The organism is Polaromonas sp. P5_D5, assembly GCF_054049435.1.
This window is the reverse complement of the sequence record NZ_JBFUMJ010000004.1, coordinates 337688-392249: the sequence shown is the minus strand read 5'-3', so window position 1 is coordinate 392249 and position 54562 is coordinate 337688. Positions and strand designations below refer to the sequence as shown.

The window sequence follows — 54562 nt, the reverse complement described above, 5'->3', positions numbered from 1 at the left end:
GAGCTGGCGTAACTAGCTGATACGCAAAGCCCGCCTCCGGCGGGCTTTTGTCATGGACAACAGGAACGCCCTGGACGGGCTCCATCATTTTGAAAGCATGCATATGTCACTTAAACATTGGATCAGCACAGGCATCCTGGGAACAGTTTGTGCCGTTGCCTCATCCGCTCCGCAGGACATCGTGATCGGCCAGATCGGCCAGCTTAAAGATCCGAATTCCGCGGCAAGCCAGGTCAAGGTGGGCGTGCAACTGTATTTCGACGTCGTCAACGAGCGGGGTGGCGTTAACGGGGCGAAACTGAAACTTGTCACCAAAGACCGGGGACCTGACGGGTCGGACTCAGTGGAAAAAACACGGGAAATCATCCAGGAAGAAAAGCCTGTTGCGCTGATCGGATTTTCTGGAACCGCCCCTGTTGAAGCGCTGGTTCAGGAAAAGGTGCTGGCTGTGGCCGGCATTCCTTTGGTCGGGCCACGAACGGGGGCCGTCTCGCTTCATCAACCGGTGAACCCCTGGATTTTTCACACGCGCGCCAACTATGCCCAGGAGGTGCAGAAAATCGTGTCCCATATGAACATCATCGGGCACAAGCGCATCGCCGTTCTCTACGAAAAGAGCCCGTTTGGCATTGAAGGTTACGACCGGGCTCTACACGCGATCAAGGGGAAAAACCTTCAGCTCTCGGGCAGTGCGAGCTACGAATACGGCACGACCAATGTCAGTGAAGCGGTCGCAACGATTCTCAAGGCCAAACCCGACGCGGTTATTTCAGTGGCGACGAGTGCAGCGACCGCCGAGTTCTACAAGAATTTTCGCCAGGGTGGAAGTTCGGCGTTTGTCGTCGCGCTTTCGGTCACCGATGGTGCCGCTGTCGTGAAAAGAATCGGCAAACAGGCCGCCTACGGGCTGGGCATAGCGCTGGTGGTGCCTGATCCGTCGAGCAAAACCTCCACACTCATCAGGGAAATGCAGGAGGACCACAAGAAATTTGGCGTCCCTGGGTCTGATTTAAATCTGGCGGTGACCGAAGGCTATATTGCGGCCAGGGTACTGGCCGAAGGCCTGAAACGCGCCGGACCGAATCCCACTTCCGCAAAGCTGAAACGATCCCTGGAGTCGTTGAGGGATCTAAATCTCGGCGGATTCTCCGTCAACTTTTCCCCGACAAATCACTCAGGCTCGACTTATGTCGACGTCGTCGTACTAGGCCCTGACGGTAGAATGCTTCGCTAACTCAAACATACCCGTTGAAGCAAGCCAGCGGCAAGAAGGCAATGGACTATAACGTAGCGTCGGTAGATGAAGCACTCGGCTTATTGATGCTTGTAGCCCAGAATCCCGGCCTGGGTGTGACCGAGCTTTCCAAAAGATCGGGAATTACCAAAGCCAGGGCGTTCCGCCTTTTGAGCACGCTGGAGCGGCGCGGTTTCGTGCAGCGATCGGGTGATGCTGCGACCTACCATCTCGGCTACAACGCATTGCTTGTGGGGTTGGCTGCCGACGAACAGGTCAGCCTGGTCAGGCAGGCCAGCAAATATCTTCAGCAGCTGGCCAGCAAATTCAACGAGATTGTCCAGATCCGTGTCCGTGACGGCTTTGAATCCGTCTCTGTGGCCCGATGGGACTCTACGCACGATGTGCGCATCCATGGCTCTGTCGGCATGAGGCGGCCTCTTCACGGTGGCGCGTCGGGCAAAGTCCTGCTGGCCTATGCCCCCGCAGAGTTTTTGAACGACTTTTTCGCCCAGGACTTTCAGAAGTTCACCCCCAACACCATCGTTCAACGCGCTAAATGGAACGAGGAGCTGATCAAGATCCGCAAGCAGGGTTACGCCACTTCCCTGGGCGAAATCACGAATGAGGTGCTTTCCGTGGCGGCACCGGTGCGCGACGGAACATCAAAAGTCATCGCCGCAATGGCCATCTCCATTCCTTCAAGCCGCATCACGGCCAAAGGACTGGAAAAGCTGGCCAAGCCGCTGTGCGCGGCGGCCTACGACCTTTCGGTTGAGCTCGGTTATCGCCGCTCCGACGCCTCTGCCGATTAGCTGCAGCGCACCTGGTGGGGCGCGCTGCAGCCACCATTATTGAGAACGCTTCGGGATCACGGGAAGCACCACATGCGATGGATGCTGGCTGTTCATGTACACCTTGTTGAGCGCCGTTTTGCTCGTCGTCGCCTGCGCCTCGGGATCCCCGGTGTTCGGGTTGACGTCAAAGTGCGGAAAGTTGCTGCTCGAAATGTCCACCCGGATGCGATGCCCTGCCTTGAAAAGGTTGCTTGTCGGAAACGCCTCGATGCGGATGGGGTACACCGTTCCTGGCGTCATCAGCTCCGGGCGCTCCCATGAGTCCCTGTATCTCACCCGCAGAATCCCGTCGGTGAGGTTCATGGCGAAACCCTTTGGGTAGTCTTCGCTTTGCGGATACACATCGACCAGCTTGATGGTGAAGTCCGTGTCCGGGCAGTCGGAGGATATCCACAGGTTCGCCACCACCGGCCCTGTAATCTCAACATCCTCCACCAGCGGTTCGGTTGAAAAGGCAAGCACATCTTCACGGTCGGTCAGCGGGTAAAACGGTTCTGCGCAACCAAAGAAGCGCTCATCGGTCGTCTGGTCAAATGCACCGGCCAGTATTCCGGGCGGACGTGAAACCACGCTGCCGCCCAAGGTAGGAACCGGATTTTTGGGGTCGAACCGATACGCCAGCGCACCGTGATGCCTCTCTGGAAGAGAGGGGGACAGCGAACGATCAACGTGAAGATGGTAGGGCGTCCACTGCGTATCCGGAATCGGCCAGTCCTGCTCGGAACGCCAGGTTCCGCCGTGGTCAAGACGCCCCTCGCTGTTTTTCCTGCCGGAGCCGCCGCCCATCACGAACAGCCTCACGGTGCCGTTGTCTTCGGCGGCCGGAAGACCTTTGAGCCAGCGGTCAAACCATTTGAGGCGTGCCTTCAGAAAGCTTTCGGCAACGTGATGGCCAAAAGTGGATTCTTCGCCGAAATCCACATCGCCTGAATAGGTCAGCCACCTATTTCCGTGCACCCACGGGCCAAAGACAAGTTGCACCGGCGCGCTGAGTTTCTTGAGGCTGATGTAATTTTCGGCAGCGGTGCGCGTATAGACGTCATACCAGGAAGACATATGGACTGTCGCCACATTCTTGAGGTGATGGTAGAACCCCTCCGCATAAATTCCGGGCTGCTTCCAGTACGCATCAAACGTACCACGCTCCCATTGATCGAAGAGAAACTCTTCATATTCCGGTGCTTCCGAAAGCGGTGAGTTTCCACGGCGCCATGGCATTCTTCTGAACCAGTCGTCGACGTCGATATTCTTCAGAGTGCTGGCGACGGCCGTATTTTCCGATCGCTGGGCAATGCTCGATGCGAAGAGAACAGCCCACGCGGCCTGCTTTAACTCATACGCGCCGCCCTGCCGGATGCCGCTCTGATAGCCATTTGAAAACCCGCCGGAGTCGACATACATGGCCAGCAAGCCGGGTGCACCGGTAGATGCCAGGGCCATTTGCGTATGTGCCGCATAGGAAAGGCCCTTGGTCCCGATCCTGCCGTCGGACCAGGGTTGCCGCACGATCCAGTCACAGGTGTCATGGCCGTCGTTGGCCTCGCTCAGGTATTTCGTGAATGTGCCTTCGGACCCGTATCTGCCGCGGCAATCCTGGTACACAACGATATACCCCTGGGCAACAAAATACGTTGCCACCTCTTCGCGCGACCTGGGGCGCGCGCTCCCCGGTTCGCGTTCGGTGCGGCTTTCAAGGTGCTTCCCATAGGGAGTGCGTTCCATGATGACCGGGAGTGGTTTCGGATCTTCTCCCGCCTCTTGTCTCGGGCGATATATATCGGTCGAGAGCCTTACGCCGTCCCTCATCGGCACCATCACATTGCGTTCAATCACCACAGCAAGATTGCTGAACGTCGAGTCTTTCATTGATTACCCTGGTTCGGCTCGGATTGGAGCGCCACCGGTGCTGACACCAGCACCGGTGACCCCCTCACCTCACCCCTATTCGTTGATCTGTTTTACTTCGAAGCTGCGTCCTTGATGCCGTTGGCTATCGTGAACCCGTCACTTCGCGGGGACATGCTCAGGCCTTTGCGCAACCCCCACGCCACCTTCGCGTTATGCACCGGCACGATGGCAACGTCCTCCGCAGCAACCCTTGCGGCCGTTCGCAGCAACTCTTCGCGTTCCTTTTCACTCAATGTTTTTGACGCAGAGCGGATCGCCGCGTCAAACTCCTTGTTGCTGTACCGGCCATAGTTGTTGGCTCCGGTCCCCAGGGCCTTGTCAAAGGTATGGACAACGGCGGTGTAAGGCTCCAGCGAATCACCGAGAACCGCACCAATGCCACACATGGCCAGGCTGAATTCAGGCTCGCCACCAGCTCCGCCGCTTGTCGCCCGGGTAATAAAGTTGGCGTAGGGGAGTGTCCTTGTGTCGGTTTTTATCCCCGCCTGGGTCAACATCTGGGCAATTGCTTCGCAGACCCGTGCGTCGTTGAGGTACCGGTCATTGGTGCAGTGCAGAACCACCTTGAATCCGGAGGGGTAGCCTGCCTCGGTCAGCAAGGCTTTGGCCCGCGCCGTGTCCCCGGGCTGAAGCTTCAGTGCGGGCTCGTACCCAAAAAAGCCGGCGGGAACGATCTGCGTCGCTGGTTCCGCATCGCCTTTCATGACGAACTTGTTAATGGCGTCCCTGTTAATGGCCACTGTGATGGCCTGGCGGACTCTTTTGTCCTGGAACGGGTTCTTGGCCAGCGGTTTCCCGTCATGACTGGTGACATAAGGCGAAACCGCCCGAAATTGATCCATGGCCAGGTAGTTGAGTAGATAGGAGGTCGTAGAGACCACCGACACCTTGCCGCTTTTCTTCAAGGTCTCGGTCAAGCTACCGGCAGCGCCATCAATGACATCGACACTTCCGCCCAGCATTGCCGCCGCTCTCGCCGGTTCTTTCGGTATTAATTGGTAAATCACTTTTGACCAGGCCGGTTTTGAGCCCCAGTACGCGTCGTTGCGTGTCATGGTCACTTGCTGGCTTGGAATGAGTCCTGCGTACTTGAAGGGACCGGTGCCCACCGCCGCCTTGCCGTTCTCGAAGTCTTCCTCCTTGATCTCCGCCCCGCTTCCTTTCGAAAGAATGGCTACGAGACCTACGTTTTCAGGCAGAGTGGGCGCGGCTTCCTTCGTCTTGATGATGACTGTCAGCGGATCCTGGACCCGAACGCTGTCGACCGCTCTCAAATACGTCTTGAATGTTTTCGGGCCGGCCAGCGCCCTGGCCCTGTCCAGCGAGAACTTCACATCGTTGGCCGTCATCGGTTCGCCGTTGTGAAATTTGACGCCGGGGCGCAACTTGAATTCCCATTGTTTTTCGTCTATCGCCTTCCAGGACAAGGCCAGCAGAGGAATGGGATGCAGCTTTTCATCCTGGCCAATCAGAGAGTCGTAGACGTTCATCCAGACGCCACGATTTGCGGCGCCCAGAACATGGGGATCGGCAGAAGTGACTTCGGCCTTGAACCCGATCCGCAAATCGGCAGCTGACGTCATACCCGAAAGCGTCACAGCCATAGCAGCCGCCAGCAACCGGCGGGGACAAGTTAGTGCGATTCCCATTCTGAAGCTCCATGAAGTTAGGCCAGGCCTTTTACGGCAAGGCAAATACAAATGTATCGTTGAATGATACATAGTATTGTTGTACGATACAACAACTCCGGAATTTTCGCTGTACCGGCCTTACAGAATCATCAGGCGGCGAGGGACTTTTGACCAGAGGGAACACAGAACCGGGTCGCTTCACGGAATAGAACTCTATGGCCCAGGTTCAACGCAGGCGGAGCCCGCTGGCTTGCCCCCATAAGGATGTCAGCCTGTGTCACGCATTGACCGTGCCCAGAAACGACGCGGGGTAACGCAATCCGGCGGCTGCGTCGGGCGGAAAGGCCTTGTCGAGCTGGACCAGCTCGGCCGGGCTCAGCGTGACGTCGAGTGCGGCGATGTTCTGGTCGAGGTAGCTGCGGCGCTTGGTGCCGGGGATGGGAATGATGTCGTCGCCCTGCGCCAGTACCCAGGCCAGCGCCACTTGCGAGGTGGTGATGCCCTTGGCCGCGGCCAGTTGCTTGACCGCATCGACCAGTGCCAGGTTGCGCTTGAAGTTTTCTTCGGCAAAACGCGGCGAGAACTTGCGACGGTAGTCGTCGGCGGGCAGGTCTTCAGGTTTGCTGAAGGCGCCGGTGAGAAAGCCGCGGCCCAACGGCGAATAGGGGACAAGGGCCACGCCGTGCTCACGGCAGGCGGCCAGGGCGCCGGTGACTTCGGGGTCGCGTGTCCACAGCGAATATTCGCTTTGCAGCGCGGCTATGGGATGCACCTTGCAGGCACGCGCCAGCGTGGCGGCCGAGGCTTCGGACAAACCCAGATAGCGCACCTTACCGGCTTTCACCAGCTCGGCCATGGCGCCGACGGTGTCTTCAATGGGCACGGTCTTGTCGACGCGGTGCTGGTAATAGAGGTCGATCTGGTCGATACCCAGACGCTGCAGGCTGGCGTCGCAGCTGGCCTTGACGTACTCGGGCCGGCCGTTGACGCCGCGGGCACTTTCGTTGTTCGGATCTCGGGTGATGCCGAACTTGGTGGCGATGAACACGTCCTTGCGGCGGCCGGCGATGGCCTTGCCGATCAGCAGTTCATTGGTGTGCGGGCCATAGATGTCGGCGGTGTCGAGGAAATTCAGGCCCTGGTCCAGCGCATGGTGAAGGGTGGCGATGGACTCGGCGTCGTCGCGGTTGCTGTAGAAGTCGCTCATCCCCATGCAGCCGAGGCCGATGGCGGAGACGGGAGGGCCGTTGCGGCCGAGGGTGCGGGTTTTGATCATGGTGTTTTCGTCCTTTGGGATGGAAGGTGAAGTGGATGGTGAAAACGGCTCCAGAAGGGCTCACGCGCGCTTGGGTTCGGTGCGCATGCCCTCATAGAGACGGATTTTTTTGCGGATGTAGGCCAGGGTTTCGCGCTGGGTGCGTATCTCGGCTTCCAGGCGCTCGGCATGGTCTTCGAGCAGGGTCTGGCGCTCGGCCAGGCTGGCGGCGGAGGAGTTGCCTTTGCGCAGCAGCTGGGCATAACGCTGCATGTCACGCATGGACATGCCGGTGGCGCGCAGGCGCACCAGGAAGTCGAGCCAGCGCATGTCGGCGTCGCTGTAGCGCCGCGCGCCGCTGCGCCGGCCTATGGGGGCGATGAGGCCGATCCGCTCGTAGTAGCGCAGGGTGTAGGCGCTGAGGCCTGAGGCTTCCGCGGCTTCGGCGATGCTTAAAGAGACGGTGGGAGCGGTAGTCATGTGGGGACTGTAAAACTTAGAGCGCGCTCTAAGTCAAGCCCTCTTTGGAAACCCTTTTGTTGACCGGCCGATTGGGGCGGCCCGGACCCGCGCCTTGCCTCAGCGGGGAATCACCACCAACACACTACAGGGCGCGTGTGCGATCAGCGATTTGGATACCGAGCCGCGCCACCAACGCGCGGCCCAGCCTTCGAGGTGCTTGTGACCGACCACAATCAGGTCGGCGTCTGTTTGTTTGGCGTACCTCGCGATTTCATCGACGGTTTCGCCGTACAACACCTCGCCGCCGGCCTCATGGCCTGACTCCAGCAACTGGCGCAAGCCGTCGTTGAGGATGCCCTGGTATCTTTCCCTGTCCTGGTCGGCGACGCTTTGTTCATAGATCACGCCTTCAGCGGCGACCACCTGCCGCTGCAGGGGGGTGACGGCAATCAGCGTCAATGCCGCCCCGCTCCACTGCGCGATCTCGCGGCAGTCCAGCAGCGCTTTTTGGCCCGATTGGGAACCGTCGTAAGCCAGCAAAATTCGCTTGTACATGATGTATCTCCCGAATGAAGTGACTGGGCAATTCAAGAATAGGCCTGCTGCCTGTGCCGGTCAAATGATCGCCCCAGCGCCAACAGGGTCGCCTCATTTTGCGCAGCCCCGCACCGGCGACAATCGGGGTCAACAACCGATTCCAAAGCAGCCCATGACCCAAGACCCCAACCGCGCCAGTGAACTCAAGAAAATGGAGTTGTGCGACTCCTGCGCCGGCATACAGCGCAACTGGCGCAAGGCGCCGGGCCACCCGGAACTGGTGCAGGGCGACCCCCGCCATGAAACCCGCCGCCATGGGCTGATCACCATCACCCGCTACAAGTGCGACCGCTGCGGCACGGCCTGGGAATATGAGAACGACAAGACCAACCAGAAGGCCGGCTGGTCGGTGGTGGGCCGCTAAGGCGACTCAACCACAGGCGGCTTACCGCTCTGCGTTGGCGCGCTTGATGAGCGCATCGCACTCGGCGCGGAGCTTCTGCAGCTTGGCCTTCTCAGCATGAAAAACCTTGTCATCGAGCGTGCGGACCGCCTTCATGCCGGAAAGGCCGGCCAGGTAAGACGCTTTTTCAAGCCCGTTTTTGCAAGGCCGGAATTGATCAAACGGATCAGGCCCTTCCTTGGCCGCAGGCCACTGCTTGCGCTGCCCGTCCAGCGCGGCCTGGGTCAGGCGCAGCCGCTGGGCGTATTTCATGGCCTCCGGCTCCATGGCCCCGATGGCGTATTCATTGAGGACACGCTGCGACCTGATCGCCAGGGCCAGCGCATCCTGCTCGCCCTTGGTGGGTTGCGCCGTCGCCAGCGTGGCGGCCGGAAACAGCAGGAAAGTCAAAAGCATTCGCATCAGGCCGACCATACAGGAATATCAAACCGCGCCCCGCTGTTGCCGGCAGCTTAACCTTCATCGGTTGAACGCTGACCCTGATGCGGGCTTTTGAATGACATGTGCGGCGGAATGCCAGGCGCATTATTCCTGGGTGAAAGGACAATGAATGAAACGAAGACTGCTTCTTGCCACCACCGCACGGCTGTGCCTGGGTGGCGCTGTGTATTTCACCCTGACGGGCGCACAGGCCCAGCCCAGCTACACCGTCAGCATGGCCCAGCTACAGGACGCAGTGGGCAAGCGCTTTCCGGTACGCAAACGCGCCAACGGCCTGCTGGACATGACCGTGCAGGCGCCGCAGCTGCGCCTGCTGACCGAACAAAACCGGCTGGGCGCCACCATGGCGGTGGAAGCCGCCGGCCCTGCGCTGCAGCGCGCCTACCCCGGCACCTTTGACCTGGACTTTGCGCTGCGCTACGAAGCCAGCGACATGACCATACGCGCGCACCAGCTGCGCGTGAACACCTTGCAGTTTGAGGGCCTGCCCCCGCAGGCATCGATGCTGGTGTCAGGCTACGGCCCGCAACTGGCGGAACAGGCACTGCAGGGCGCCGTGCTGCATTCACTCAACCCGCAGGACCTGGCATTGCCCAACAGCATGGGCGTGCAGCCGAGCAGCATCACCGTGACGGCGCGAGGGCTCGTGATTGAGTTTGTGAACAAGCCGCTGAGCTGAGCCAGCAGACCGCCGCGGTAACGCGCTAGCCGCGTTGCTCGCCCACCAGCGCCTGCACATAAGCGCGCAGCGAGGTGCGACCGCGGACAGGTGCATCGGGCACGGTGTAATGCCGGTCCAGCGTGATTCCTGTCATTGCCGCATACGACCTGGCCGCGGCACTTGAAAAGCCCATGGCCCTGAAGGCCTCATCCCATTTCTCGCGCGGCGCAACACGCACCGAGACGGGTTTTTGCAGCGCCTCTTCAAAGGCCGCGGCAACATCGCCTGCGCTGTACTGCTCTGGCCCTTCAACATGAAAGAGGCCGGTTTTGCCGGCGGGCTCGGTCATCAGGCGCGCGGCGAACTCACCCAGATCTTGCGGCGCCACCATGGGCAGCTTGAAGTCCGCCGGGTACATGGAGTCGATCACACCTTCATCCTGCGCGGTCTTCAGCGCTGCATCCCAGTTGCTCATGTAGTAGGCCGCGCGTATCACGCTGAACGGCACAGCCTGTGCCTCCAGGGATTTTTCCATGTCGTAAAGAATGCCGAGGTCGCCCGCACGCTGAACGGGCTGGGCGCCATAGGTGGACTCGGCCACGATCTTCTCGAAGCGTGTACCTTGCAGTGCCTCAATGATGGACATCACCGTGCTGCGCTCTTCGGCATCGGTGTCGGTGGAGGGAGCCGCCGGCGGATTAAGCAGAAAAAGCCGCGTGCCCTGCTGGAAGACCTTGCGCAGCGACGGTACATCGTGGGCGTCGGCAACAGCGACCTTCGCCCGTTGGGGTACGTCGTGTTTGGTCTTGCCCACCCGGCCGGATTTTTTGGGGTCGTGGGTGACGATGGTGACGGGCTCGCCCGCGCCGATAAGGCGTTTGACCAGCGCCGAGCCGACGTGTCCTGTTCCGCCAAGAATGATGTGCATGGGAATCTCCTGGTGTCAAAAGTTCCATGCTTGAGGCAGGCGAGGCTCCTCAGTGACAGCCACTGGAGCCCTGGAAAGTCGGAATGCGCTGACAAGGGACAAGGAAGGGCTGCGACGCGTGCGGTCACAAGGAGACAGGCAAAAAAAGACAGGCCTCAGCCTGTCTTTTTGGATCAGCGGGTATCAGCGGGCATATGACCCGCGTTGCCGCTTACTTGGTGCCGGCTGCCTTGACGTCGGTCTTGGCTTCTGCCTTGACTGCGCTGGTGTCGACCGCAGCGTTGGCCTTGTCGGCGGCGGCTTTGGCCTTCACGGTATCAACCTTGGCATTGGCATCGATGGCAACGCCGGCTGCTTTGGCATCTGCCTTGGTGGTGGCCTTTTCAGCTTTCGTGGTGGCCTTGGCTTTGTCGTCAGCATCTGCCTTCTCAACCTTGGCTTCGGCCTTGACCTTGGCTTTAGCGGCCTTGGCATCTGCCTTGGCGGTTTTCTCTGCAGCTTTGGCTTCTGCCTTTTCGACCTTCGCATCGGCCTTGGCGTCTACCTTGGCTTCTTTTTTAACAGCAGACGTCACAGACTTGTCGGCCTTGGCTTCAGCCTTGCTGGCAACCGGAGCGGTTTGCGTGGACGATTCGACAGGTGCCGGTGTTTGTGCAGAAGCAATGCCGACAAACAGGGTAGCAATAAGAGTAGCGAGCAATTTGTTCATGAGAGAGTCCTTTGAATGGATGGATGATGGAAATTATTGTTATCACGTAGCCCGTGTTCAACGGGATGGGGTGCGGCACTGTTGACCAGGCATACACACCGTTGCACAACACACCTGCGCCTTACATCGCTTGTCGCTGTATGACGACAATACCGCCCCGTTTCGCGCTGGCCTGTAGGATGTGGCGCTTCCACTGTGTAATGAATGAAGCACCAGCATGAACCCCGCAACATCCGCACAAAAGATCGTCATCGTCGGTGGCGGCGTGATCGGCAGCGCCATCGCCTATTTTTTGGCGATGCACCCGCGTTTTGACGGCAGCATCACTGTCGTCGAGCGTGACCCCACGTATGCGCAAGCCTCTTCAGCGCTGTCGGCCAGCTCGATTCGCCAGCAGTTTTCACAGCCGGTGAACATTGCGGTGTCGCAGTTCGGCATTGATTTTTTACGCAACATCAAACAGTACCTGGCCGTCGATGGTGATGTGCCTGATATTGGTTTGACCGAGCGCGGCTATTTGTACCTTGCCACTGAAGCCGGCGCGGCCACGCTGCAAGAGAATCATGCGACACAGCGCGCAGCCGGTGTGGATGTGATGCTGATGACACCTGCCGAGCTGCAGCAGCGCTTTGCGTGGCTGCAGGTGGACGACCTGGCGCTGGCGTCGCTCGGCCTTTCGGGCGAAGGCTGGTTTGACGGCTATGGTTTGCTGATGGCCTTCAAGCAAAAAGCGCGCAGCCTGGGTGTGCAGTATGTGAAGGCCGAGGCCACGGCCTTCGCGCACAGCAACGGCCGCGTGAGCGCCGTGATACTGCAAGGCGGCGCGCAGCTGCCGTGCGACTGGGCCGTGAATGCGGCAGGCGCATGGGCGCGGCCGCTGCTGGCCGGCACAGGCCTTGACCTGCCGGTGTATGGCCGCAAGCGCTGTGTGTATGCATTTGCCAGCCCCGCGAAGACGCCCGACTGCCCGCTGGTGATTGACCCGAGCGGTTTGTGGTTTCGGCCCGAAGGCGACATCTGGATTTGCGGTCTGCCGCCGGCGCAAGACCACAACGATGTGCCGCTCGATGTGGACTACGACCTTTTTGACGAAGCCTGGCTGACACTGGCCAACCGCGTGCCGGGCTTTGAGGCCGTGCGCATGCAGCGCGCCTGGGCCGGCTACTACGAATACAACACGCACGACCACAACGCGCTGCTGGGCCCGCATCCGGCCTTGCCGAATTTGCTGTTGGCCAATGGCTTCAGTGGGCACGGGCTGCAGCAGTCGCCGGCGGTGGGGCGGGGCCTGGCGGAGTGGATTGCCGAAGGCGGCTACACCAGCCTGGACTTGTCGCCGCTGGCGGCGCAGCGGCTGGTGGAAGGGCGTGCGTTGGTAGAAAAGAACGTGATTTAAGTTTCACGTCTCTCGTTTTCACGCCGGCGGTTGCTCCTGAATTGATAGCCGCTTGCGCTCTACCTGTATGGGTTGCAGGCTAATTTTGCATCAATTTACGCCTGCTTCTCGCTGTCCAGGTGGCCCATCTGGTAGGCGTCGTAGCGTGTGCCGGCCACCGCGTCGGCGGGCAGCGCGGCTTCAATGCGCTGCAGGTCTTCGGCGCTGAGCTGAAGTTTCAACGCGCCCAGCGCTTCATCAAGCTGGCCCGGCTTGCGGGAACCGACCAGCGCCACCATGTCGACACCCAGGGCCTTGCCGCGTGCGATGACCCAGGCAATCGCTATCTGTGATGCTGTGGCGCCCATGCCGGTGGCCAGCTGGTGCAATACATCAACGAGCTGCTGGTTCTTCACCGCGTTGTCGCCGGTAAAGCGCGGCAGGTGGGCGCGGAAGTCACCAGGCCCCGTGGGTTTGGAGCCCGACAGCAAACCGCGTGACAGCACGCCGTAGGGCGTGACACCGATGCCCAGCTGCTTGAGCGCGGGAAAGATTTCCGCCTCGGGGCCGCGGCTGACCAGCGAATATTCAATCTGCAAATCGCTGATGGGGTGCACGGCGTGCGCCTTGCGGATGGTCTGCACGCCGACTTCGCTGAGGCCGATGTGGCGCACGTAACCGGCTTTCACCATGTCGGCCATCGCGCCTATGGTCTCTTCGATCGGCACGTTCGGGTCGAGCCGCGCGATGCGGTAGATGTCGATGTGGTCGGTGCCCAGGCGCTGCAACGTGTAGGCCAGGAAGTTCTTCACCGCTTCGGGCCGGCCGTCCATGCCGATCCAGCCGGCAGACGGGTCGCGCAGCGCGCCGAACTTGACGGAAATCAGCGCTTCATCGCGCCGGCCTTTCAGCGCCCGGCCGATCAGCATCTCGTTATGGCCCATGCCGTAAAAGTCGCCGGTGTCGATGAGGTTGACGCCTGCGTCGAGCGCGGCATGGATGGTGGCGATGCTTTGCGCCTCGTCGTGGGCGCCGTACATGCCCGACATGCCCATGGCGCCCAGGCCAATGGCCGAGACGGATTGCGGGCCGCGAAAGCCCAGGCGGGTGGAGGACAGGATGTTGGTGGTCATGGGGAGCCTTTTCATAAAAAGTGAATCAATGCATGGATGGGCAGGTGAATGAACTGTATTGGTTTGAATAAAAAGAATAAACTGCCTTTAATTGAAATAACTGTTATCCATTTAAAGAACAATAAGGCCAGTAATCATGAGTGTTGATCGCTACAGGGCGATGGAAGTCTTTACCCGCGTGGTGGACCTTGGCAGCTTTACTGCGGCAGCCACAGCGCTGCACATGCCCAAAGCCAGAGTGACGACGGTGGTGCAGGAACTCGAAGCGCACCTGGGAGTGCGCCTGCTGAACCGCACCACGCGCACCTTGAGCCTGACAGACGACGGCGCGCTGTACCACCAGCGCGCGCAGGCCATGGTGCAGGACATGGGCGAGCTGGAAGGCACGCTGCGCCGCGCAGTGGCCACGCCGGCCGGGCGGCTGCGGGTGGATGTGCCGGCGGCGGTGGGCCGCCACGTGATCTCACCGGCGTTGCCGGAGTTTTTCAAACGCTACCCCGACATGGTGCTGGAACTGGGTAGTACCGACAGGCCGGTGGACCTGGTGGCTGAAGGCGTGGACTGCGTGATTCGCGGCGGTCTGGTGCACGACGAGACGCTGGTGGCGCGGCCGCTGGGCCGGCTGAAGGTGGTGACCTGCGCCGCGCCTTCTTACCTGGCGCAGTACGGCACACCGCAGACGCTGGAAGACCTGGAACAGCACCGCTTCGTGAACTTTCATTCTGCCAAGACCGGCCGGGTGTTTCCGTTCGAGTTTTCCAGGGACGGCGACGTGCGGCAGATTCACCGTCCGCACTGGGTCAGTTGCAACGACGCCGACAGCCACATGGGTGCGGTGCTGGCCGGGCTGGGTTTGTCACAGCCGCCGCTGACACGCCGCACCTGCGCGCTGCTGGCCAGCGGCGAACTGGTGCGCGTGCTGCCCGACTGGCAGCCCGAAGCGCTGCCGATGATGGTGCTGTACCCGCGCAACCGTCACCTGACGGCCAAGGTGCGCGCCTTTGCCGACTGGGTGGCCGAGGTGTTCAAGGCGGAGTTCGCCGCGGGGGCGAAACTGTATTCGTGACTTCGCTAGCCGTCTCGGCAAGCAGTTGCCCTATGGCCGAACCGACGGCCAGATCGTTCAGGTGCCCGAAGTGGTTCAGCCGCAAATGGCCCTGCCTGTCGATCAGCACCAGGCTGGGTGTGCCGCGCAACTGATAAGCCGCCATGGTTTGCGGGATAGGGCCGTCAGTTGCAGGCAAGTCCGCGCCGATGGGAAAACGCAGACGCTGCTCATGCACAAATACCTGCAGCGCCTCATGGTTCATCACGCGGTGATGCTCGAACACGGTGTGGACGCCGATGACGGCAACCGACGCTTCGGGAAATGCCTGGCGTATCGCTACGGCCTGCGGCAGGCCGTGGCTCACGCAGGCCGGGCACAACATCTGGAAGGCGTGCATGACGATGACCTTGCCGCGCAGGGATTCGAGGGTAATGGGCGACGGTGTGTTGAGCCAGTGCGCGATGTGCCATGCGGGTGCGGGAGAATAATTTTTGGTTTGCATGAAGGCTTTCAAAAATACTTTCAGCGCGGCCTGCATGCCGCAGGCCGCGCACGTCGGGTCAAAGACCCGGGTGGTGAAGCGTCAGGCAGCGGCTCGGCTCAGCTTGACGGGCGCGAAATCAACCGGCACCGCAAACGCCACATTGACGTAGTTGGTGAAAAGGTTGAGCGCCACATGCGCGAGGATTTCCACGATCTGCTCATCGCTGAAGGCGGCCTGGCGAACGGCCTGCACATCGGCCCCGGACACGTTGCCGCGTTCATTCACCAGCTTGAGTGCAAACGCGAGCACCGCAGCGGTGGCCGGGTCGGCGGATTCACCGCGCTGCGCGGCGGCCATGCCTTCAGCGCTGACACCGGCCTTGCGGCCCAGCGCCGTGTGCGCCGCCAGGCAGTATTCGCAGGCGTTGCGGTCGGCTACTGCCACGGCGATCTGCTCGCCCAGTTGGGCGTTGATGACACCGCCCCCCAGCGCGCCGAACGAGCCCCACATGCTTTTGAGCGCGGCGGGTGAATTGGCGACGGCCTTGAACATATTGGGCGTGGCACCGAAGGCTTGGGTGACCTGATCGAGCAGGGCTTTGCGATCGGCGGAGGTGGCGTTACGGTCGATCAATGGAATGCGTGACATGTGAAGTCCTTGGAGGTTGAAGAGTCGCGGTTAAAGGATGACGTTTCGCGCGGCGGGGCGTGTGGGTGCGCTCGCTGCACAGGAAGAAGTTTCACGCGACAATCAGGACTTATTGGATGAATTCGTCTATCAAATCATCCTTATCATCCAAAGCAAGCCTCAAACCAGTCCCACACCATGACCACGCCCCCCGAAGGAATTGACCGGCTTTCCGCCCTGATGGAACGCTTTCGCGTGCGGGCCCACATGTTTCACAACGGGCCGCTGTGCGGCGTGACGCGCTTCACGCCAGAGGCCGGGCTGGGCTTTTTGCACGTGATGCGTCGCGGGACCATGGTGGTGACGCACCGCGCGGCAACGGGTGCGCCCAGGCGGGTGAAGGTGAGCGAGCCCAGCCTGGTGTTTTACCCGCGTCCGCTCGCGCACGACTTTCACAATGCGCCGGTGGAGGGCGCTGATTTCACCTGCGCAACGCTGGCATTCGACGGCGGCGCCAGCCACCCGCTGGCGCGTGCGCTGCCGGCCCTGGTGGTATTGCCGCTGGCGCGCGTACCGGGGCTGGAGCACACGCTGGCCCTGCTGTTTGCCGAGACCGCGCAGGTGCGCTGCGGCCAGCGGCTGCTGGCCGACCGATTATTTGAGGTGTTGCTGCTGCAACTGCTGCGCTGGCTGCTGGACCATCCGGAAGAAGGCAGCCCTCCCGAGGGCCTGCTGGCCGGGCTGGCCGAACCGCGCCTGGCGCGCGCGCTGGTGGCGGTGCATGAAAACCCGGGCCATGCATGGAGCCTTGAAGGCCTGGCGCAATCGGCCGGCATGTCGCGCAGTGCATTTGCGCCGCTGTTCAAGCAAAAAGTGGGGCAAACGCCCGCGGACTACCTGGCGACGTGGCGGCTGGCCATTGCCCAGGCCGAGCTGCGCAACGGCCAATCACTCAAGGCCATTGCCGCGCAGCTGGGATATGCCAATGCGTCTGCGCTGTCGCGGCTTTTTGTGCAGAAGACCGGTGTCTCGCCGCGTGAATGGGCCAAGACGGCGGTGTAGCGCGAGGGTGGGTTCGGCATGCAGACGCTACCAAAAAGATAGCTATAAGCCAGTGCACTGATTGAGCTACAGGCCAATTTCACTTAAAACTCACGCGACACTGAAGCCAGCAGCACAAAGCCGCCCGCCAGCGCAATGTTCTTGAAGAAATGCAGCAGCTGGTTGCGCAGCGCTTGCGGTGTGGCGGCCCAGAAGCCGTGCGCGATGAACGCATCGACCACGAGAAAAGCCGCGGCGGCCAGCGCGAACCAGCGCACCTGCCAGCCGAATGCCAGCGCCAGGCCGGCGGCGACTTCGACTGCGCCTATGGCGGCGGCTGTGTAGTTGCGCAGCCGTACGGATTCGATGAAGTGCGAAGCGCCCGGGCCGATAAAGGCCAGGGCCATGAGGATGCGGGCGAGAGCGAGGACGACAGCGGGTTGCATGGTGAAGCTCCTGAAAATCAATGGTGAAGAGGCACCACACGGCCCGGGCTCAAGCCGGACCGTGTGATGAAGGCCATCAAGCCGTGCGGCGCACCGTGGGCTTGAGCATGTCGGCGATGCCGATGCGGTGGGCGAACGCTTCGCGCACGCGTTCGGCCACCACGGTGACTTCGCCCGCGCCGTCGTCGATGAAGTCGGTCACCGAGCGGAAGGGGCGGGTGCCGGCGGGCAGGCCCACGATGCGGGTGATGTCGTCAGCCACGGCCTGCGGATTGGCGTGATCGGGGCTCAAGGCCGACAGGCGCTCGCCGACTTTGTCCATCACGCCGTCGTAGCGGGCGTAGGCGGCTGTCGTCGCATCGTCAGCAGGCTTGCCAGCACTGGGGAAGTGCGCCGTGCCTTTGGTGAAGGCGCCGGGCACGACGATGGAAGTCTCGATGCCGAAGCGGGCGAGCTCGTACGACATGGTCACAGCCATCGAATCCATGGCGGCCTTCGCGGCGGCGTAGGGGCCGAGGAAGGGCGGGAAGCCGCCGCGCACCGTGCTGCTGCTGACCCACAGCACGAGGCCCGCTTCAGCCTTGCGCATCACCGGCAACACCGCGCGGTTCACGCGCTGGCTGCCCAGGAAGTTGGTGTCCAGTACCTTGATGATTTCTTCCGGCGTGTAGGCCTCGGCAGGGCCGACCACCAGGTGGCCGGCGTTGTGCACGATGACGTCGAGGCGGCCCTGCTCGGCCACGATGTGCGCCACGGCGGCGTCGACCGAGGGCTGCGACAGCACATCGAGTTCAACAGCGCGCAAATCAAAACCATTGGCAAAACTCCAGTCGCGCAGCTCGCGCACCTTGGATGCGTTGCGGCCCTGGATGTCGCGCATGCTGGCGTAGACGGTGTGGCCGGCCTGGGCCAGTGAGCGGACGGTGAGGTGGCCGATGCCGGTGGATGCACCGGTGACCAGGATGACGGATTTCATGATGTGTGTCTTTCTGGAAAGGGTTTGAAAAGAGTGCTTGATGGCTTGGAGAAGTACGTGCGCTTAGACGACGCCACCATTCGCACGCAACGTCTGGCCGTTGACCCAGGCCGCGTTGTCGCTCACGAGGAAAGCAACCGCACTGGCGATGTCCTCCGGCGTGCCCAGGCGTTCGAGCGGCGCCATCTTGGACATGCGCTCAATCGTCTCGGGCGTTTTGCCGTTGAGGAAAAGCGCAGTGGCCGTAGGGCCGGGAGCAATCGCGTTGATGCGGATGTTTTTGCCGCGCAGCTCTTTGGCCATGATGTTGGTGAAGGTTTCCACCGCGCTCTTGGTGGCGCCGTAGACCGCGTAGCCGGGCAGGGCCAGACCGATCACACTGGTCGAGAAGTTGACGATGCGCCCGCCGGGCTGCAGGCGCGCGGCGGCTTCGCGCAGGGTGTTGAATGTGCCCTTGACGTTGACGGCGAAGAGGCGGTCAAAGGTGTCGTCGTCGGTGTCGGCCAGCGCCGGCAGGCTGGGCGGCATGATGCCGGCGTTGTTGATGAGCACATCGACGCGGCCAAAGGCCTGGATGCTGTCATCGAACAGCTGCGTGACGGCGGCGGAACTGGCGACGTCGGCCTGCACGGCAACGGCCTGGCCGCCGCTGGCCATGATGGACTGCACAACGGCCTGGGCTTCTTCAGCCTGGCCGGCATAGTTGATGACGACGGCGTAGCCCTCTTGTGCCAAGCGCCGAGCGACGGCCGCGCCTATGCCGCGCGAGGCGCCGGTGACGATGGCCACCTGGGTGGCGTTGTTGCTGAAAGCGGTCATTTGAAACTCCTGATGGTTAAAAGTGGGTTGGTTCTGACCGCCCGGGGTGCTGCGTGTGTTGTGCGCCTTTGGTGAGCCAGTGAAGGTATTGTTCTATTCAATCCACACACGATAAATACCGTAAACTTGCCATCATTGTTCAATAAATACTAACAATAGAAGCACGCGTTATGGACCGTTTTCATTCGATGCAGCTGTTCACCCGCATCGTCGAGCTGGGCAGTTTTACGAAGGCGGCCGACGACCTGCTGCTGCCGCGCGCCACGGTGACGCATGCGGTGCAGCAGCTTGAAAAACGCCTGGGCGCGCGGCTGTTGCAGCGCACGACGCGGCATGTCAGCCCCACGCAGGACGGCGCGGCGTATTACGAGCGCTGCCTGCGCCTATTGACCGACCTGGAGGAAGCCGAGTCGGCCTTTGTCAACACGGGCAGCAAGCCGCGCGGCAAGCTGCGGGTGGATTTGCACGGCACGCTGGCCAAGCATTTTTTGCTGCCGGTGATTGGTGATTTTTTTGAGCGCTACCCGGACATCGAGCTGGAGATCGGCATGGGCGACCGGCTGGTGGATCTGGTGCGCGAGGGCGTGGACTGCGTGCTGCGCGTGGGCGAGCTGGCCGAGTCGAGCATGGTGGGGCGGCGCGTGGCGCTACTTGAGCAGGTGACCTGCGCGAGCCGCGAGTACCTGGCAAAACACGGCACGCCCGAGACGCTGGAGGCGCTGCGCGGCCACCGCGCGGTGAATTTTTTATCCAGCCGCACCGGCAAGGCGCTGCCCTTTGACTTCATCGTGGACGGCGCGCCGCGTCAGGTGCAGCTCAAGGGCCCGGTCGCGGTGACGGACGCCGACGCCTACAAAGCCTGCTGCGCCGCGCACTTGGGTTTTATCCAGGTGCCGCGCTACCACCTGGCCGCGCAACTTGAAGCGGGCACACTGGTGGAAGTGCTGGCCGCTTTCCGGCCCGCGCCCATGCCGGTGTCGGTGCTGTACCCGCACCACCGGCAACTGTCGCCGCGCGTGCGCGTGTTCGTGGATTGGGTTGCCGAAGTCATGAGCCGGGCCGGATAGGAGCGGCTCAACTAGCGCGGCAACGCATAAGCCCGCACATAGTCCCCCGCACGCGTCCCCAGTGACCCATGACCGCCGGCCACTACCAGCAGGTATTGCCGGCCGTCGGCGCCGGTATAGCTCATGGGGGTGGCCTGCCCGCCGGCGGGCAGGCGGCTCTTCCAGATTTCCTTGCCGGTATTCACGTCATAGGCACGCACGTAGTAGTCGAGCGTGCCGGACAGGAAGGCGACGCCGCCCGCCGTGGTCAGGGGCCCACCCAGGTTGGGCACGCCCATGCGGAAGGGCAGGGGCACGGGCGACAGGTCGCGCACAGTGCCGTTTTTATGCTGCCAGGCAATCGCACCCGTCGTCAGGTCGGCGCCGGCCACGTAGCCCCAGGGCGGCGCCTGGCACGGAATGCCCAGCGGCGACACAAACGCGCTGAGCTTGACAGCAAAGGGCGCACCGAAGTTTTCATTGAGCGAGGGCAGGCTGCCCTCGGGCCGCTCCTTGCCCTGCACAAGGAGGCTGGTGTCGTCCGTGCGCGGCACGAGTTTGGAGACAAAGGCCAGGTAGGTCGGCGTGGCGAAGACCATCTGCCGCTCCGGGTCCACCGCCACGCCGCCCCAGTTGAACACGCCGAAGTTGCCAGGATAGATCAGTGAGCCTTGCGTGGAAGGCGGCGTGAAGCGGCCCTCATAACGCAGCCGGTGAAAAGCAATGCGGCAATAGAGCTGGTCGAACAGGGTGGCGCCCCACATGTCGCGCTCCGTCAACGGCGGCGGGTTGAACGACAGCGCCGAGTTCGGCTGGGTGGGCGCGGTGCGGTCGCCCTGCGCGGCTCCCTGCGGTGCCGCTGTTTCCACAACAGGCAAAAGCGGCGTGCCGGTGCGGCGGTCAAGCACAAAGATCTCGCCCTGCTTGGTGGGCTGGACCAGTGCGGGCACCCGGTTGCCGCCCACGGTAAGGTCTACCAGGCTGGGCTGGGCCGGCACGTCGTAATCCCACAAGTCGTGGTGCACGGTCTGGAAGTTCCAGCGCACCTTGCCGGTGGCCAGGTCCAGCGCGACGACGGACGACGAATACGTTTCCACCGCGGGGCTGCGCTGGCCGCCCCACTGGTCGGGCGGCTGGTTGCCCAGCGGCACATAGACCATGCCCAACGCTTCGTCGACGCTGGAAACGGACCAGCTGTTGGGCGAATTGGCGGTGTAGGTTTGCCCCGCCGCGAGCGGAGCGGTGGCGTCCGGCTTGCCGGAGTCCCAGTTCCAGACCAGCGCGCCGGTGTTGATGTCATAGGCGCGGATCACGCCGGACTGCTCTTTGGTGGAAACGTTGTCGAGCACCGTGCCGCCCACGATGATGAGCTTTGATGTCACCACCACTGGCGAGGTGGAGTAGTAAGCGCCGGGCTTGACGTTGGGCATGCCGGCCCAGAGATCGATCTGCCCCTTGCCGCCGCCGAAAGAGGGGCAGACCTTTCCGGTGTCGGGGTTCAGGGCAATCACGCGGCCGTCTGCCGTGGGCATGAACAGTTTGGCCGGGCAGTCGGTGGAGTTAGCGGCGGCTGTCGCAGTCGCAGCGGCAGGCGGCTGGTAAGACAGGCCGCGGCAGGTCAGGTGCTGCAGTGCGAGCTTGCCCTGGATTTCGGGATTAAAACGCCAGGCTTCCGCGCCGGTGGTGGCATCGAGCGCAATGACGGACTGATGCGGCGTGCACAGGAAAAGCCGGTTGCCCACTTTCAGCGGGGTCACCTCGAAGGTGGTTTCTGCCGGGTCACCAGGCTGGCCGCGCATGTCACCGGTGCGGTACTGCCACGCCAGCCCCAGGTTTTCCACGTTCTCAGGGGTGATCTGGCTGAGCGGCGAATACCGCTGCCCCTGGCCGGTACGCCCGTAGGCATGCCATTCGCCGGCAGGTACGGCATCAGCCGTGCGCGCGGCCGATGCGCCGGTGGGCGGCAACGGCAGCATGCCCGTCACGCGGTTGGCATCATGCAGCCAGGTTGCCACCGACGCAATAAAGAAGAGCGCCAGCGCGGCACCCAGCGCCCACTGGCCGGCGCGCACGCCGGATTGGCCCGGCACTTCGGCCTGCATGGCACGGGCAAGCATGGGGGTCAGCAGAAAGAGGCCAATGAGAAATGGCACACCCCCCCGCGCAGCCAGCGGCCACCAGTCAAGCCCGCCTTCCGACAACGCCCATGCGAGCGTGCCCACCAGCAGGAGCGCGTAGGTCCACAACGCTATCGGTCCGTACTGGATCAACAGTACGCCCGTCAATACAAAAGCCAGGCCGGCCACCAGGTAATACCAGGAGCCTCCCAGCACCACCAGCCAGATGCCCGGCAAGGCCAGCACCCCTCCGATCAGCACGAGCACCAGGCCGGTGAAAAAGGCGGAGCGAAGGCGCGGGATAGCTGACACTTTTTATTCTTCCTGATGCGTCCGTACAGGCCCCCAATCTATTCCCGCATCGGGCCGCCGTGCGTCAGCCGTGGGCTAACGCGGCTGTAGGCGACGCCAAGAAAACGGCTGCACACAAACCGATGGATAAGAAAGATACAGAAAGAGATGTCTGCGCGACGTTGATGCCGCGACAGCCGGGTCAGCCGGCCGCGCGGGCGCGACGCGTTTTCCGCGCGATAGCATGCGGGCGCAATTCATGCGGCTCCAGGTAGAACTGCGTGTTGCCAACCAGCCGTTCCACCGCCAGGTCGATGAAGGCTCGCGCACGGGCAGGCTGCGCGTTGCGGCTGCCGTAATAGACATAAAGGCCCAGATGCTCGGTGACATGCCGCGTCAGCAGCGGCACCAGCCGGCCGGCGCGCACCAGCGGCGCAGCGGTGGCGCCGATCAGCTGGCCGATGGCCTGGCCGGCCACGACAGCGCGGGCTTCAAGGTCCACGTCATTGGTGAGGAAGGACGCGGCGACGGTACGGGCCACCACTTCTTCACCCACCTTGAATTCCCAAGGCATGGTCTTGCCGGTGCCCGTATGGTGAAAGCCCGTGCAGCGGTGCCCGGCCAGGTCTTCAAGGGTCTGGGGCGCGCCATGCTGCGCGATGTAGGCGGGTGACGCGCACACCACCAGTTGCAGCGGCAGGATGCGGCGCGAGATGATGCCGCCCGCGGGCGGCGCGCCGGCGCGAAAGCCGACGTCGACGCGGTCTTCCACCCAGTTGCCGATGCGGTCGTCCATCTGGATGTCGGGATCCACCTGCGGATAGCGGCGGCAGTATTCCTCCAGCACGGGCCACAACACCTCGAGCATGATGGAACGCGGCGCGACGATGCGCAGCGGCCCGGCGATTTCTTCGCGGGTGCGGCGCGCGCCCTGCAACGCCCGCTGCAGCGTCGAAAGGCCGGGCTGCGCGGCCTGCAGGAACTGCTCGCCTTCTTCGGTGAGGCTCAGGCTGCGCGTGGTGCGGTGAAAGAGGCGCACCCCCAGGTGCTGCTCAAGCTGGACCAGCGCCTGGCTGGCGGCCTGCGGCGTGATGGCCTGTGCGGCAGCGGCCTGGCGCAAGCTACCGAGTTCAGCAGCTTTGACGAAAGTGGAAACGGCGCGCAATTCATTGAAGGCCATGGCGGCTCCTGGCGGTTTTACGGGGAGCAAGCCCCTCATTGTCATGATTAGCTTGATTATGAACTCACCGATTGTGGGCTATTCAACACTTAATCAAAAACCTACATTGCCCTCCTCAGCAACATTTTTTTAGGGGCAAGACCATGAATGCAAAGACTGACTTCAAGCGTATCTGGATGATCACCGGCGCGGCGCGCGGCATTGGCGCCCGCATTGCCGAAGCGGCGTTGGCGCACGGTAACGCGGTGGTGGCGACTTCGCGCGATGCCGCCTCAGTGCAAAAAAGATTTCCCGCGAGCGATGCACTCCTGGCATTGCCGCTGGATGTGACCGACGAAGCACAGGCGGCGGCCGCCGTGCAAGCCGCGTTGGCACGTTTTGGCCGCATCGATGTGCTGGTCAACAACGCGGGCTACGGCCTGCTGGGCGCGGTGGAAGAAGCCACTGGCGACGAGGTGCGGCGCCTGTACGAGACCAATGTGTTCGGCCTGCTGAGCGTGACACGCGCGGTGCTGCCGTCCATGCGTGCGCGCCGCAGCGGCCACGTCATCAACATCTCGTCGCTGGGTGGTTACCAGTCGGGCCCGGGCTTTGGCGTTTACTGCTCGACCAAGTTTGCGGTGGAAGGCCTGACAGAAGCTCTGCACGGCGAACTGGCGCCGCTGGGCATTCACGTCACCAGCGTGGAGCCGGGTTACTTTCGCACCGACTTCCTGGACAACGCCTCGCTGGCAGTGTCGCCACGCATTCTGGACGACTACGCCCAAAGCGCAGGCAGGGTGCGCGAAGCTGCCACAGAGATCAACCACAACCAGGCGGGCGACCCGCTGCGCCTGGCGCAAGCGATGCTGAAGTTGGTGGAGGCCGACACCCCACCGCTGCGCCTGCCGATGGGCACCGACACGCTGAAGGTCATTGCAGACAAACATGCGTTTGTGGAGGCCGAGGTAAAGACGTGGAAGGCGCTGTCGGCTTCGACGGATTACACGCGGGAAGAGCTGGCCGCCTGAGCGTTGTCTTGTGGATGAAAAAGGCCTCTCGAGAGGCCGTTTTTTTTGCGGCGAAGTACCGGAACGGTATTCAGCGTCAGGCGGCGCAAGGAGCATACTTTTTGGCAGGCCACATCCGCACCACCAGTGCTGCCGCACCTGACACCGCGGCCATCACGCACACGCCCTGCCAGCCGGCGTGCGCCAGCACCATGCTGCCGAGCCACGCACCGCCGGCCATGCCGCTGAACATGCCGATGAACAGAACCGCATTGAGCCGGCTGCGCGCGGCGGGTTCAATGCCGTAGACGATGGTCTGGTGAGCAATCAGCGTGGCCTGCGCGCCCAGGTCAAACACCACTGCGCCCAAGGCAATAAGCCACAGCTGGTTAGGTCCCAGGGCCATGGCGATGAAGGCCGCGACGACCAGCGCGGCGCCCAGCCGGGTCACGACTTCAGGGCCTTTGCTGTCGGCGATGCGGCCGGCCAGCGGCGCGGCTAGCGCACCGGCGGCACCGGCCAGGCCGAAGGCGCCGGCGGCGCCGCTGCCCAGGTTGAAGGGCTCGGCGTGCAGCATGATGGCCAGCGTGGACCAGAAGGCGCTGAAGCCGATGCTGATCAGGCCCTGCGCGACGGCCGCGCGGCGCAGCGCGCCGTGGCGCTTCCACAGCGTGGCAAGCGAGCCGAGCAACGCCAGGTAGGGCAGCTGCGTGGTGGGTACAAAGCGCGGCAGGTGCCGCCACACCGCCACGCCCAGCAGCGCAATGCTGAGGGCCGCGGCCACGAACATGCTGCGCCAGCCGAGCTGCTCGGCCACGACGCCGGCCACCACACGCGACAGCAGGATGCCCAGCAGCAGGCCGGTCATCACGGTGCCGACGGTTTTGCCGCGTTGGGCTTCGGGTGCGAGTGTGGCGGCGGCCGGCACGATGTCTTGTGCCAGCGTGGCCGCAAGACCGATCGCGAGGCTGGCCAGTGCGAGCACCGCCACGGACGGCGCGGCGGCGGCGAGCAGCAACGCCAGCACCAGAGCGGCGGCCTTGCCGAGGATGATGCGCCGGCGGTCATAGCGGTCGCCCAGCGGCGCGAGTAGCCCGATGCCCAGCGCGTAACCGAGCGTTGTCAGTGTGGGCACCAGGCCGATGGCGGCGGGGGTGGACTTGAATTCAGCAAGCAGCAAGGCCAGCATGGGCTGGCTGTAATAGAGCGAAGCCGCGGCCAGGCCGGCACCGGTGGCGAGCAGGAGAATCAATGGGAACGGCAAGCCGGGCCCGGTTTGGTCATGCGTATTAGCTGTAGAAATCATGAGGAAAATCCCGATTTGAGGCAGGACGCGAGTATGCGGGCGGGGTTTTGCGCTGTGAAGGCTGCTATTGGGCACAATGGTCATACGTAAAACGCATAAGCAACCTGGGAGACCTCATGAAAACCGCGCCGGACCGGATCGAACTCATGCAGACCTTTGTGCGCATCGTGGAGGCGGGCAGCCTGTCCGCCGCCGCAGCGCAGATGAACGCCACGCAACCCACAGTCAGCCGGCGCCTTCAGGCGCTGGAACGTTCGCTGGGCCTGAAGCTGCTGCAGCGCTCCACCCACGCGATGAAACTGACGGAGGGCGGCGAGCGCTGCTTTGCCCGTGCCAAGGAGCTGCTGGGCAACTGGGGGGCTTTTGAGGCCGACCTGCGCGGCACCCAGGAAGTGGCGGAAGGCACGCTGCGCGTGGTGGTACCGCATGCGCTGGGCCAGCAGCAGCTGGTGGGGCCGGTGGTCGACTATTTGCGGCGCCACGAGCGCGTCACGGTGGAGTGGCTGCTGCATGACGGCACGCCCGACTTCATCACGCAGGGCATCGACTGCGCGGTGCACGTGGGCGCGGTGGAAGATCCTTCGCTGGTGGCCGTGAAGATTGCCGAAGTCCGGCGCATCGTGGTGGCCGCACCTTCCCTGCTGCAAGACAAGCCGCTGCCGATGCATCCAGCCGATCTGCAGGCCCTGCCCTGGCTGGCGCTGCAAACCTTCTACCGCAACGAGGTGATGCTGATCCGCCGCCATGCCGACCAGCGCCGCGAAGAGCACCGCTTTGCGATACGGCCGCGCCTGGGCACGGACAGCCTGTTTGCCCTGCGCAACGCCACGCTGCTGGGCCTGGGCGCAAGCATCGCTTCGACCTGGCTGGTGGCGGGCGACGTGGCCGAAGGCCGGCTGCTGCATCTGGCGCCGCAGTGGTGTGCCGAGCCCCTGCCGGTCTACCTGATCTACCCCTATTCGAACTTTTACCCGGCCAAGTTGCGCCGCTTTATCGAAGCACTGCGCGAGGGATTGCCCATGGGCATGGGCCTGCCGGCCCGCGAGGACGGGGCCGGCGCAGCCTGATCGCAGCGCCTGGGAGAGGTCAGGCGCCGGCCGTGTTGCCGGCCTGCTCTTGCAGCCATGAGGCAAACGCTTCAACGGCGCGATTGCTGTGGGCGGCAGCGGATCGTTGGCAAAGGTAATACCCGCGCGAGATCAGGACCCGGGTGTCGAAGGGCAGGACCAGCTTGCCGCTTTCGAGTTCGCTCTCGATGAGGCACGGCTGGATGACGATGGCTCCCATGCCGGCGCATGCCGCGACGATGAGGTTGTTGCCCAGATCGAACCCCGGGCCCAATGCTGGCTTGGGCTGCTTTAAACCTGCACCCTCCATCCACACGGCCCAGTTGTCTGGGTAGTTGATGTGATGAAGAAGGGTATGCGCCGCGAGATCCCGCGGATGCTGAATGCTTCGCGCAAGTGCGGGTGTGCATGCGGGCGTGATCTCGTTGCCCAGCAGATAGCATCCGCGGATACCGCGTGGCCACCTTCTTCCCGGGCGCCTGAGCGCGATCCACAGGTCCACGTCGTCGCGCTTGAAGTCTTCGTCGAAATGGAATTGGCGCAGCTCCACCTCGACATTGGGGTTCAGGGACTTGAATTGCGCGAGCCTGGGGACCAGCCATCGCGTTCCGAGGGTTGGTATGACGCTCACCCGCACTTTGCGTTGCGATGACCCTCCGCCGAACTGGGTGACGGCCGCCTCCAGCCCGGCGACATGGGTTTCAACCAGCTTCTGGAATTCGCGCCCGCGGACCGTGGGCACAACGCCCGTCGCGTTGCGGTCGAACAGGCTGCAACCCAGCCTTTGCTCAAGGCGCAGGATGGCCTGGCTGACGGCGCCCTGCGTGACGGAAAGAACCTCCGCCGCGCGGCGAAAACTCCCCAATTGGCAGACCCCGAGAAACGCGTGCAGTTCAGCCAGCGACGGCGACTTGAATTTCATGACCGTATTAGATCATCTAATCAGCAGCTTTGAAATTGTCGTTTGTCGCGCGGCACTCGCGGCGTCAAACTGCCGGCCATGAGCCAAACCATGTCCCACGCCGAACCCGTCAAGGTCGTCCGACCCGTCGTTGATCCCATCGCACTGGTGTGCGACTCCCCGCACAGCGGCACCTACTATCCGCAGGACTTCGATTTCTCGATTGAATTGCAGCAACTGCGGCAGTGCGAGGACACGCTGATCGAGCAGCTTTGGGACGCGGCGCCGCTGGTCGGCGCGACTCTGGTGCACGCGACGTTTCCGCGCAGCTACATCGACCCCAACCGCAGTGAGGACGACATCGACCTTGCGATGCTGGACGGCGAGTGGGCTGAGCCGGTGGCCCCTTCTCAACCCTGCCTGCGGCTGGGTAACGGCCTGGTGTTCAGCAAGACGCCGACGCTACAGCCGATCTACAGCCGCCGGCTTCATGCCAGCGAAATCAAACACCGGATTGAAAGCTGCTGGCGGCCGTATCGCCATGCGCTAGAGGACGCGCTGGCCCAGTCAAGCACCCCGCAGGGTGAACGGTGGCACCTCAACCTTCATTCCATGCCAAGCAACGCGTATGTGCGCCTGGGGTTGCCGGACAAGCCGCTGGCCGACATCGTGCTGGGCAACCTGCATGGCGCCAGCTGCAGCGCGGCTTTCGCGGACTTCGTCGGGGAGGAGTTCAGGCGGCAAGGCTATACCGTCGCACTGAACGACCCCTATGCGGGGCAAGACCTGGTGCGCACTCTTGGCCGGCCCGCACACGGACAGCACAGCCTGCAGATCGAAATCAACAGGGCGCTCTACCTTGACGAAAAGACGCGCGAGCCAAAGCGGCAGTTCCATGAACTCAGGAAGCGCATTCACCTGGTGCTGCAGGCCATCGCGGGACACATCAGGGAAGAAACCACTCACTCGAAACGCCACGTCAACCTCAAGGACACAGCATGATCACCATCCCAAGCCGTCGGAAATTCCTGGGCATAGCGGCCGGTGCGGCGGGCGCGGTAGCGTGCCCGGCATTCAGCCAGCCGCAGGCTTACCCGAGCCGTCCCATCACATTGATCGTGCCCTTCCCGCCCGGTGGAGCAGTGGACATCTCCGCGCGCGCTATCGCCGACAAACTGGGCAGGCTGCTGGGCCAACCGGTCGTGATCGACAACAAGGCCGGCGCAGGTGGCGCCATTGGCACCGGCATTGTTGCAAAGGCCGCGCCCGACGGCTATACGCTGGTCGTCACTTCGCAGTCAACCCATGTGGTCAATCCGGCGGTGTCGCCGAACCTGCCTTACGACGCAGTGAACGATTTCGCCTACATCACTCTGATCGACAGGCTGCCGAACGTGCTGGTCGCCAGCGCCAAACTCCCGGTCAAGACCTTTGCCGAGTTTGTGCGCTACGCCAAAGCCAACCCGGGCAAATTGAACTATGCCTCGTCAGGCAATGGCTCGGTGGCACACCTGAGCATGGAACTGCTCAAGTCGAAGCTGGGCCTGTTCATCACGCACATCCCCTACCGGGGCGCCGGACCGGCACTGACGGACCTGCTCTCGGGGCAGGTTCAGCTGACGTGGAACAACCTGCCCTCCAACCTGGCCATGCTGCAGAGCGGAAGCCTGCGCGCACTGGCCGTCGCTTCGCCGCTGCGCGCGCCGCAGTTGCCGGACGTTCCCACCTTTGACGAGCTCAAGCTGCCCGACCTGAACCTCACGTCATGGACGGGGCTGGCAGCGCCGGCAAAGACGCCCGAGGCCATCATCCAGAAGCTCTACGACGCGGTGCGCACCATTCTTCGCGACAAGGACACGCTGGAAGCCTGGCGCAAACGCGGCGCAATGCTGCCCGAGAACGTGCGGCCAGCCGAGTACCGGCAGGAAGTCATTCAACGCATCCGGTTCTTCAAGGATGTCGCCCAAGCCAACAAGATTGTTCTGGAATAGCCGCGCATGAACCTTCACCACCCCACCACGATGCCGCAGCCAGACGGTTGACGCGCACGTCCACGACCCTGTGCCCTGTGAATTTGCTGCCCTGTTGAAGACGATGTCTTCTCAGGCCTGGGCGAACTTTGCCCGTGAATACCCCCGCGGCGGTGATTGATCTCCCGCTATCTATAAAAGCTTTGAGGAGTGAGGAATGAATTACAAGATGATCTGCCTGGCAGCGGTTGCTGCCGGTGCAATAACCCCTGTTACTGCGCTGGCGCAAAGCACGGTGACGATCTACGGGAAGATGGATACGAGCTTCGAGAACTCGAAGACCGGCTCGGTCTCGCAGACGCTCATCACGGGCAACGCGTCCCGGTTCGGCTTCAAGGGAACCGAGGACCTGGGCGGAGGGCTCAAGGCCTTCTTCGGGATCGAGGCTGCCATCTCTTCCGACACCGGAGCGACGACCTCGCCGATGTACCGCAATTCGTTCGTGGGATTAGGCGGCGATTTTGGCGTGGTCAATATCGGGCGCATCGACTCGGCCGCACCGAGCCGCACGCCCATCTATGCGATCCTGGGGCGCAACGTGGAGTACGTCATCCACGATGCCGGCGCCACCGCGATTGGCACCTCCATCTTCAACGCGCGCACACGTGTCTCGAACGCCATCGGCTATGCCAGCCCGGTGATCAGCAACTTCGTCTTCCGCGCCGGCCATTACTTCAACGGTGAAGGCCTGCCGGAAACTCCGGCCGGCCCGGTCCGCTTTGAGAGCGACTACAAGCAGACCGACGTCTCGCTGAGCTACGGTGAAGGCGGCGGCCCGCTGGGTCTGGGCGTCGGCTACGGAAGGGACAGCAAACGTGGCGGCGCCTTGCTCAACGATTTCAGGAACAAGTGGATGCTGGTGGGCTCCTACGACTTCGGTGGTATCCGGGCTTGGGCGGTCTACAACCGTGACAACTTTCAGGGCAATGCGCTGTCGCGCAGCAAGGTGGCGGCGCAGATGATTGGCGCTTCGTGGGACATCACGCCCAGCAGCAAGGTCATGGCCAACTACATCCGCAAGGATGTGCAGAGCGATCCGGCGGGCAAGCTCAAGCGCTTCCAGGCGGGCTACTCCTACAAGATGAGCAACCGCACTTCGCTGTACGCCTTCTACGACCGAAACGATCCCAACAACCGCGTCGCCAATGACGTGATCCGCGTTTACGGCGTGGGCATTCAGCACAACTTCTGAGCGCCAGGAGCTGGCGTAACTAGCTGATACGCAAAGCCCGCCTCCGGCGGGCTTTTGTCATCAATGCACCGGCCAAGCCTTGGGCAAATTCAATCAATGGATGTCAACTCCCCCTAGTCCCCGCACAGGCCCTTTTCAACCATGTCCAGCAGATGCTCGCCGATCTGCTGCATCTGCGGACCGATGAGCGGGCCTAACGGGCCGTCAATCACCAGCATGGCCAGGCCGTGCACTGCGGACCAGGCGAGGAACTCGGCGCCGGGCCGGCGCTCAGGCGACAGCACGCCGGCGCTCACGAGTTTGTCAAGCGCGGTGCCCAGCAGCTCGAAGGGGTCCAGGCCGCTTTCCCCTTTGCGCTCGGCATTGGCCGGCGCGCCCTGGGCCCTTTCTTTCAAATCATCCGAGGGGCCAAAGGCCGTGCGGAACAACCCGCTCTCTGCCTGCGCAAAACGCAAATAGCCGGCGCCGACCGCGCGCACGTTGGCGCGGGCGAATTCGGCTGGCGGCAAACCCCGGGGCAGCGCAGCCAGTTCGGCCTCCATCGCGCGGGCCACGGCCGCCAGCGCGGCTGAACGAACCGCATACAGCAAGGCCTGGCGGTTTTCGAAATGGCGGTAGGCCGCATTAGGCGCTACGCCCGCGCGGCGCGTGGCTTCGCGCAGCACCACGGCCCCGGGCCCGCCGGCGCGGGCCAATTCCACCCCGGCTTCCAGCAGGGCACGTCGCAGGTCGCCGTGGCGATAAGTGCTGCGCGGCGGCGGGACTGGCTGGGAAGGGGGCGCACTCGACATGGCTTGTTACTTATTTATGTGGACAGTGTTCATTATCTTTGCTATTCTTTTGTGGACGGTGTACACAATACTGCTGATTTGGCCACCGCACAAGGCCCGCAAGCCTTTAACGATTCTTTAAACGCTCTTCTTTCAAGGAACCAGACCATGCAGAAAATCACCCCCTTCCTGTGGTTCAACGACCAGGCCGAGGAAGCCATGAATTTTTATGTTTCGATCTTCAAGAACTCGAAGATCACCATGCTCAGGCGCTACGGCAAGGAAGGCCCGGGCCCGGAGGGTTCGGTCATGACCGGCAGTTTCCAGCTTGAAGGCCAGGAATTCATGGCACTCAACGGCGGCCCGCACTTCAGCTTCACGCCGGCGATTTCGCTGTTCGTGGACTGCAAGACGCAGGAAGAGGTGGACGAGCTCTGGGACAAGCTCTCGGCGGGCGGGGCACCCAACCAGTGCGGCTGGGTCCAGGACAAATTCGGCCTGTCGTGGCAGATCATCCCCACCGCGCTCGGCAACATGCTGGGCGACAAGAACCCGGCCAAGGCCGGCGCCGCCATGAGCGCCATGCTGAAGATGCGCAAGATCAATATCAAGGACCTCCAGGAAGCCTATGACAGGGCCTGAGGAAGCACCTCCTCATTCAATTTATTCAAGGAGAGACCCGTGACGACCAAGATGTTTGTGAACCTGCCCGTGAAAAACCTGAACCAATCGGTGAAGTTTTTCACCGCGCTGGGCTTCAAATTCAACCCGCAATTCACCGATGAAAACGCCACCTGCATGATCGTGAGCGAGGAAAGCTTCGTCATGCTGCTGGTCGAGAACTATTTCAAGACCTTCACCCCCAAGCCGGTGAGCGACGCACGCAAAAGCACCGAGGTGCTGATCTGCCTTTCCTGTGACAGCCGCCAGGAAGTCGACGAGATGGTCAGCAAGGCTGTGGCTGGCGGCGCGACCACGCCCAACAAGCCACAAGACCACGGATTCATGTACCAGCACGGCTTCGAAGACCTGGATGGTCATCTCTGGGAGCTCGCCTGGATGAACGTTGAAGCCCACGCTGCGCAAATGAGTGCCTGAAAAATCCCCCAGCCTTATCAACCCACGAAGGAGTCAATCATGCTGATCCAGTCTTACCTCTTTTTTAACGGCCGCTGCGAAGAGGCCATCGAGTTTTACCGCAAGGCGCTTGGCGCCGAAGTGAAGATGATGATGCGCTTCAAGGAGAACCCGGAACCCATGACCGAAGGCTGCGGGCCAGACGGCGGTGCCATCCCGGGTGAGAACATCATGCATGCCAGCTTCAGGATCGGCGAAACGGAAGTGATGGCCTCTGACGGCATGGGCAACGGCAAGCCGGAATTCAAGGGCTTCTCGCTCTCGTTGACTGCGGCCAGCGATGCCGAAGCGCAGCGCCTGTTCAAGGCATTGAGCGACGGCGGCAAGGTAGAGATGCCCATCATGAAGACCTTTTACGCTTCGTCTTTCGGCATGGTGGAAGATCGCTTCGGCGTGTCGTGGATGGTCATCAAGCCGCTGCCCATGCCCTGATGGGGAAAGCATATGCAATTCCTGCTGATCATTTGCCACGACGCGGCCTTCGCGCCCACGCCGACGCTGGTGGCCGACATTGGCGCCTGGGTAAAGGACATGGGGAGCCGCGGCATCCTCAAGCACGGCAACCCGCTGCGCCCCCCCGACGACGCGATGACGGTGCGGGTGCGCAGCGGCAAGCGCGCGGTAACCAGTGGCCCCTTCACCGATAGCGCGGAAAAAATGGCGGCCTACGGGCTGATTGAATGCGCCGGCATGCAGGAGGCGATCGACATCGCAGCCGGCCATCCCATGGCCAGGGCCGCGACCATAGAGGTCAGGCCGGTGTGGTCCGACCTGCCGCGTATGGCGGCCTGAAAATCACCGATGAAATGAGTCAGCATGAAGCTTTATTACTCGGACACGCTGAACCCGCGAAAAGCCTGCGCCGTCGCCAGGCACTTGAAGCTGCCGGTGGAGTTCATCTACGTGGCGCTGGAAAAGGGCGAGCACCGTACGCCACAGTTCCGCGCAATGAATCCCAATGCCAAGGTGCCCGTGCTGGTGGACGGCACCACGACCTTGTGGGAGTCGAATGCCATCATGTGCCACCTGGCGGAGAAAGCCGGCTCCGACCTGTGGCCGCGCGACAAGCGCCAGACCGAGGTGATCCGCTGGCTGATGTGGGATGCCACCGAGTTCGCGCCAACCGCCAGAACCTTCTATTTCGAACACATCATCAAGCCGCGCTTCCGTCAAAGCCAGGCCGACCCGGCCGAGATTGCGCGAGTGACGCCGGTCTTCGAGCGCTACGCCGGGGTGCTCGAAGCGCACCTCAAGGGGCGCGAATACCTCGTCGGCGACGCGCTGACTGTGGCCGACTTCGCGGCAGCTATCCCCTTGCCGTACGCCGAAAAGGCCCGCTTGCCGCTGGACAATTTCCCGGAAATCCGGCGCTGGCACGACCGCCTCAATCAGTTGGCCGCCTGGCGTGAGCCCTTTCCGGAATTACAGGGCGGTTAAATGCCTTGTACCCGCCGCTGAAAACAAAAAGGCCGGCGAGCACTCACGCGTTCGCCGGCCGGTGCAACCGAAAACCTTACCGTGCGGGCGCGGGAACGATCACGACCGTATCGCCTGTGGCACCGGTTCTGCCGGTCTTTCCGGTGTCGCCTGTGGCGCCGGTAGCACCCGCAGCGCCTTCGTAGCCGGTGGAGCCTGTTGCTCCCGTAGCACCGGTGGCGCCGGTCGGGCCGGGAATGCCGACTCCCGCGCCTGTGGCTCCTTTGGCGCCATCGGTGCCGGGGGCACCCGTGGCGCCAGCAGGACCGGCGGGACCGGGGACCGTGACCACAGCCGCAGGCGGCGCGACAACCGTTCTTTCACAAGCGCTCAGGGCCAGGGTGCCGGCAAGTGCGGCTAAAAGCAGTGGGTATTTCATAGAGATCCTCTGGTGAGAAAATTCGCACGGAAAAATGTGCGCCAACAGTTCGTTCCTGCCTTGACCGTGAACTGTTTTTTTTACGGATCATGTGCATGAAACCGATACCAGCCACAACACTTTGCCGAGAGACACACATTCGAGAACCGCAAGCGGTTGTCGCATGCCTGGCCATCTTGAAAGAATCATTTCTGATGCAGACAACAGGATGAGTGCTCAAGGTACCCATTGGCAAGCGCGCATGCTGTAGGACGGGCCCACGACAGCGTGTCCCGAATCGGCAGCATCGCAAACGCGCGTAACCATGTCCAATAGTGCAAACTTCAACCTGAACTTTCGCCCACACCGCCAAAGCCCTTTCTTCATTCACACCAGACAACAAGGCAAGGACATCCATGACCGCAACTTCTTCAACCAGCCCCGTGGCCGTCGTAACAGGGGGTGCTCGCGGCATTGGCCTTGCCATCGGGCAATGGTTTCTGGCCAACGGTTACCGTGTGGCGCTTCTGGATATCGACAGCGACACGCTGCTCCCCGCCGCTGCCGCCATTCAGGATGCAGGCCGCATACTGGCGGTGCATTGCGACGTGGCCGACCCGGCGCAGGTGAAATCGGCCATGGCGAAGGTGGACGCCAGCTTCGGCCGTATCGATGCGCTGGTCAACAACGCCGGCATCGCGGTGTTCAAGCCTATCGGTGAGACAACCTTTGAAGAATGGCGCCGGGTTTTGGGCGTCAACCTGGACGGCGCATTTTTGTGCAGCCAGGCCTGCGCGCCCATCATGAAGCGCACGGGCGGCGGCAGCATTGTCAACATCGCGTCGATCTCGGGCCTGCGCGCGAGCACGCTTCGCGTGGCGTACGGCACCAGCAAGGCCGCGCTTATCCAGCTGACCAAACAGCAGGCGGTTGAATTGGGCACCATCGGCATCCGGGCCAACGTGATCGCGCCCGGGCCGGTGGACACGGAAATGGCCAAGCTGGTTCACAGCGTGGCGATCCGCTCGGACTACCACGACGTGATTCCGCTGGGGCGTTACGGCACCGTGGAAGAAATCGCATCGGCCGTGGGCTTTTTGTGCAGCCCGGCAGCCAGCTATGTCAATGGCCAGGTGCTGGCTGTAGACGGTGGCTTTGAGTCTGCCGGTGTCGGCTTGCCGACGCTGAGAAAAAACCAGGGGGCCTGAGCACGCCATCTTGAAAACCCTGCTCCCGGCTTTTTCAGCCTTGCTCTATAGAATGATTCGGGTCTCTTCTGGCGCCACATTCTGGCGCCGCTTTCTTGTCAGGATGCCGCGTGCAACCCATTATTTCCCTTCAGAAACTCAGCAAAACTTACGCTTCGGGCTTTCATGCGCTCAAGTCGGTGAACCTGGACATCCAGCGCGGCGAGATTTTCGCCCTGCTCGGCCCCAACGGCGCGGGCAAGACCACCTTGATCAGCATCGTCTGCGGCATTGTCAATCCGAGCTCGGGCAGCGTGACGGCTGATGGACATGACGTCGTTCGGGATTACCGCGCCGCTCGCGCCAAAATCGGGCTGGTGCCTCAGGAGCTTTCGACCGATGCGTTTGAAACCGTCTGGTCCACCGTGAGCTTCAGCCGGGGCCTGTTCGGCAAGCCGCCCAACCCGGCCTACATTGAGAAAGTGCTGCGCGACCTTTCGCTGTGGGACAAGAAGGACAGCAAGATCATGGCGCTCTCCGGTGGCATGAAGCGCCGGGTATTGATTGCCAAGGCGTTGTCGCACGAACCCACCATCCTGTTCCTCGATGAGCCCAGCGCGGGCGTCGACGTCGAGCTGCGCAAGGGCATGTGGCAAATGGTGCGGGAGCTGCGCGACAACGGCGTCACCATCATCCTGACCACGCACTACATTGAGGAAGCCGAAGAAATGGCCGACCGCATTGGCGTCATCAACAAGGGCGAGCTGATTCTTGTCGAAGACAAAACGGTGCTGATGCGCAAGCTGGGCAAGAAGCAACTGAGCCTGCAACTGCAAACGCCGCTGCAAACCATTCCGGGTGCGTTGGCAGGGCTGCCGCTTGAGCTGACGAAAGAGGGCCACACCCTGGTCTACACCTTCGACACACAAACCGAGGAGACGGGTATCGCGGCGTTGCTCAAGCAGCTGGCCGAACTCGGCATTGACTTCAAGGACCTGCATTCAAGCGAGAGTTCGCTCGAAGACATCTTCGTGAGCCTGGTGCATGCCGACAAACCGGGCGCCCAGAAGGAGGCCGCATGAACTGGCACGCCATCCGCGCTATTTACCGCTTTGAAATGGCGCGCACCTTCCGCACGCTGATGCAATCCATCGCCTCGCCGGTGATCTCGACCTCGCTGTACTTCGTGGTCTTCGGCGCGGCCATCGGCTCACGCATGGGTGACATCGACGGCATCCGCTACGGTGCCTTCATCATCCCCGGCCTCGTCATGCTGTCGCTGCTCAACGAGAGCATCTCGAACGCCGCCTTCGGCATCTACATGCCGAAATGGTCGGGGACAATTTACGAACTGCTGTCGGCGCCGGTGTCGTCCATGGAAGTGGTGATGGGCTACGTGGGCGCTGCGGCGAGCAAGTCCGTCATGCTGGGACTCCTGATCCTGGCAACGGCGCGCCTCTTCGTGCCCTATGAGATCGCGCACCCTTTCTGGATGCTGTGCTTCCTGCTGCTGACCGCGCTGACCTTCAGCCTGTTCGGTTTCATCATCGGGCTATGGGCCGACAACTTCCAGAAGCTGCAGATTGTGCCGCTGATGGTGGTGACGCCGCTGACTTTCCTCGGTGGCGCGTTTTACTCGATCAACATGCTGCCGCCGTTGTGGCAGAAGGTCGCCCTGTTCAACCCGGTGGTCTACCTGATCAGCGGATTCCGCTGGAGTTTTTACGGCGTGGCCGATGTCAACGTAGGCATCAGCGTGGCGGCCATCATGGGCTTTCTGGGGCTGTGCCTCGGCGCGGTGTGGTGGATCTTCCGTACGGGCTGGAAGCTGAAGGCCTGAGGAAGGGACAGGCGATTGATGACAACGCCCTATAGATGCTATTGATTTTATAGCTGCTTGCGCTTTCTACATAAGGTCCACAAGCATATTTCCCTTAAACCGCCAAGGCCGGGCCGGCCAGGTGGGCTGGCGGTGCAGCTTGAAAGGACAGCGGCCAACCTTATATGTGTTCTTTGAAAGTTTCACGCCAGAAAGGCCTCTTCATGCCTGCCGACCCCACCGCAAGTTCTGTCGCTCACTCCGCCGCCCATCCAGTCCTCCAGGTCAAGCCACTCGGCTTTCCGTGGGCAACGCTCGACCCGTTCCTCTTTTGCGTGTACCACGACGACGCCTACCCTCGCGGCAATGCGCAGATGGGCCCGGATGCCTCGCTCGCGGGGCGCAATATCGGCCAGGACTTTGCCCGCAAGGACGGCTGGAACATGTACCACGGCAGCACGGTGCCGGGCTTTCCCGCGCACCCGCACCGCGGCTTTGAAACCGTGACCATCGTGCGCAAGGGCCTGATCGACCATTCCGACTCCCTGGGCGCGACAGCGCGCTTTGGCCGCGGCGACGTGCAGTGGCTGACGGCCGGCAAGGGCGTGGTCCATTCCGAGATGTTCCCGTTGCTGGACCCGCAAAATCCCAATCCACTGGAGCTGTTCCAGATCTGGCTGAACCTGCCGGCGGCCGGCAAGATGAGCGAGCCGCACTTCACCATGTTCTGGTCGCAGGACATTCCGCGCCTGGACATCAAGGATGCCGAAGGGCGCGGCACCGAAGTGGCCGTGATTGCCGGCCGTATTCAAAATACCCAGGCCGCGCCGCTGGCGCCGCCGCCGGATTCGTGGGCTTCGCAAGCCGAGGCCGACGTGGCGATCTGGACGATTCGCATGGTGCCCGGCGCCCGCTGGACGCTGCCCGCCGCAACGGGCGAAGGCACGCGCCGCCACCTGTATTTTTTCAAGGGGCAGTCTGCGACGCTGGGCGGCCAGGCGGTGAACGTGGACAGCGCCATCGAGCTGCGGGCCGGCGTGGATGCGGAGATCATCAACGGCGGCGAGGAAGCCGAATTCCTGATGCTGCAAGGCAGGCCCATTGGTGAGCCGGTGGTGCAGTACGGCCCGTTTGTCATGAACACGCAAGCCGAAATTGCACAGACCATGGCGGACTACCAGCGCACGCAGTTTGGTGGCTGGTCGTTTGGCGATGACGCGCCGGTGCATGGGCGGGAGCCGGCGCGCTTTGCGCGGCACCCGGGCGGACGCGAAGAGCGGCCGACGGGCGACTGACGGCCGAGCAGCGCCTCGCTGCTATATTTTTAATAGCTGCCCGCGCTTGTTCTTAGCCGCTCCGGGGCACTTTTCGCATAACTCCGGCATTACCAGTCAACTTCCCCGCAGTACCCCCAGGCAATATCGGGTTTCGCAAACGCCGCCTGTGGGGTGCGGCAGCAGACGCCTACACTCCCGCCAACACAAGGAGATGCCATGAGCCAGGAGCCCAACTCCCAAGCGGTCAAAAACGAACTGAATGCGCTGGCGCAGGCGTTCTTTCGCGCCGTCTCGTTTGAGCCGGGCAGCGTGCCGCCTTACGATGACATTCACGCGCTCTTCATCGACGCAGGCCTCCTGATCAAGAACACAGGAACCGCACCCGAGATTTCCAGCGTGCGCGAATTCATCGCGCCGCGGCAGGCCATGGTGGACAGCGGCGGCCTCACGCGCTTCAGGGAATGGGAGCTGTCGGAAACCACACAAATCTTCGGCAACATTGCCCATCGCTACAGCGCTTACGGCAAGGCCGGCACGATGAACGGCGAGGCATTCGAGGCGCGCGGCATGATCTCGACACAGTTTGTCAAAACGCCTGACGGCTGGAAGATGAGCGCCATGGCCTGGGACGATGAACGGCCCGGCCTGACCCTGCCGGGTTAACCGGGTTCAGCGGGTTGACCGGCCACTCAGACAGGCATCAAACCTGTGTTGATCGCCGCCTCGTCCAGCGTGGCGAAAGTCATGTTGTGGCGATCCGTCAGCGGCCCACCGCCGGGCACTACATGGCCGTCTGCGGTGTAGCCAATGGCCTTGAACTTCCACACGCCGCCAATCAGTTTGAGCTGGCCCACCAGCTCGCCGCTGCTCAGATGAACACTCACCACTTGTTCGTTGAGTTTTTTGAACGTCAGGGGCATCAGCATGAACCTTTCAGTGCGACCGGTCGCCGAGTATTGCACTGACAATAAAAAAGCGCCCGGAGGCGCTTTTTTATTGGCGATGTTGAAGTGAATTACTTCGCCACCACGCGGACCATTTCGAGGCACTTGTTGGAGTAGCCCCATTCGTTGTCGTACCAGGCGACGACCTTGATGAAGGTGCCGTCGAGCGCGATGGACGCATCGGCGTCAAACACGCTGGTGCAGGTCTCGCCGCGGAAGTCGGTGGCAACGACCTTGTCTTCGGTGTAGCCCAGGATGCCCTTGAGTGCGCCTTCGCTTTGCGCTTTCATTTCGGCGCAGATTTCCTTGAGCGTGGCTTCCTTGTTGAGCTCGCAGGTCAGGTCAACCACCGACACGTCGGAGGTGGGCACACGGAAGGACATGCCGGTCAGCTTCTTGTTGAGCTCGGGGATCACCACGCCCACAGCCTTGGCAGCGCCGGTGCTGGAGGGAATGATGTTTTCCAGGATGCCGCGGCCGCCGCGCCAGTCTTTGTTCGACGGGCCGTCCACGGTTTTCTGCGTGGCAGTGGCCGCGTGCACGGTCGTCATCAGGCCGCGCTTGATGCCCCACTTGTCGTTCAGCACCTTGGCGATAGGCGCCAGGCAGTTGGTGGTGCAGCTGGCGTTGGAAATGATGGCCTCGCCCTTGTAGGTCTTGTCGTTGACGCCGAAAACGAACATCGGGGTGTCGTCTTTCGACGGTGCCGAGAAGATGACCTTCTTCGCGCCGGCGGCCAGGTGCTTCTCACCGGAAGCCTTGTCGAGGAAGAGGCCCGTGGACTCCAGCACCACGGTGGCGCCGATATCGCCCCACTTGAGGTTGGCGGGGTCACGTTCCTGCGTCAGGCGGATCTTCTTGCCGTTGACGATCAGCGTGTTGCCCTCAACGGACACGTCGCCTTCGAAGCGGCCGTGCACCGAGTCGTACTTCAGCATGTAGGCCAGGTACTCAGGCTCGAGCAAATCATTGATGCCGACGATTTCAATGTCGCCAAAGCTTTTGATGGCCGAGCGAAACACGTTGCGGCCGATACGGCCAAAACCATTAATGCCGAGTTTGATAGTCATGAGATCTCCTGTGAGTTTGAAAAACGATGCTTTGCACCCGTGTGATCGCGATTGGCGAGCCAGCCCCAGGCAAAAAGACAGAATGCGAACACGTAACCCCATTGCGCCAGTCCACGGCGGTTGAGCGCCACAGCCTCGCGGAAACGGAGCGCGTCGTCATAGGAATACAGTACGGCACCACCCCGTTCCAGCACGTAAATTTCAGACGTTGCTGGATCGCTTCGCAGTACCACCTCTTGATCAACAAGGCTGCCGAACGGAATGTCTGAGACTTTCTGCATTGCGCCGTCCCGAAGCGCTACCAGGGTCCATCCGTAAGCGTCCTTACCGACGCTACCTTCGAAGAAATACTCAAGCTCGGTCACACCCAGCCTGTATCGCTGGCGAGTTTCAATTTGTGAAACGCGGCTGACGACCGCGGTTTCCACGCGCAGATCGTCATACGCCACCGCCGTCTTACCCGGCAGCGAGAAATAAAGAAAACTCGTCGCAACCACAAAGCACAGCAAACCCAACTGGAAGGCCAGTGAGTTGCGGGCGAGCCAGATGAGCTTTGGCATGCGGCTTCGTGAGGTTTATTTCTTCAGCACCTTGCGCACGGTGTCGGCCACGTTCTCGGCGGTAAAACCAAAGTGCTTGAACAACACGGGCGCAGGAGCCGACTCGCCGTAGCTGTCGATGCCCACCACGGCGGCGCAGCCGTATTTCCACCAGCCGTCCGTCACGCCCATTTCCACCGCGATGCGGGGGATGCCTTCTGGCAGCACTTCGGATTTGTACGCCGTTTTTTGCTTGTCAAACGTCGTGTTGCTGGGCATGGAGACCACACGCACGGCGATCTTGTGGGCGGCCAGCAGCTCTTGCGCCTTGAGCGCGAGTTGCACTTCAGAGCCGGTGGCAATGATGACGGCCTGGGCCTTTTTGTTCAGGCCCACTTCGGCGGGCTCGGCCAGCACATAAGCGCCCTTGCTGATTTCACCGAGGTCGTTCTTCGGTGCGTAAGGCAGGTTCTGGCGGCTCAGCAGCAATGCCGTCGGTTTGTTCTTGTTCTCGAGCGCGACGGCCCAGGCAACAGCCGTTTCAGCCGTGTCGCCCGGACGCCAGACGTCGAGGTTGGGAATCAGGCGCAGGCTGGCCGCGTGCTCGATGGACTGGTGCGTCGGGCCGTCTTCGCCGAGGCCGATGGAGTCGTGCGTGAAGACGTGGATAACGCGGATCTTCATCAGCGCGGCCATGCGGATGGCGTTGCGGCTGTAGTCGCTGAAGGTGAGGAAGGTACCGCCGTAGGGAATGAAGCCACCGTGCAGCGCGATGCCGTTCATGATCGCGGCCATGCCGAATTCGCGCACGCCGTAGTTGATGTGGCGGCCGCCCGCGCTCACGCCTTCGGCATTGGCCGTCAGCACGACTTCGCCGTTCATGTCAAAACGCAGGTTGGGCGTGGACTTGGTGTTGGTGAGGTTGGAGCCGGTCAAATCGGCCGAGCCGCCCAGCAACTCTGGCAGGCCGGCGGTGAAGGCTTCGAGTGCGAGCTGCGAAGCCTTGCGGGAGGCCACGGTTTCGGCCTTGGTGTGCGCGCCGATGACAGTGTCGACAGCCAGCTGCGAGAAACTCTTGGGCAGGTCGCCCTTCATGCGGCGGGTGAGTTCGGCGGCGAGCGCGGGGTGCGCAGCTTTGTAGGCGGCAAATTTCGCGTCCCAGGCGGCTTCAGCGGCCAAGCCCTTGGCCTTGGCGTCCCACGCGTCGTAGGTTTCCTTCGGCACTTCAAATGGTGCATAAGGCCAGTTGAGGGCTTCGCGCGTGAGCTTGATTTCTTCAGCGCCCAGCGGCTCGCCGTGGGCCTTGGCGGTGTTGGCGCGATTCGGTGAACCCTTGCCGATGTGCGTCTTGCAAATGATCAGCGTGGGCTTGTCGCTGGATTTTTTGGCGCCTTCAATGGCCTGCGAGACCAGCTCGGCGTCGTGGCCGTCGATGGGGCCCAGCACGTTCCAGCCGTAAGCGGCGAAACGCACGGCGGTGTTGTCGATGAACCAGGGAGCGACCTGGCCGTCAATCGAGATGCCGTTGTCGTCATACAGCGCGACCAGCTTGTTGAGCTTCCACGCGCCGGCGAGCGCGGCCGCTTCGTGGCTGATGCCTTCCATCAGGCAGCCGTCGCCCATGAACACATAGGTGTTGTGGTCGACGACGGTGTGGCCTTCGCGATTGAACTCTTTGGCGAGCAGCTTTTCAGCCAGCGCCATGCCGACCGCATTGGTCAGGCCCTGGCCCAGCGGGCCGGTGGTGGTTTCAACGCCGGGGGTGTAGCCGTATTCGGGGTGGCCGGGGGTTTTGCTGTGGAGCTGGCGGAAGTTCTTGAGTTCGCCAATGGGCAGTTTGTAGCCGGTGAGGTGCAGCACGGCATAAATCAGCATGGAGCCGTGGCCGTTGGACAGCACAAAACGGTCGCGGTCGAACCAGTTGGGGTTGTGCGGGCTGTGCTTGAGGTGGCTGCCCCAGAGGGCGACTGCCATGTCGGCCATGCCCATGGGGGCGCCGGGATGTCCGGAATTGGCTTGTTGAACGGCGTCCATTGCGAGTGCGCGTATCGCATTCGCCATCATTTGCGTATTGGCCATGTAGGCAGCTCCGGGAGGGGGAAAGATCAGGGGTAACCCGGTATTTTACCGTTTGGGCCCTCCCCACCGGTTTGGCGGGGGTTTGGCCCCGATTTGGCTGGACAGCACCCCGCCATGCACTAAAGTCAGGGGCATGCAAGGCCTTCACCTGACCGCCGACCTTTACAAATGCCGCTGCGACCCGGCCTGGCTGACCGACGCTACCCGACTGGGCGACTGGTGCGTGCAGGCCGTGCAGTCGGCCGGCCTGCAGGCTGTCAACCAGCTGTTTCACACTTTTCCAGACACCGTGCACGGCCCCGGGGGCATCACGGCCACCGTGCTGCTGGCCGAATCACATGTGTGCGTGCACACCTGGCCCGAGCAGAAAGCCGTAACGCTGGATGTGTATGTGTGCAACTTCGGCGGCGACCACTCCGCCCGGGCACGCGGCCTGATGGACGCGCTGGTGCGGCGCTTTAACCCGGAATGGACCGAGCAGCGGTCGCTGGACCGGGGGGACACGCAGTAGGCCGGCTCACCACTTCTCGCGCACGGTCGTCAAAAAGAACGCGTTGAGGGTCGGCAGCACGGGCCGAAGATCATCGCGTTCCGGGATCGCCGCCTCCAGCCTGGCTAGCTCAACCTCAATAAAGGCATTGACTCGCGGGAAAGGCGCCGACAGGCCCAATTCAGGCGCGCCGCGTTTTTTCTCCAGCATTTCGGCGATGTCGGCGAGCAGGTCCGTCTCACCCTCGATCAGATGCAGCAGGCTGGCGAACTCGATGGGCGCGGCCGTGCCGTAGCGCTCGAGCCAGCGCACCGCAAGCAGCGGCCGCAGCACATAAAAATACTTCTTGAGCCTCACCATCTCGCCCTGCAGGTGTTCGCGGTAGTTGCCCTTGGCCGAACTGCGGTAATGGTGTATGCCCCGCTCGCATGAGTAGACCAGTGGCAACAACCGCCTCGCCTCTTCGGCAAATGGACCGTTTTCCATATATTTGATCGGCGACTGGATCCACTCGACAAATCCCGGATTCGACTTCCAGAACAGGCGCAACGCTTTGCGCAGGTCCCAACCGTTGAGGTCGATGTCGTCGACGATGGGGTACTCGATGACGTCACGGCGGTCCTCAAGATCAAGCGAGAGGTAGTCGTCGGCCGGCCGCGCGTAAATAAAGCGCACGTCGAAATCACTGTTGGGAGACGCAAACCCCCAGGCCCGGCTGCCGGACTCGATCGCCATCAGGATGCGCACACCGTGCTCCCGTTCGGTGGCCGCGAGGCGGCTCATGATTTCAGCGTGGATCTCGGGAGGAATCATCGGCAGGCTTTCGGATTTCGGTTCATCCATTCTGCATGAGCGGCCCCGTTAAACTGCCGTCATGCCCTCTGCACCCATCAAAGCCATGATCATGGCCGCCGGCCGCGGCGAGCGCATGCGCCCGCTGACCGACACCACGCCCAAGCCCCTGCTGCCGGTGCGCGGCAAGCCGCTGATTGACTGGCAGGTTGCTGCGCTGGTGCGCGGTGGTTTTACCGGCCTGGTCATCAACACGGCCTGGCTGGGTGAGCAGGTTCCGGCTCATTTTTCGGCGCTTTCTTCAAGCCATTTTGGGCTGCAGCCCAATCAGGACGGGCGCGAGCAGCTATCAATTTCATACTCACACGAAGGCGTGGATTTTGGCGGCGCACTGGAAACCGCCGGGGGCATTGCGCGTGCGCTGCCGCTGCTGGGTGACATTTTCTGGGTGCTGGCGGGCGATGTGTTTGTGCCCGGCTTTGAGTTCACCCAGGCCGCCGTTGCCCGGTTTGCCGCTGGCAACAAGCTGGCCCACCTCTGGCTGGTGCCCAACCCCGCGCACAACCCGAAAGGCGACTTTGGCCTCAGCCCCGACGGCCTGGCGTTGAACCTGCCCAAGGACAACCCGCAGCCCAAATTCACCTACAGCACCATCGGCCTGTACCGGCGCGAACTGTTCGACAGCCTGCCCTTCGGCAACCCGCAAGGCCTGAAAGCCCCACTGGCACCGCTTTTGCGTACGGCGATGGACAATCAGGCCGTGAGCGCCGAGCTGTATGAAGGCGCCTGGACCGATGTCGGCACACCGGCGCGGCTGCACGAGCTGAATCAAACCACCACAAACAGGGCCTGTTAACAGTATGTTTGCAAGATGCGTTGCGAGTCAAAAAGGCCTTGAGCAAGGCGCAAAATGCAGGCGGGGTGAACCCCGTCAAGGCTTTGCAACGCCGCGCAAGGCCTTTTTGATCGCAACCCGGAGGGAATGGGGTGAGAAAGCCGCCACTCGGCGTTGCGTTCCTAGCCCAGACAAAAGTCTGGGCGTCGTCACGCGCCTTGATTGGCGGCTTTCTCACCCCATTCGCATTTGCAAACATACTGTTAACAGGCCCTAAGCGGAACGCACATGAGCACCACCACGATCTACGAAAAACGCCGCGCTGCCATTGCCCGCGCCCTGAAGGCGGCTGGCGGCGGCATCGCCTTGCTGCCCACCGCGCCCGAATACCCGCGCAACCGCGACAGCGACTTTCCCTACCGCCACGACAGCTACTTTTATTACCTGACCGGCTTCAGCGAGCCCGACAGCTGGCTGGTGATTGAGGCCAGCGGCAAGACCACGCTGTTTTGCCGGCCCAAGGACCTGGAGCGTGAGATCTGGGACGGCATTCGCCTGGGCCCCAAGGCCGCGCCCGCCGCGCTGGGTGTGGACGCCGCCTTCAGTGTGGAAGCGCTGGAAGAAAAAATGCCGCAGCTGCTGGCCAACCAGAGTGCGGTGTGGTTTCCGTTTGCCACGCACAAAGGCCTCGAAACACAGGTGGACGACTGGTTGAACAAGGTGCGCGCCCGCGTGCGCTATGGCGCCGAATGCCCGCAAAGCCAGCACGATTTGTGCAAGCTGCTCGACGAAATGCGGCTGGTCAAAGACAGCCATGAAGTCGCCATCCTCAAGCGCGCCGGCAAGATTTCAGCCGGTGCCCACGTACGCGCCATGCAGACCTCGGCAGCGATGCTGCGCAACGGTGCCAACGGGAAACTGAAGGGCGGCCTGCGTGAATACCACCTCGAAGCCGAACTGCTGCACGAGTTCCGCCGTCATGGCTCGCAGTTTCCGGCCTACGGCAGCATCGTCGCGGCCGGCGCCAACGCCTGCATCCTTCATTACCGCGCCGGCGATACGGAACTCAAACCCGGCCAGCTGTGCCTGATCGACGCCGGCTGCGAACTGGACGGCTACGCCAGCGACATCACCCGCACCTTCCCGGCAGACGGCAAGTTCACGCCGGCCCAGCGCACGCTGTACGACATCGTGCTGGCCGCGCAGGACGCCGCGGTGAAAGTAACAAAGCCCGGCAAACGCTTTCTGGACCCGCACGATGCGGCGACGCGTGTACTGGTGGAAGGCATGCTGGACACCGGCCTGCTCGACAAAAAGAAGCACGGCAAGGTCGACGACGTGCTCGAGTCCGGCGCCTACCGCCAGTTTTACATGCACCGCACGGGCCACTGGATGGGCATGGACGTGCATGACTGCGGCGACTACACCGAGCCCGGCAGCAAGCCGCGCGAGGAAAAGGACGCCCTGGGCCAGACCGTGATGCGCAAGCCTTCTCGTATCCTGCGGCCCGGCATGGTGCTGACCATCGAGCCCGGTATTTATGTACGCCCCGGCAAGAACGTGCCCAAGGAGTTCTGGAACATCGGCATCCGGATTGAGGACGATGCGCTGGTGACCGCCAAGGGCTGTGAGCTGATGACGCGGGGTGTGCCGGTGGATGGGGATGAGATTGAGGCGTTGATGAAGGGGTAAGAGCGCTTTGGGAATAGCGTTTCGCTCAGGGGCAATCGCTTGCCTCTATCGCCGAACCTGGTTCCACCAACGTGTTGGTCATCAAGGGATTGATGCTTTTCCAGGCACGCATTTTTTCGGCCGTCAGGTAGACCTTCACACAACTGCCAACGGCAAAATTCTGACTGGTCCGAAAAAAGAGCTGCTCGGTATTGGTCTGGCGTATCAAGAAAAGACACTCTCGCGGTGCCAAGGCCTTGTCGATTGGCTTGAGCAGAGGCTCCATTGCCCTGCCGATGGCCGCTATGCCGGGTGGCTGCTCAACATTGGCCGTGAAGTTATTGGTCAGGGATTGGGTACAGGGGTCATAGACCTTTTCCACGCGCCCCGTCAGCACCACTGTATCGGCCGCCTGTTTGTTGACCGCACAGGATGCAAGCAGCGTTGCCAGTACACCGCACGACAACAAAGACAGGGGCCTTGCCCGGTAAACCACAAAGTCCGGCATGAGTTTCCTTCTGGATTAGCCATTTGCCATGGCGCAACGAGATTATCCGGCCTGCCTACTTAGCCTCAACGGCTGGCCGCACAAGTTCTCCCCGCAAGGGTAGCGCGCCCATCGGCAACTGAAACGTGATACTGACCTTCTGCACCACTCCCTCGTCCGGCCACCCCACACGACGGTAGCCCTGCATCAGGCAGTCGTTCTGCGACGTCTCCCCCGGTTGCAACGGATTGAGCATATTGGTGTAAATCGTGCCATCCCGCTGAAGAATGCCCAGGTAGGCGCGCACGCGGGGAATCGGCGCCACCGGGTCAAACCCGTCGGGACGAAAAGCGATTGAAAACTCAGGGGCGTCTGCGGACGCCGTCCGAGGGTCCGCAAAAAACTCTCCCTTCACACGCCGGCCGTCTGCTTGCACCCAGTGCAGGCGCAATTGCGGCGCCGGCTCGCTCGCTGACCACATCAAGTGCAAATCCTCGCCCTGTCTGCAGAACACCGGATGCGTGGTGTCCCGCGTGTCGTACCAGGGCCCGTTGCGTCTGTCATCGACCCGCTCCAGCCGGATGCCGACCGGGGCGGTCAACGACTGCGCGTAAACCTCGCCGGCCCCCGGCACCGTAAAACGCCGGAGAGGGCCGGCCGTATGCGCAAGCGGCGTGGAGCCAGGTGCTTTCTGCCGCTGGGTTGCCAGGCGCCGCGCCGCATCTTCCATCGGAAATTGCGCGGCCATGAATGCGGTGGCGGGAATCGCCAGGATGCCGATGCCCACAATGGCGAGCACCATGCATTCGCTGGTCGTCAAGGCGGGCCGCAAGCCGCGGCCCACCAGCAGATGGCCGCCAAACCATAAAAGCGGCACGGCAGTGAAAAGGGCTACATAAAAAACAGCAAGGGCTTCCATGCCCGATACAGACCGGGCCGGAACCACCACGGCGGCAAAGGTGAGCGGCGCCAACAACGCCGATGCCAGCCTCAACGCGATCCAACTGCCGGTTCTCTGGCTTCTTTTGAAGTAGCGGCGCTCAACAAGGAGCACCAGCGCCATGGTGGCGAGAACGCCCAGCACGGCCAGCGCCCACTGCCGTTGCTCCGCGGCCGGCAAGGCGGCCAGGGTTTCAAACATCTGGTCGAATTCCATCCATACCTCCCACCGGGTCACGCCTGGCTGGCTCTCATGCTAAGCCAAGTTGCCATCCGGTCCAAGGGCCTCCATCCATCTGGCCGACACGCGGTCAGGCCAGTGAAGTCCCTCTATGATGCCCCTGCGTAAAAGCCTCCTCAAACACCGAATACCCCGATAAATCACTGTGTGCAAAATGCAGCCGCTGCCAAGGCGCCTGCAAACGCCCTTGCAGCACCCGCAAAGCCGCACTGTTGCGCACACCCGGCACCGGCGTGCTCATCGCATGGCCATAACGCATGACTTCCATGCGCGTGACCTTGCCGGGCAGATCAGGATGCGGCACCGACAGCTCGGCCAGTACGCTGTCGCGCCAATGCGTCCAGGGTTTCTCGTACAAGGTTTTGCGGCCTGCCGGTTCAATGCCGAAGGCGCGGTAATACGTGAGTACCGTGGCGTCGGGCACGGCCTGCAGGCTCTGATGCATGGCGTCGACGTAACCCAGGCCTGCCTGCGCGGCGCTGTCTGATGCGTCCCCGCCGTAGATGACGTTGTCCCAGCTGGGTGCGGCACCGGGCCGGTCGTGCAGCGCGGCCTGGATGTGCAGGTTGGCCACCAGCCAGGGTGCGTAACGCAGCTGGCCGGCGGCTTCGCGCAATGCGGGCGGCGGGCTTTCCACCACGCGCGCCGCCACAAACAGCGGCATGGCCAGGATGCATTGCTCAGCCTGCCAGCGCTCAATGACCTGGGTCGCGGCATTGAAGGCGTCAACCTCCACACCATGCCGGCCCGCAGCCACGCGAACCACGGTGCGGCCGGCGTACAGGCGTTCACCGAGTGGTGCAGCCAATTGGCGGGTAAGCCAGCCGTTGCCCTCGGGCCAGGTGAGCACACCCGCTTCGCGCTCCGCAGAAGCTGCGTCGCCGGGCGCTTGAAAACCATGCCGGCTGGCGAAGTAATGGATGCCGGCCCAGGCCGATACCGTGTCCAGGCCCGCGCCGTAATCGTCGCGGCAGCAATAGTCGAGGTACCAGCGCAGTGGCGTACTGGTGAGTTGCTGCTGGTCCAGCCATGCCCTGAACGTCACGGCATCCAGCGCGCGGTGTTGCGGTGCCAGGGGCACTCCGGCAACAGGAATCTGGAATGCGGCCGCAGACGAGGCCTGCTGCACCAGCGCCGCAAAACGCCGGTATTCAGCCAACACGCCAGCATCCACATCCTGCAGCGGCAGCAGCCCTTCCTGCCACTGGCTGTTGATGAACAGCCGCTCCTGCGGGCTGTGGCACAGATGGCGTTCGTCGTACACCCAGCGGCCGGCCACACGCTGGCGCAGTGAAAGTTCTTCAAGCAAATCCTGCACGTCACGCGCCGCATCCCCGGGCACCGGCAGGTAGTGCGCACCCAGCGGGCAGGGCACGCCATTGACCAGGCCCGCGCGGCTGTTGCCGCCGGCCTGGTTTTCAAGCTCCAGCAACGCAAAGTCCTGCATGCCGCGCAGGCGCAGCGCGCGTGCCGCCGCCAGGCCGGCCACACCGCCACCGGCAATCAATACGCGGGTGCGCCGGGTGACGGACGGGGCCGGCCAGGCACGGGCCCTGCCGGTCTCGTCAGGCCGAAGCAGATGGCCGCGCTCATGGTTCGCACCCACAAAACCGCCGTCAACGTACGTGGCCTCCTTGCAGCCCAGCAGCGGGAGTGCAGAGGCGGCCAGGAAATCCCGGCGCTTCAATGCAGCACCTTGCCCCATTCCTGCTCGTAGCTGTGCACCAGTTCCTGGCTGGAGAGCCGGTTCACGGGCGCCGGCACGCGTGCCATGTCCACAGGGAAATCAAACAGCAAGGGCAGGGTCTGCGGGTCCAGAAAACGCAGGCCGGCAGGCAGGGTGCCCATTTGCGTCGTGGGGCTAAAAGGCCGCCGGCTGGCGACCACAAAACCCCATTCGCCAAAACTGGGCACATTGGCGTGGTAGGGGGCGGCCTTGAGCCCGACGGATTCCAGCGTGCTCACCACCGTCCAGTAACTGCGCCGCGCTACCAGCGGAGACGTGGTCTGGATGACGGCATACCCGCTGGCCGAAAGGTGCTGGTCGAGCAGCGCATAAAACGAGTTGGTGTAGAGCTTGCCGATGGAAAAATTGGTCGGATCGGGGAAGTCCACGATGATGATGTCGAACATGCCGGCGTTTTTGTCCAGCCACTGGAAGGCGTCGGCATTCACGATGTGTACCTTGGGTGACAGCAGCGCGTCGCCGTTCAGGCGCTTCAAGGCCGGCTGCTGGCTGAACAGCTGCGTCATGGCCGGGTCCAGCTCTACCAGCGTGACGCTTTCCACACTGGGGTATTTAAGGACTTCGCGCACCGCCATGCCGTCGCCGCCGCCCAATACCGCGATGTTTTTCGGCGCACCGTGCGCGCTCATCACCGGGTGCACCAGCGCTTCGTGATAGCGGTATTCGTCGCGCTCGGCGAACTGCAGGTTGCCGTTGAGGAACAGGCGGTGGCCGGCGCGGCCGTTCGTCACCACGATGCGCTGGTAAGGCGTGGTGGCGGTGAAAATCACACGGTCCTGGTAGAAATGGTCTTCGGCCAGTGTGGTGATCTGGTTCGCACCCGCAAAGCCGGCGCCCAGTGCGCACAAGACGCCCAGGCAAGCCAGGGCATGCGACTTGACGTGCCGCAGCTCATGGCGGAACAGCCACAGCGCCCACACCGCGACAGCCGCGTTCATGAGGCCAAACAGCAGGCCGGTGCGTATAAGGCCCAGGTGCGGTACCAACACCAGCGGAAATGCCAGCGACACGGCCAGCGCACCCAGGTAGTCGAAAGTGAGCACCTGCGACACCAGCTCCTTGAGCGCCACATTACGCCGCAGGATGCGCATGACCAACGGAATCTCCAGCCCCACCAGGGTGCCCACCAGCAGCACCATGGCGTACAGCAGGAAACGAAAAGCGCCGGGCACATAGGCATTCGCCAGAAACAGCGTGGCCGGCAGCGCACCGCCCACCAGCGCCACCATCAATTCAATGCGCAAAAAATGGGCCGGTAACTGCCGCTCGAAAAACCGCGACAGCCACGAGCCAATGCCCATGGCAAACAGGTAGCTGCCGATGATGGTGGAGAACTGCAGCACTGAGTCGCCCAGCAGATAAGAAGCCAAAGCCCCTGCCGCCAGCTCATACACCAGCCCGCACGCCGCGACCACAAAGACGCTGGCCAGCAGCGCGACTTCAAGAGGGCGCGGTGTGGCAACGGTGGAGGGGGGTTTAGTGTTCAAAACGAGGGTGCCGATGGATGGGATATGCAGAACTGCGATGCGAAGCGAGCCGGTATCACGACGGCGTCAAGGGCGTAGCGAGCGAGCTGCGGGCAAGGCGGACGGCGCGCAGGAACCGGAATGTACCTGCGGGTACATGAGGATTCCGAGCACCGGCCAACGCCGCCCCCAGTTCGCGCAGTAGCCGGGAACTACCCGTGGATGGCGGCGGCTACTATTACGCAGATGCCCAGCGCCATCGCGGCAACCACCAGCGCCAGCGCCACGTTCTGCTTCTCGACAATCTCCAGCCACAGGTCGTACGGCGTCATTTTGTCAATGATGACAAAGCTCAGCCAGAAGATGATCACGCCGATCAGCGCGAACAAAATCGAGCCGAGGAAAGCGGCGGGTTTAAGCCATTCAAGTCCCATGATGTTCTCCAGAAAAAATCTGCCAGGTTGAATAGAAAGGGGCCGGCTTCATTTATGGCCGCCTCCGCCGGAAAATCCACCGAATGAGCCGCCTGAACTGCGCGAGCTGCTGGACGAAGAACAGTTCTCGACATTCGGGTCGCAGCGCGAGCAGCGCGTGACCAGCAACAGAACCACCAGTATCACCAGCACCACCACAACAATGGTGCCGCAACCCATGCCCGACGCACTGCTCAGGGGCTTGGCATCCGCGCGCTTGAAGAGGTCTTTCTTGCCTTCAAGCTTGAAGGCCCTGGCCACCAGGCCGCCGTCCAGCTTGCTGCCGCTGGACCAGGTGACTTCGTTCGGCGCCTCTTCCTGGGACAGCAGCGCGCTGCCGCTGGCGAAATCGCGGTTAAAGGTTTTTTGCCCGCGCTGAACCTGCCAGTAGAACTCGCCGGCGGCATACGTGGTCTCGGCGCGGTAGCTGCTTTGCAGGCGGTAGGTAGTCTTGAGGTAGGTGGCGCTGTCGCCACCCGTCTTGAAGGTGGGCGCGCCGGTCAGGGGCTTGACCACGCTCCAGCCGTCGGTGGCGTCCACCAGAAAGGTAAAGCCGCGCTTGCGGTTGTAGAGCAGGTATTCATCCCAGCCGAAGTGCTCGTCCGGGTCGTCGGGCTCGTACCCCATGCGGTGCTGGAACCCAACGACCTGCCATTGCGTGCCCAGCAACTGGCCCGTGCTTCCCAGCGCGATCAGCGGGGCAACCGGTTCGTCCTGGATCGCATGCTGAAGCGCGGCGCCTGTGCCCTGGCTCAGGTCGATGAGGCTGTTGCAGGAACTGCAGGTGATGCTTTTGCTGGCAGCCAGCGTAACCGCCACCGTCGCTCCGCAGTTGGGGCAGCTGAACTGCCTGCCGCTTTCTTCCTTGGCAGACTCGTCCTTCAGGCCAGCCAGCTTCAGCTCGTCAAGCAGCACCGAACGGCCCAGCGAGAGTGCCGGCGCGCCGCCACCAGATGCCGTGCCGTAGTCAACACTGAGCACATCGCCATCCGTGCTGCGCAGTTCGACCACAGCAAAAGGCATGCCCAGCGCTGGCAGGCGCGGCAGCTCGCCCTGTGCCGACAGCAGCACAACGCTCTCGTTGGAGGCCACACTGAATGGCTTGGCATTGATCGCCGTGGTGGCGCCGATGCGAAAGTTTTCTGCGGGCGGTACGGCGCGCTGCAGGCTGGTGGGCCGGCTGAACACATACGCGCCGTTGTCCTCGCTCAGGAAGGCCGCGCTGCCGTCATCCAGAATGGCATACCACTCGGTCCAGGTTCCCTGGGCGTACTTGTATTGCAGCCGGCCGACCAGCGTGAAGTTGCGGCCCTGCCAGACCCCGGAGGCCTGCAGCTGCAGGGGGCTGAAATCGTTGAACAGTTCGGCCATCTTGCCGATGCGCGATAGCGTGTCACCATCGCGCACGACAGTGCTCTGGCAGTAGCCGCACACCGCATGGGTGGACTGCGCGCTGCGGAATTCAACAGGCGCACCGCAGCCGGGACACGGCGCGCGGTAGGCGCGTTGCTGGGTGACGTCAGTCACAGCAGATGAAGCTCAGTGCCGGACAGAAGGCACGCGCAGCGAAGGGCCGCCCCGAGCAAGCGACGGCCCCCTCGGGGGGCAGCG

Annotated in this window: 57 protein-coding genes and 1 other RNA gene; 26 read left to right on the top strand and 32 right to left on the bottom strand. The window is 62.5% G+C overall.

All coding sequences use genetic code 11. The annotated features are described in order from the left end of the window. Window positions 1-52: 52 nt before the first annotated feature. Window positions 53-1234 (top strand): ABC transporter substrate-binding protein, encoded by a 1182-nt coding sequence (locus ACXJKE_RS18225; protein ID WP_457282001.1) that lies wholly within the window; start codon window positions 53-55, stop codon window positions 1232-1234. A gap of 41 nt (window positions 1235-1275) precedes the next feature. Next, window positions 1276-2049 carry an IclR family transcriptional regulator gene (locus tag ACXJKE_RS18220; protein WP_457282000.1) on the top strand — a complete coding sequence of 258 codons (774 nt, stop codon included), beginning with the start codon at window positions 1276-1278 and terminating at the stop codon, window positions 2047-2049. A 36-nt stretch (window positions 2050-2085) separates the two neighbouring features. On the opposite strand, the gene ACXJKE_RS18215 is transcribed toward ACXJKE_RS18220, so the two are convergent. The 5 genes from ACXJKE_RS18215 to ACXJKE_RS18195 form a co-directional block, all read right to left on the bottom strand. Continuing rightward, window positions 2086-3957 carry a CocE/NonD family hydrolase gene (locus ACXJKE_RS18215; protein ID WP_457281999.1) on the bottom strand — a complete coding sequence of 624 codons (1872 nt, stop codon included), beginning with the start codon at window positions 3955-3957 and terminating at the stop codon, window positions 2086-2088. A gap of 92 nt (window positions 3958-4049) precedes the next feature. Further along, window positions 4050-5648, bottom strand: a complete 1599-nt coding sequence (locus ACXJKE_RS18210) for an ABC transporter substrate-binding protein (RefSeq protein ID WP_457281998.1) — start codon at window positions 5646-5648, stop codon at window positions 4050-4052. 259 nt (window positions 5649-5907) lie between these two features. Beyond that, on the bottom strand, window positions 5908-6906 hold the full coding sequence (locus ACXJKE_RS18205; RefSeq protein WP_457281997.1) for an aldo/keto reductase: 999 nt from the start codon (window positions 6904-6906) through the stop codon (window positions 5908-5910). 60 nt (window positions 6907-6966) lie between these two features. Beyond that, complete coding sequence (locus ACXJKE_RS18200) at window positions 6967-7365, bottom strand: MerR family transcriptional regulator (RefSeq protein ID WP_457281996.1); 399 nt, start codon at window positions 7363-7365, stop codon at window positions 6967-6969. A 99-nt stretch (window positions 7366-7464) separates the two neighbouring features. Next, the gene (locus tag ACXJKE_RS18195; protein WP_457281995.1) at window positions 7465-7902 is read right to left on the bottom strand and encodes a universal stress protein; all 438 of its coding nucleotides are present in this window, start codon (window positions 7900-7902) and stop codon (window positions 7465-7467) included. Window positions 7903-8056: 154 nt separating this feature from the next. Here ACXJKE_RS18195 and ACXJKE_RS18190 point away from each other — a divergent pair, with 154 nt between their 5' ends. Continuing rightward, complete coding sequence (locus tag ACXJKE_RS18190) at window positions 8057-8308, top strand: hypothetical protein (protein ID WP_431099316.1); 252 nt, start codon at window positions 8057-8059, stop codon at window positions 8306-8308. A gap of 21 nt (window positions 8309-8329) precedes the next feature. Here the strand turns inward: ACXJKE_RS18190 and ACXJKE_RS18185 are convergent, their stop codons facing one another. Further along, the gene (locus ACXJKE_RS18185; RefSeq protein WP_457281994.1) at window positions 8330-8749 is read right to left on the bottom strand and encodes a hypothetical protein; all 420 of its coding nucleotides are present in this window, start codon (window positions 8747-8749) and stop codon (window positions 8330-8332) included. A 148-nt stretch (window positions 8750-8897) separates the two neighbouring features. Here ACXJKE_RS18185 and ACXJKE_RS18180 point away from each other — a divergent pair, with 148 nt between their 5' ends. Next, the gene (locus ACXJKE_RS18180) at window positions 8898-9467 is read left to right on the top strand and encodes a DUF1439 domain-containing protein (protein ID WP_457281993.1); all 570 of its coding nucleotides are present in this window, start codon (window positions 8898-8900) and stop codon (window positions 9465-9467) included. A gap of 25 nt (window positions 9468-9492) precedes the next feature. Here the strand turns inward: ACXJKE_RS18180 and ACXJKE_RS18175 are convergent, their stop codons facing one another. Together ACXJKE_RS18175 and ACXJKE_RS18170 are read right to left on the bottom strand one after the other, a co-directional pair. Continuing rightward, window positions 9493-10377, bottom strand: coding sequence for an NmrA family NAD(P)-binding protein (locus ACXJKE_RS18175; protein WP_457281992.1), 885 nt, complete (start codon window positions 10375-10377; stop codon window positions 9493-9495). Between the two features lie 211 nt (window positions 10378-10588). Then, window positions 10589-11086: a hypothetical protein gene (locus ACXJKE_RS18170; protein ID WP_457281991.1), complete on the bottom strand. Its 498-nt coding sequence runs from the start codon at window positions 11084-11086 to the stop codon at window positions 10589-10591. 217 nt (window positions 11087-11303) lie between these two features. Here ACXJKE_RS18170 and ACXJKE_RS18165 point away from each other — a divergent pair, with 217 nt between their 5' ends. Continuing rightward, window positions 11304-12482 carry an NAD(P)/FAD-dependent oxidoreductase gene (locus ACXJKE_RS18165; RefSeq protein ID WP_457281990.1) on the top strand — a complete coding sequence of 393 codons (1179 nt, stop codon included), beginning with the start codon at window positions 11304-11306 and terminating at the stop codon, window positions 12480-12482. Between the two features lie 95 nt (window positions 12483-12577). Here the strand turns inward: ACXJKE_RS18165 and ACXJKE_RS18160 are convergent, their stop codons facing one another. After that, window positions 12578-13594, bottom strand: coding sequence for an aldo/keto reductase (locus ACXJKE_RS18160; protein WP_457281989.1), 1017 nt, complete (start codon window positions 13592-13594; stop codon window positions 12578-12580). A gap of 136 nt (window positions 13595-13730) precedes the next feature. Between ACXJKE_RS18160 and ACXJKE_RS18155 the strand changes: the two genes are divergently transcribed. After that, window positions 13731-14660: a LysR family transcriptional regulator gene (locus ACXJKE_RS18155; RefSeq protein ID WP_457281988.1), complete on the top strand. Its 930-nt coding sequence runs from the start codon at window positions 13731-13733 to the stop codon at window positions 14658-14660. Here ACXJKE_RS18155 and ACXJKE_RS18150 read toward each other — a convergent pair. Continuing rightward, a complete protein-coding gene (locus ACXJKE_RS18150) occupies window positions 14620-15144 on the bottom strand; it encodes a redoxin domain-containing protein (RefSeq protein ID WP_457281987.1) in 525 nt (174 codons plus the stop codon). The genes ACXJKE_RS18155 and ACXJKE_RS18150 overlap by 41 nt on opposite strands. An 81-nt stretch (window positions 15145-15225) precedes the next feature. Beyond that, window positions 15226-15774, bottom strand: coding sequence for a carboxymuconolactone decarboxylase family protein (locus tag ACXJKE_RS18145; RefSeq protein ID WP_457281986.1), 549 nt, complete (start codon window positions 15772-15774; stop codon window positions 15226-15228). A 177-nt stretch (window positions 15775-15951) separates the two neighbouring features. On the opposite strand from ACXJKE_RS18145, the gene ACXJKE_RS18140 reads away from it, so the two are divergent. Then, window positions 15952-16815: an AraC family transcriptional regulator gene (locus ACXJKE_RS18140; protein WP_457281985.1), complete on the top strand. Its 864-nt coding sequence runs from the start codon at window positions 15952-15954 to the stop codon at window positions 16813-16815. Window positions 16816-16898: 83 nt separating this feature from the next. Here ACXJKE_RS18140 and ACXJKE_RS18135 read toward each other — a convergent pair whose 3' ends face one another. The 3 genes from ACXJKE_RS18135 to ACXJKE_RS18125 all read right to left on the bottom strand — a co-directional run bounded on the left by ACXJKE_RS18135 (window position 16899) and on the right by ACXJKE_RS18125 (window position 19035). Beyond that, window positions 16899-17240, bottom strand: a complete 342-nt coding sequence (locus ACXJKE_RS18135; protein WP_457281984.1) for a DoxX family membrane protein — start codon at window positions 17238-17240, stop codon at window positions 16899-16901. A gap of 76 nt (window positions 17241-17316) precedes the next feature. Continuing rightward, window positions 17317-18216, bottom strand: coding sequence for an SDR family oxidoreductase (locus ACXJKE_RS18130; protein WP_457281983.1), 900 nt, complete (start codon window positions 18214-18216; stop codon window positions 17317-17319). A gap of 63 nt (window positions 18217-18279) precedes the next feature. Next, entirely contained in the window at window positions 18280-19035 is a 756-nt protein-coding gene (locus ACXJKE_RS18125; RefSeq protein WP_457281982.1) for a glucose 1-dehydrogenase, read from the bottom strand. A 170-nt stretch (window positions 19036-19205) separates the two neighbouring features. On the opposite strand from ACXJKE_RS18125, the gene ACXJKE_RS18120 reads away from it, so the two are divergent. Then, on the top strand, window positions 19206-20102 hold the full coding sequence (locus ACXJKE_RS18120) for a LysR substrate-binding domain-containing protein (RefSeq protein ID WP_457281981.1): 897 nt from the start codon (window positions 19206-19208) through the stop codon (window positions 20100-20102). A gap of 11 nt (window positions 20103-20113) precedes the next feature. Here ACXJKE_RS18120 and ACXJKE_RS18115 read toward each other — a convergent pair whose 3' ends face one another. Both ACXJKE_RS18115 and ACXJKE_RS18110 read right to left on the bottom strand, forming a co-directional pair. After that, window positions 20114-22510, bottom strand: a complete 2397-nt coding sequence (locus ACXJKE_RS18115; protein ID WP_457281980.1) for a glucose/quinate/shikimate family membrane-bound PQQ-dependent dehydrogenase — start codon at window positions 22508-22510, stop codon at window positions 20114-20116. Between the two features lie 181 nt (window positions 22511-22691). Beyond that, on the bottom strand, window positions 22692-23669 hold the full coding sequence (locus ACXJKE_RS18110; RefSeq protein ID WP_457281979.1) for a LysR family transcriptional regulator: 978 nt from the start codon (window positions 23667-23669) through the stop codon (window positions 22692-22694). A 143-nt stretch (window positions 23670-23812) separates the two neighbouring features. Between ACXJKE_RS18110 and ACXJKE_RS18105 the strand changes: the two genes are divergently transcribed. Further along, window positions 23813-24679 (top strand): oxidoreductase, encoded by an 867-nt coding sequence (locus ACXJKE_RS18105; RefSeq protein WP_457281978.1) that lies wholly within the window; start codon window positions 23813-23815, stop codon window positions 24677-24679. Between the two features lie 76 nt (window positions 24680-24755). Here ACXJKE_RS18105 and ACXJKE_RS18100 read toward each other — a convergent pair whose 3' ends face one another. After that, a complete protein-coding gene (locus ACXJKE_RS18100; RefSeq protein WP_457281977.1) occupies window positions 24756-25964 on the bottom strand; it encodes an MFS transporter in 1209 nt (402 codons plus the stop codon). Between the two features lie 116 nt (window positions 25965-26080). Between ACXJKE_RS18100 and ACXJKE_RS18095 the strand changes: the two genes are divergently transcribed. Further along, window positions 26081-27031: a LysR family transcriptional regulator gene (locus ACXJKE_RS18095; protein WP_457281976.1), complete on the top strand. Its 951-nt coding sequence runs from the start codon at window positions 26081-26083 to the stop codon at window positions 27029-27031. Between the two features lie 19 nt (window positions 27032-27050). Here ACXJKE_RS18095 and ACXJKE_RS18090 read toward each other — a convergent pair whose 3' ends face one another. Beyond that, a complete protein-coding gene (locus ACXJKE_RS18090; protein ID WP_457281975.1) occupies window positions 27051-27953 on the bottom strand; it encodes a LysR substrate-binding domain-containing protein in 903 nt (300 codons plus the stop codon). A 90-nt stretch (window positions 27954-28043) separates the two neighbouring features. Between ACXJKE_RS18090 and ACXJKE_RS18085 the strand changes: the two genes are divergently transcribed. From ACXJKE_RS18085 to ACXJKE_RS18075, 3 genes are all read left to right on the top strand, one after another. Beyond that, a complete protein-coding gene (locus ACXJKE_RS18085; RefSeq protein ID WP_457281974.1) occupies window positions 28044-28934 on the top strand; it encodes an N-formylglutamate amidohydrolase in 891 nt (296 codons plus the stop codon). After that, entirely contained in the window at window positions 28931-29923 is a 993-nt protein-coding gene (locus ACXJKE_RS18080) for a Bug family tripartite tricarboxylate transporter substrate binding protein (protein ID WP_457281973.1), read from the top strand. The genes ACXJKE_RS18085 and ACXJKE_RS18080 overlap by 4 nt, the downstream gene beginning before the upstream one ends. A 196-nt stretch (window positions 29924-30119) precedes the next feature. Beyond that, on the top strand, window positions 30120-31154 hold the full coding sequence (locus tag ACXJKE_RS18075) for a porin (RefSeq protein ID WP_457281972.1): 1035 nt from the start codon (window positions 30120-30122) through the stop codon (window positions 31152-31154). A gap of 113 nt (window positions 31155-31267) precedes the next feature. On the opposite strand, the gene ACXJKE_RS18070 is transcribed toward ACXJKE_RS18075, so the two are convergent. Beyond that, window positions 31268-31945 carry a TetR/AcrR family transcriptional regulator gene (locus tag ACXJKE_RS18070; RefSeq protein ID WP_457281971.1) on the bottom strand — a complete coding sequence of 226 codons (678 nt, stop codon included), beginning with the start codon at window positions 31943-31945 and terminating at the stop codon, window positions 31268-31270. Between the two features lie 147 nt (window positions 31946-32092). On the opposite strand from ACXJKE_RS18070, the gene ACXJKE_RS18065 reads away from it, so the two are divergent. Genes ACXJKE_RS18065 through ACXJKE_RS18045 form a run of 5 tightly spaced genes read left to right on the top strand, consistent with a single transcriptional unit; the run spans window position 32093 to window position 34498 of the window. Further along, complete coding sequence (locus ACXJKE_RS18065) at window positions 32093-32566, top strand: VOC family protein (protein ID WP_457281970.1); 474 nt, start codon at window positions 32093-32095, stop codon at window positions 32564-32566. Window positions 32567-32617: 51 nt separating this feature from the next. Next, entirely contained in the window at window positions 32618-33022 is a 405-nt protein-coding gene (locus tag ACXJKE_RS18060; RefSeq protein ID WP_457282090.1) for a VOC family protein, read from the top strand. 39 nt (window positions 33023-33061) lie between these two features. Next, entirely contained in the window at window positions 33062-33493 is a 432-nt protein-coding gene (locus ACXJKE_RS18055) for a VOC family protein (RefSeq protein ID WP_457281969.1), read from the top strand. Between the two features lie 12 nt (window positions 33494-33505). Beyond that, complete coding sequence (locus ACXJKE_RS18050; RefSeq protein WP_457281968.1) at window positions 33506-33853, top strand: YciI family protein; 348 nt, start codon at window positions 33506-33508, stop codon at window positions 33851-33853. Window positions 33854-33877: 24 nt separating this feature from the next. Continuing rightward, the gene (locus ACXJKE_RS18045; protein ID WP_457281967.1) at window positions 33878-34498 is read left to right on the top strand and encodes a glutathione S-transferase family protein; all 621 of its coding nucleotides are present in this window, start codon (window positions 33878-33880) and stop codon (window positions 34496-34498) included. A gap of 76 nt (window positions 34499-34574) precedes the next feature. On the opposite strand, the gene ACXJKE_RS18040 is transcribed toward ACXJKE_RS18045, so the two are convergent. Next, on the bottom strand, window positions 34575-34916 hold the full coding sequence (locus ACXJKE_RS18040; protein WP_457281966.1) for a collagen-like protein: 342 nt from the start codon (window positions 34914-34916) through the stop codon (window positions 34575-34577). 395 nt (window positions 34917-35311) lie between these two features. On the opposite strand from ACXJKE_RS18040, the gene ACXJKE_RS18035 reads away from it, so the two are divergent. The 5 genes from ACXJKE_RS18035 (at window position 35312) to ACXJKE_RS18015 (ending at window position 39841) form a co-directional block, all read left to right on the top strand. Next, a complete protein-coding gene (locus ACXJKE_RS18035) occupies window positions 35312-36103 on the top strand; it encodes an SDR family NAD(P)-dependent oxidoreductase (RefSeq protein ID WP_457281965.1) in 792 nt (263 codons plus the stop codon). A 110-nt stretch (window positions 36104-36213) separates the two neighbouring features. Next, window positions 36214-37164, top strand: a complete 951-nt coding sequence (locus ACXJKE_RS18030) for an ABC transporter ATP-binding protein (protein WP_457281964.1) — start codon at window positions 36214-36216, stop codon at window positions 37162-37164. Further along, window positions 37161-37922 (top strand): ABC transporter permease, encoded by a 762-nt coding sequence (locus tag ACXJKE_RS18025; protein WP_457281963.1) that lies wholly within the window; start codon window positions 37161-37163, stop codon window positions 37920-37922. The genes ACXJKE_RS18030 and ACXJKE_RS18025 overlap by 4 nt, the downstream gene beginning before the upstream one ends. Before the next feature lie 203 nt (window positions 37923-38125). Beyond that, window positions 38126-39196 (top strand): pirin family protein, encoded by a 1071-nt coding sequence (locus tag ACXJKE_RS18020; RefSeq protein ID WP_457281962.1) that lies wholly within the window; start codon window positions 38126-38128, stop codon window positions 39194-39196. A 198-nt stretch (window positions 39197-39394) separates the two neighbouring features. Further along, the gene (locus ACXJKE_RS18015) at window positions 39395-39841 is read left to right on the top strand and encodes a hypothetical protein (protein ID WP_457281961.1); all 447 of its coding nucleotides are present in this window, start codon (window positions 39395-39397) and stop codon (window positions 39839-39841) included. A 26-nt stretch (window positions 39842-39867) separates the two neighbouring features. On the opposite strand, the gene ACXJKE_RS18010 is transcribed toward ACXJKE_RS18015, so the two are convergent. From ACXJKE_RS18010 to tkt, 4 genes are all read right to left on the bottom strand, one after another. Then, complete coding sequence (locus ACXJKE_RS18010) at window positions 39868-40098, bottom strand: hypothetical protein (protein WP_457281960.1); 231 nt, start codon at window positions 40096-40098, stop codon at window positions 39868-39870. 95 nt (window positions 40099-40193) lie between these two features. Further along, complete coding sequence (gene gap / locus ACXJKE_RS18005; protein WP_457281959.1) at window positions 40194-41192, bottom strand: type I glyceraldehyde-3-phosphate dehydrogenase; 999 nt, start codon at window positions 41190-41192, stop codon at window positions 40194-40196. Continuing rightward, the gene (locus ACXJKE_RS18000) at window positions 41189-41752 is read right to left on the bottom strand and encodes a hypothetical protein (protein ID WP_457281958.1); all 564 of its coding nucleotides are present in this window, start codon (window positions 41750-41752) and stop codon (window positions 41189-41191) included. Before ACXJKE_RS18000 ends, gap begins: the two co-directional genes overlap by 4 nt. 15 nt (window positions 41753-41767) lie before the next feature. Then, window positions 41768-43810: a transketolase gene (tkt, locus tag ACXJKE_RS17995; protein ID WP_457281957.1), complete on the bottom strand. Its 2043-nt coding sequence runs from the start codon at window positions 43808-43810 to the stop codon at window positions 41768-41770. A 133-nt stretch (window positions 43811-43943) separates the two neighbouring features. Between tkt and speD the strand changes: the two genes are divergently transcribed. Beyond that, window positions 43944-44321 carry an adenosylmethionine decarboxylase gene (gene speD, locus ACXJKE_RS17990; RefSeq protein ID WP_457281956.1) on the top strand — a complete coding sequence of 126 codons (378 nt, stop codon included), beginning with the start codon at window positions 43944-43946 and terminating at the stop codon, window positions 44319-44321. A 6-nt stretch (window positions 44322-44327) separates the two neighbouring features. On the opposite strand, the gene ACXJKE_RS17985 is transcribed toward speD, so the two are convergent. Next, the gene (locus tag ACXJKE_RS17985; RefSeq protein ID WP_457281955.1) at window positions 44328-45143 is read right to left on the bottom strand and encodes a nucleotidyltransferase domain-containing protein; all 816 of its coding nucleotides are present in this window, start codon (window positions 45141-45143) and stop codon (window positions 44328-44330) included. Window positions 45144-45174: 31 nt separating this feature from the next. On the opposite strand from ACXJKE_RS17985, the gene ACXJKE_RS17980 reads away from it, so the two are divergent. Both ACXJKE_RS17980 and ACXJKE_RS17975 read left to right on the top strand, forming a co-directional pair. Next, window positions 45175-45948: a nucleotidyltransferase family protein gene (locus ACXJKE_RS17980; RefSeq protein WP_457281954.1), complete on the top strand. Its 774-nt coding sequence runs from the start codon at window positions 45175-45177 to the stop codon at window positions 45946-45948. Window positions 45949-46215: 267 nt separating this feature from the next. Beyond that, window positions 46216-47619: an aminopeptidase P N-terminal domain-containing protein gene (locus ACXJKE_RS17975; protein WP_457281953.1), complete on the top strand. Its 1404-nt coding sequence runs from the start codon at window positions 46216-46218 to the stop codon at window positions 47617-47619. Window positions 47620-47644: 25 nt separating this feature from the next. Here the strand turns inward: ACXJKE_RS17975 and ACXJKE_RS17970 are convergent, their stop codons facing one another. The 7 genes from ACXJKE_RS17970 to ACXJKE_RS17940 form a co-directional block, all read right to left on the bottom strand. Continuing rightward, entirely contained in the window at window positions 47645-48106 is a 462-nt protein-coding gene (locus ACXJKE_RS17970) for a hypothetical protein (RefSeq protein WP_457281952.1), read from the bottom strand. 55 nt (window positions 48107-48161) lie between these two features. Beyond that, window positions 48162-49241, bottom strand: a complete 1080-nt coding sequence (locus ACXJKE_RS17965) for a hypothetical protein (protein WP_457281951.1) — start codon at window positions 49239-49241, stop codon at window positions 48162-48164. 94 nt (window positions 49242-49335) lie between these two features. Continuing rightward, window positions 49336-50970, bottom strand: a complete 1635-nt coding sequence (locus tag ACXJKE_RS17960; RefSeq protein WP_457281950.1) for an NAD(P)-binding protein — start codon at window positions 50968-50970, stop codon at window positions 49336-49338. Next, a complete protein-coding gene (locus ACXJKE_RS17955) occupies window positions 50949-52499 on the bottom strand; it encodes a polyamine aminopropyltransferase (RefSeq protein WP_457281949.1) in 1551 nt (516 codons plus the stop codon). The genes ACXJKE_RS17960 and ACXJKE_RS17955 overlap by 22 nt, the downstream gene beginning before the upstream one ends. Before the next feature lie 62 nt (window positions 52500-52561). Further along, window positions 52562-52637, bottom strand: a non-coding RNA gene (locus ACXJKE_RS17950) — sX9 sRNA. Window positions 52638-52690: 53 nt separating this feature from the next. Further along, the gene (locus tag ACXJKE_RS17945; RefSeq protein WP_007871890.1) at window positions 52691-52912 is read right to left on the bottom strand and encodes a DUF350 domain-containing protein; all 222 of its coding nucleotides are present in this window, start codon (window positions 52910-52912) and stop codon (window positions 52691-52693) included. Window positions 52913-52960: 48 nt separating this feature from the next. After that, on the bottom strand, window positions 52961-54478 hold the full coding sequence (locus tag ACXJKE_RS17940; RefSeq protein ID WP_457281948.1) for a DUF4178 domain-containing protein: 1518 nt from the start codon (window positions 54476-54478) through the stop codon (window positions 52961-52963). Window positions 54479-54562 lie beyond the last annotated feature (84 nt).

Excerpts from the sequence above, each read along its gene's own strand:
- ACXJKE_RS18225 (WP_457282001.1), top strand. The coding sequence starts at position 53 with ATGGACAACAGGAACGCCCTGGACGGGCTCCATCATTTTGAAAGCATG.
- ACXJKE_RS18220 (WP_457282000.1), top strand. The coding sequence starts at position 1,276 with ATGGACTATAACGTAGCGTCGGTAGATGAAGCACTCGGCTTATTGATG.
- ACXJKE_RS18215 (WP_457281999.1), bottom strand. The coding sequence starts at position 3,957 with ATGAAAGACTCGACGTTCAGCAATCTTGCTGTGGTGATTGAACGCAAT.
- ACXJKE_RS18210 (WP_457281998.1), bottom strand. The coding sequence starts at position 5,648 with ATGGGAATCGCACTAACTTGTCCCCGCCGGTTGCTGGCGGCTGCTATG.
- ACXJKE_RS18205 (WP_457281997.1), bottom strand. The coding sequence starts at position 6,906 with ATGATCAAAACCCGCACCCTCGGCCGCAACGGCCCTCCCGTCTCCGCC.
- ACXJKE_RS18200 (WP_457281996.1), bottom strand. The coding sequence starts at position 7,365 with ATGACTACCGCTCCCACCGTCTCTTTAAGCATCGCCGAAGCCGCGGAA.
- ACXJKE_RS18195 (WP_457281995.1), bottom strand. The coding sequence starts at position 7,902 with ATGTACAAGCGAATTTTGCTGGCTTACGACGGTTCCCAATCGGGCCAA.
- ACXJKE_RS18190 (WP_431099316.1), top strand. The coding sequence starts at position 8,057 with ATGACCCAAGACCCCAACCGCGCCAGTGAACTCAAGAAAATGGAGTTG.
- ACXJKE_RS18185 (WP_457281994.1), bottom strand. The coding sequence starts at position 8,749 with ATGCGAATGCTTTTGACTTTCCTGCTGTTTCCGGCCGCCACGCTGGCG.
- ACXJKE_RS18180 (WP_457281993.1), top strand. The coding sequence starts at position 8,898 with ATGAAACGAAGACTGCTTCTTGCCACCACCGCACGGCTGTGCCTGGGT.
- ACXJKE_RS18175 (WP_457281992.1), bottom strand. The coding sequence starts at position 10,377 with ATGCACATCATTCTTGGCGGAACAGGACACGTCGGCTCGGCGCTGGTC.
- ACXJKE_RS18170 (WP_457281991.1), bottom strand. The coding sequence starts at position 11,086 with ATGAACAAATTGCTCGCTACTCTTATTGCTACCCTGTTTGTCGGCATT.
- ACXJKE_RS18165 (WP_457281990.1), top strand. The coding sequence starts at position 11,304 with ATGAACCCCGCAACATCCGCACAAAAGATCGTCATCGTCGGTGGCGGC.
- ACXJKE_RS18160 (WP_457281989.1), bottom strand. The coding sequence starts at position 13,594 with ATGACCACCAACATCCTGTCCTCCACCCGCCTGGGCTTTCGCGGCCCG.
- ACXJKE_RS18155 (WP_457281988.1), top strand. The coding sequence starts at position 13,731 with ATGAGTGTTGATCGCTACAGGGCGATGGAAGTCTTTACCCGCGTGGTG.
- ACXJKE_RS18150 (WP_457281987.1), bottom strand. The coding sequence starts at position 15,144 with ATGCAAACCAAAAATTATTCTCCCGCACCCGCATGGCACATCGCGCAC.
- ACXJKE_RS18145 (WP_457281986.1), bottom strand. The coding sequence starts at position 15,774 with ATGTCACGCATTCCATTGATCGACCGTAACGCCACCTCCGCCGATCGC.
- ACXJKE_RS18140 (WP_457281985.1), top strand. The coding sequence starts at position 15,952 with ATGACCACGCCCCCCGAAGGAATTGACCGGCTTTCCGCCCTGATGGAA.
- ACXJKE_RS18135 (WP_457281984.1), bottom strand. The coding sequence starts at position 17,240 with ATGCAACCCGCTGTCGTCCTCGCTCTCGCCCGCATCCTCATGGCCCTG.
- ACXJKE_RS18130 (WP_457281983.1), bottom strand. The coding sequence starts at position 18,216 with ATGAAATCCGTCATCCTGGTCACCGGTGCATCCACCGGCATCGGCCAC.
- ACXJKE_RS18125 (WP_457281982.1), bottom strand. The coding sequence starts at position 19,035 with ATGACCGCTTTCAGCAACAACGCCACCCAGGTGGCCATCGTCACCGGC.
- ACXJKE_RS18120 (WP_457281981.1), top strand. The coding sequence starts at position 19,206 with ATGGACCGTTTTCATTCGATGCAGCTGTTCACCCGCATCGTCGAGCTG.
- ACXJKE_RS18110 (WP_457281979.1), bottom strand. The coding sequence starts at position 23,669 with ATGGCCTTCAATGAATTGCGCGCCGTTTCCACTTTCGTCAAAGCTGCT.
- ACXJKE_RS18105 (WP_457281978.1), top strand. The coding sequence starts at position 23,813 with ATGAATGCAAAGACTGACTTCAAGCGTATCTGGATGATCACCGGCGCG.
- ACXJKE_RS18100 (WP_457281977.1), bottom strand. The coding sequence starts at position 25,964 with ATGATTTCTACAGCTAATACGCATGACCAAACCGGGCCCGGCTTGCCG.
- ACXJKE_RS18095 (WP_457281976.1), top strand. The coding sequence starts at position 26,081 with ATGAAAACCGCGCCGGACCGGATCGAACTCATGCAGACCTTTGTGCGC.
- ACXJKE_RS18090 (WP_457281975.1), bottom strand. The coding sequence starts at position 27,953 with ATGAAATTCAAGTCGCCGTCGCTGGCTGAACTGCACGCGTTTCTCGGG.
- ACXJKE_RS18085 (WP_457281974.1), top strand. The coding sequence starts at position 28,044 with ATGTCCCACGCCGAACCCGTCAAGGTCGTCCGACCCGTCGTTGATCCC.
- ACXJKE_RS18080 (WP_457281973.1), top strand. The coding sequence starts at position 28,931 with ATGATCACCATCCCAAGCCGTCGGAAATTCCTGGGCATAGCGGCCGGT.
- ACXJKE_RS18075 (WP_457281972.1), top strand. The coding sequence starts at position 30,120 with ATGAATTACAAGATGATCTGCCTGGCAGCGGTTGCTGCCGGTGCAATA.
- ACXJKE_RS18070 (WP_457281971.1), bottom strand. The coding sequence starts at position 31,945 with ATGTCGAGTGCGCCCCCTTCCCAGCCAGTCCCGCCGCCGCGCAGCACT.
- ACXJKE_RS18065 (WP_457281970.1), top strand. The coding sequence starts at position 32,093 with ATGCAGAAAATCACCCCCTTCCTGTGGTTCAACGACCAGGCCGAGGAA.
- ACXJKE_RS18060 (WP_457282090.1), top strand. The coding sequence starts at position 32,618 with ATGTTTGTGAACCTGCCCGTGAAAAACCTGAACCAATCGGTGAAGTTT.
- ACXJKE_RS18055 (WP_457281969.1), top strand. The coding sequence starts at position 33,062 with ATGCTGATCCAGTCTTACCTCTTTTTTAACGGCCGCTGCGAAGAGGCC.
- ACXJKE_RS18050 (WP_457281968.1), top strand. The coding sequence starts at position 33,506 with ATGCAATTCCTGCTGATCATTTGCCACGACGCGGCCTTCGCGCCCACG.
- ACXJKE_RS18045 (WP_457281967.1), top strand. The coding sequence starts at position 33,878 with ATGAAGCTTTATTACTCGGACACGCTGAACCCGCGAAAAGCCTGCGCC.
- ACXJKE_RS18040 (WP_457281966.1), bottom strand. The coding sequence starts at position 34,916 with ATGAAATACCCACTGCTTTTAGCCGCACTTGCCGGCACCCTGGCCCTG.
- ACXJKE_RS18035 (WP_457281965.1), top strand. The coding sequence starts at position 35,312 with ATGACCGCAACTTCTTCAACCAGCCCCGTGGCCGTCGTAACAGGGGGT.
- ACXJKE_RS18025 (WP_457281963.1), top strand. The coding sequence starts at position 37,161 with ATGAACTGGCACGCCATCCGCGCTATTTACCGCTTTGAAATGGCGCGC.
- ACXJKE_RS18020 (WP_457281962.1), top strand. The coding sequence starts at position 38,126 with ATGCCTGCCGACCCCACCGCAAGTTCTGTCGCTCACTCCGCCGCCCAT.
- ACXJKE_RS18015 (WP_457281961.1), top strand. The coding sequence starts at position 39,395 with ATGAGCCAGGAGCCCAACTCCCAAGCGGTCAAAAACGAACTGAATGCG.
- ACXJKE_RS18010 (WP_457281960.1), bottom strand. The coding sequence starts at position 40,098 with ATGCCCCTGACGTTCAAAAAACTCAACGAACAAGTGGTGAGTGTTCAT.
- gap (WP_457281959.1), bottom strand. The coding sequence starts at position 41,192 with ATGACTATCAAACTCGGCATTAATGGTTTTGGCCGTATCGGCCGCAAC.
- ACXJKE_RS18000 (WP_457281958.1), bottom strand. The coding sequence starts at position 41,752 with ATGCCAAAGCTCATCTGGCTCGCCCGCAACTCACTGGCCTTCCAGTTG.
- tkt (WP_457281957.1), bottom strand. The coding sequence starts at position 43,810 with ATGGCCAATACGCAAATGATGGCGAATGCGATACGCGCACTCGCAATG.
- speD (WP_457281956.1), top strand. The coding sequence starts at position 43,944 with ATGCAAGGCCTTCACCTGACCGCCGACCTTTACAAATGCCGCTGCGAC.
- ACXJKE_RS17985 (WP_457281955.1), bottom strand. The coding sequence starts at position 45,143 with ATGGATGAACCGAAATCCGAAAGCCTGCCGATGATTCCTCCCGAGATC.
- ACXJKE_RS17980 (WP_457281954.1), top strand. The coding sequence starts at position 45,175 with ATGCCCTCTGCACCCATCAAAGCCATGATCATGGCCGCCGGCCGCGGC.
- ACXJKE_RS17975 (WP_457281953.1), top strand. The coding sequence starts at position 46,216 with ATGAGCACCACCACGATCTACGAAAAACGCCGCGCTGCCATTGCCCGC.
- ACXJKE_RS17970 (WP_457281952.1), bottom strand. The coding sequence starts at position 48,106 with ATGCCGGACTTTGTGGTTTACCGGGCAAGGCCCCTGTCTTTGTTGTCG.
- ACXJKE_RS17965 (WP_457281951.1), bottom strand. The coding sequence starts at position 49,241 with ATGGAATTCGACCAGATGTTTGAAACCCTGGCCGCCTTGCCGGCCGCG.
- ACXJKE_RS17960 (WP_457281950.1), bottom strand. The coding sequence starts at position 50,970 with ATGGGGCAAGGTGCTGCATTGAAGCGCCGGGATTTCCTGGCCGCCTCT.
- ACXJKE_RS17945 (WP_007871890.1), bottom strand. The coding sequence starts at position 52,912 with ATGGGACTTGAATGGCTTAAACCCGCCGCTTTCCTCGGCTCGATTTTG.